Consider the following 57,671-nt stretch of genomic DNA (forward strand, 5'->3'; position numbering starts at 1 on the left):
CCTTGCCCTAACCTGCTACCGCCGCACTAAACACATGACAAATAAACAACGGCGCATAACACCTAGCACACGGGCAATAGCGAAGGGCCACTTTTTTGCGCTCTTTGCAAAAAAGGGGAACTGCGCGTTATTGTCCGGTGCTGCGCCTTGTTAGCCCTAACACTGAACGTTCGCAGCTTTGCTGCCCTGCACCAAGATGTTTGCATTTCTTAACTGCCCTTCCCTGATTTGCTTTTACCTTAAACAACCAACAGAAAAACAACAACTGATTTTTACATTAACCATTTGCTAGAACTGAAAAAACTGCGTTGCCAATTAAGCTGAGAATTGCACGTTACGATTGCTGATAAAAGCACTTCTTGCTTACAGCGAAAGATTGCCCGCGTCGCGCAAACCACGGGAAAAAATGACCACGCTTAGTTGATAGCCCTGGACACAAAAACAACCAATGGCGGTGGGTCGCTAAAACAAGAAAAGATACCGGCGTTAACACTGCCCCGATCTTTTATTTTTGAATGGATTAACGAATGGGGGCTAACGCCCTAATTTGGCGGCACAAACGCGTGGGCTATACTGCGAAGCAGAGCCCACGTGTTTGTGTCCCCAACATTTGTTTGTTATGCGTGCGAGACACTTGCCCTTCGCGGCTTTGCCGCCACCGCCCGCTACAACAAACTATTGCTTTAAATATTAACAATTACCTTAAAACAACCCTGGGCGAAAAGCCAGATGATAAAGTGGCGGCTTGAGAAGTGAGCTGGCTGGCAAAACTGATTGTGCCGAATGCTGGTGTTACCGAACTAAAACAAACAAGCGTTGCTAAAGCAGTGTTGAAAACTTATAACGGCAGGCACTGATACAACCTATTGAAACAACCTTGCCCTAACCTGCTACCGCCGCACTAAACACATGACAAATAAACAACGGCGCATAACACCCCAATTAGGGGCACAAATACGTAGGCTAAAATCCAGAGCGAAGCGGCGGGAGCCTACGTGTTTGTGTCCCAGCGAACGCAGTGAGCGACTATATTGGATTGTTAGGCGACAAACTGCCCAACAAACCTTAAATGACTAAAAAAGTAGCCAGCACAATAAAGGGAATTATTAGTGGCATTACACACATAGCAATAAAACCTGATGTGTTGCCATTTTTCTTTGCTTTGACTCCATCCCTAATTGAGAGCAAAACAACGATTATGAATGCGATGCCAATATAAGTATTGTGATGGGTAAAATCGCCAAAAGTTGAAAAAATGAAAAGCGGCCCGAGTACTGAGCCTATCCAAGCTACCGCAACACCAGCAGCATTTAAATATGTTACATATGGATCTCTGTAAAAAGCCACTTGTCACCTAACGCCCGCATAACGGGCAAAAACACGTAGGCTACAATACCAAGCGAAGCGCAGGGAGCCTACGTGTTTTTGTCCCTAGCGAGCGCAGCGAGTGGTTAATGCGTTTGTTATGTGCGCTTTAATATTACCTTTTTACTGTTTATCGAGCCTAACTTTACCGTGAGCAAACAACAAATATTTGGGAGCAAAACCAGTAAATAATATACTCCCTGAAACATGTAACATTAAAACGCTTACAGCAATTGCTATTAAACCAATATAGTGAAAAGGCTCTAGAATTAAGGCTGTGATTACAGAAAGCAAAGAAAAAACTGACAACACGACCAGAAAAAAGCACAAAGCCCTGATTACTGGGCCTAACTTCTGCAATTCGGAATATTCCTCGTCCTGAGTATTCATAGCTTTCCCATTAGCACATAACTACTAAATAGACACCAATGAAGTATGTTTAAAACCATCATTTTGGTGCAATTGTAATTTTTTGTGAGTGTAGATTATCTGAAATCCCCTTTACATAAAAGAGTTAGGTCGATTTGGTGTTTTTTGTTGGAATTAAATACACCAAACCCTATTTATCTCATGGTTTGGTGCAAAAATCTCAAAAGTGAACGTAAACCCTCCAAACGTTCAGTATTTACACGTTACTTTGTACTTTATGCTGGTTTCATTTTAGCCTTCACTAACTTTATGAAATCTCAGTTTTTACGCGAACTTTATGAGTTTATGCTAACCCGGGGGTATGCTAAACGTACCATAGAAACCTACTTCACCTGGATCACCGACTTCATTCGCTTCCACAACTATGCACAGCCAAAGGATATGCACGCTGAGCATGTGGAGGCCTACCTTACACATTTGGCTGTCCGTCGTCAGTGTGCAAAATCCACTCAGGCTACAGCGCTTAACGCACTGCTGTTTCTTTATAACAAATATTTGGATAATCCCTTACCCGAAGACATGACTTTTCTCAACAGCAAGCGGGAACGCAAACTGCCGGTAGTGCTCACACAGGATGAAGTAAAAGCGGTTCTCGGCCGAGCAAGTAAGCAGCATTATCTGGCAATGGCCCTGCTGTACGGCAGCGGGCTGCGTCTGATGGAGTGTGTCCGTTTACGAGCCGGTGATATCGATTTTAACTACAAATGCATTCGCGTGTGGTTTGGTAAAGGCGGTAAGCACCGGGTGGTCACATTGTCAGAGGCCTTAATTCCGCTGCTTCAAACACAAATTGAAAATGTAGAGCAAACCTTAGTGCGCGATTTAAACGTTCCATCTTTTGCCGGGGCCTGGCTGCCCAAAGGTTTACGCAAAAAATATCAATCCCGCAACAAAACCGTAGAGTGGCAATACCTGTTCCCATCCCAAAGATTAAGTATTGATCCGGAAAGCAAGCATTTGCGCCGTCATCACATCGATGAAAAACAACTGCAGCGAGACGTTAAACGAGCCAGTCTTGAAGCCGGGATCAAAAAGCATGTTACGCCCCACACGTTAAGGCATTCGTTTGCAACACACCTGTTGGCCGCGGGGGCAGATATTCGAACTGTACAACATCAATTAGGTCATGCAGACGTACGTACTACGCAAATTTACACGCACGTCCTGCAACAGGGTGGTAATGGGGTTATTAGCCCGTTAACACGCTTAGCGTTATAAGGCTATTCACCTTATCACTCTTTATCGTAAAGAATATCCATAACGTCGGCCAACTCGGTTTTACCGGCGCGTACTTCTTCTTCCGTCATGTCGGCAATTTCATGAGGGAAAACCAGCCACTCATCACTTTCATTTACGTAGTAGTCAGGCACGATGTCTGTTTTATTATTTTTTGGCTTGTAATACGGGCAGGCAATACGAATATCTTTTGGCATATTCAGGCGCATCAGCTTTTTAATTTGCTTAATCAATGCGTCTACACTTCGGCCCGAGTCAAATACATCATCAACAATCAGCAGTGCGTCTTCGGCATTCGCATTTTCAATCAGATAATGCAGGCCATGTACGCGAATCTCTTTGCTTTGCTTGTTAATGCCGTAATAAGAAGAGGTTCTTACCGCTATATGGTCGGTGGGAAATTTTTTAAACTCAAAAAACTCCTGCACAGCAATACCAATCGGCGCCCCGCCCCGCCAGATCCCGATAATAAATTGCGGACGAAAACCGTCCTTATACACTTTTGAGGCAAGTCGAAATGAATCCTGAAGCAGATCCGCCGACGTAATAAAGACTTTATCCATAGAATCGGTAACCGAGCGAAAGAAAAGAAAAAGATTATAGAAAATTTTATGCCACAATGCACGGCAAAACCCAAAAACCTGACCATTTAATCAAGTTTTTACGATTCCTGCTGTAAAACTTTGGCCGGCTGCACTTTCATGGCGCGTTGCGCGGGATACCAGCTCGCCAACAGGCATAATCCTAAGGAAAACAGGGTCACCCAAACCACCTGATACCATTGCATATCAATGGGTAAGCCAGGCCCGTCTGCAGATAACGCCAGATAAATCCCTAGAAGTTCCAAAATATCGTTGATATATACAACGGCTAAAATGCCCAGCACGGCACCAATCAGTGCGCCTTTCAGGCCGTTGAAAATGCCGTTTAGCATGAATATGGCGCGCACCGTGGCTACCGTCATGCCTTGGGAGAGTAAAATGGCAATGTCACCACTTTTTTCAGAAACAACCATCACCAGGGCAGATACAATGTTAAATGCCGCCACCGCAATAATCAGCAGCAGCATTAAAAACATCATGTTCTTTTCCATTTTTACCGCATCGAACAAAGGCCCCTGGCGCGAGCGCCAGTTACTGGTGGAATAACCCGCCTGTTCAAGTTGTGCCACCACACCCTGATAATTAAACGCATTGTTTAAAAACAGGCGCACATCCGCCGGGCTGTCTTTGGGTTTACGCAGTAGCCGGGTTAAATCATCAAGCCGTAAATAAATCACTTTGTCGTCAAGCTGTGAGCCCAGGTTAAATAACGCAGCTATCGTCACCAGGCGCTGACTCGGCATGCGGCCAAATGGCGTATATACGCTGGCTCCGGCAGCCATTACGCGTATTTGATCGCCCACATTCACGCTTAACTCCTGCGCCAATGCACGGCTGATAATAGCGCCAAACTTAATCTCTTCAAGGCGCTCAAAATTACCTTCCAGCATGTAGTCGCTCACAATGCTATGGTTGGCCATTGTTTGCGGGTCTACGCCTTGCAGTTGCACGCCGCGCAAGGCCTGGCGTGATTGCACCAATCCTTCTGCTTCTCTGAACGAGCTCGCGGCCCGCACTTCACCTAAGGGAAGTTGTAGTACGTCATCAACACTGGCGTTATGCGCTACTACCTGTGGCACAATGCCTAAAATCCGCTGGCGTAGCTGGGCTTCAAAGCCATTCATTACCGAAAGCACAATGATCAGCGACATAAGCCCCAGGGCAATCCCGGCTACCGAGAAGCGGTTAATAAACGCTACAAAGCTGTTGTGTTTGCCTGCGGTGGAGTAACGCAGTGCTATATAGGCAGAAAGCGGATAGGCCATGAAATTTCACCTGTACCTGGGCAGTGGGGGCTTGGTATTCATCCTTCCCTGCACTACTCTTAATCAATACGGTACGTTGTACGTTTTAATGATAAACAAAGACTTAAGCTCGGTGCATAATACGTGTAAGCTACCCTGCACACAAGTCAGCCTGGAGAGTATTGTGGAATCGTTAACCCTGGCAGAAAAACAAGCTCAGTTTAATGAGTTTTTCTTAATCAGCCACGCAATTAAGGTCAATATGCGTCAACTCGACAAGCACTTTGCCCTGCCAGACAACGAACAACTCGAAGACCACATGCCCTACGCCTTTCGCATTGCCAGCGAGATGGCATCTATCGAATCCCAGGCGCTTCGCCCGTTGCGCAACCTGAGTGATCACGCTTCCGAACTGGTGAATTACCTTAACCATCAGTCTCGCAAAATCGATTTGATGATGTCGTATATTTTACATCAGCAGGACGATCCGGATTATCGCTTTGAGAGTATCAGGTTCGGCGGCGGTGGCGTTATCATTAACCACCCTTTAGCACTGGATGTTGGTACTCTGGCAGAACTTAAATTGTTTGTATCAGAAGAAGCCGCGGCCATTTTTTGCTACGGCGAAGTTATTACTTGCCAGCAGGAATCGGATGGCTACCATATAGCCTTCATTTTTACCCGGATCCGCGAACAGGATCAGGAACTGTTAGTCAGAGCCAGTTTGCATTTACAAACGCAGCAGCTTCGCAAGCGCAGCCAAAATAAAAACGCTTAACCTGCAAGTAAAAACTTAAACGCTCAATAAAAGAATCGTTAAGGAATCATGACAACCACGCTTAATTCTTTGCCACTGCCCAAAACCAAGTCGTCAGCCGGTTTTCAGGACCAACAACAATGGGGGCAGTTGCAAGGCAGTAGCCGCGCGCTTGCCGTAGCTCAGGCCAGTCAGCAGGCCGGCCGCCCTATCGTACTGGTCACCGCCGATACGCCTTCGGCGCTCAAACTCGAAAAAGAAATCCGCTATTTTCAGGGCAGTCAGCACAGTGTTCCGGTTACCCTGTTCCCAGACTGGGAAACTCTGCCTTACGATACGTTCTCGCCGCATCAGGATATTATTTCCCAGCGACTGGAAACCTTGTTCCGGTTAACCCAGGAACCCAGCGGCATCTTTATTGTGCCCATCAATACCCTGATGCAACGATTGGCCCCGGTAGAATACATTGGCCAGCATTTATTGTTGTTAAAGCGTGGCCAGCAACTGGATCGCGACCAGTTCCGCCGACAGTTAGAGCAAGCCGGCTATCTGCATGTCAGCCAGGTAATGAGTCACAGCGAGTTTTCTATTCGCGGCAGTATTATCGACCTTTACCCCATGGGCTCTAAAGATCCTTACCGCATTGACCTGTTCGATGATGAGGTCGACAGTATTCGCCTGTTCGATCCGGATTCCCAGCGCTCAAGCAATGCAGTCGATGAAATTCGCATGTTACCGGCCCGGGAATTCCCCACCGATAAAGCCGCGCTCAACCTGTTTCGCCAACAATTTTTAGAGCGCTTCGACGCAAGCAACAGTGCCGAGTCGGTGTTTAATCAAATTACCCGTGGCACCATGCCAAGTGGTGTGGAGTATTATCTGCCGCTGTTTTTCGAAAAAACCGCCACGTTATTTGATTACTTTCATCCCGACACGCTTATTATGCTGCATGGCGATGTCAGCGATGCCTGCGAATTCTTCTGGGCCGACCTGAACGAGCGCTACGAGCAATACCGCTATAATAAACACCGCCCGTTGCTGGCGCCCATGGAACTGTTTTTACCGGTTAACGAATTATTTGCCGGCCTCAAACAATGGCCGCGGGTCGCCCTGGCTTCACAGCCCCTCGACGAGGCTGCCGGTAAACACAATCTGCATTGTGAGAAGCTCGACGATATCGCCTTAAACCCGCAAAAGAAGCAGCCCGCACAAGCCTTATTAGCCACTCTGTCAGACGCCAGCGAGCGCGGTGCCAAAGTGCTGTTTTGTGCCGAATCACAGGGCCGCCGGGAAAACTTACTCGGCATTTTAGGCAAGTATCAAATCAAGCCTGTAGAGTTTGCCCACTTCGACGATTTTCTTACCAGCCATGAAACCGTAGGTATTTCCATCGGCATGGTAGAACACAGTTTCCGCTGGAAAAACCCCGACGGTGAGCTGCTGTTTATTACCGAAACCCAGTTACTCGGACATAAAATCAGCCAGCGGCGGTTGCGAACCGCGCAGAAGCCTACCGACGAAAACGCCATTATTCGCAATCTGGCGGAGCTGTCTGTGGGTCAGCCGGTGGTCCATCTAGACCACGGCGTAGGCCGCTATATTGGCCTGCAAACTCTGGATGCCGGTGGCGTTACTACCGAATTTTTAACCATTGAGTACGCCAAACAGGCCAAGTTATATGTGCCAGTGGCCTCGCTGCACTTAATTTCGCGCTACAGCGGTGGTGAGCAGGATTCAGCACCGCTGCATAGCCTGGGCTCCGATGCCTGGGAAAAAGCCAAGAAGAGAGCGGCCGAGCGCGTGCGCGACGTCGCCGCAGAGCTCCTCGATGTGTACGCCAAGCGTGCTGCCAAGCCCGGCTTTGCCTACCCCATTACCTGGGAAGAATATCAATCCTTTGCCGACAGCTTTCCGTTTGAAGAAACCGCCGATCAGATGCAGGCCATCAATGCGGTTATTCAGGATATGGGTAGCCCACAGGCCATGGACCGCCTGGTGTGCGGCGACGTAGGCTTTGGTAAAACCGAAGTGGCCATGCGCGCCGCTTTTTTAGCTGCTAATCAGGGTAAACAGGTGGCCATTCTGGTGCCCACAACCCTGCTGGCGCAGCAACACTTCGAAAACTTTAAAGACCGTTTCGCCAACTGGCCGTTCCGCATCGAGGTAGTTTCCCGTTTTGTTAGCGGTAAAGCTACCAAGTCAGTTATGGACGGCATCGAAAACGGCACTGTGGATATTGTGGTGGGTACCCATAAACTGCTCAGCGACACGATTCAGTTTAACGATCTCGGCCTTGTCATCATCGACGAAGAACACCGCTTTGGCGTACGCCAGAAAGAGAAGTTTAAAGCCCTGCGCGCCGATGTGGACATTCTTACCCTTACCGCTACGCCCATTCCGCGTACGCTGAATATGGCCATGTCGGGCATGCGTGATTTATCCATTATTGCCACCGCCCCGGCTAAACGCCTGGCTATTAAAACCTTTGTACAACAGCGCGATAAAGCGGTTATTCGCGAAGCCATCATGCGTGAAATTCTGCGCGGCGGTCAGGTGTATTTCCTGCACAACGAGGTAGAAAGCATTGCCCGCACCGCCGAGGAAATCGCCGAAATAGTGCCGGAAGCCCGCATTGCCGTAGGCCACGGTCAGATGCGTGAGCGTGAACTTGAGTCTGTAATGAGTGATTTTTATCATCAGCGGTTTAATGTGCTGGTGTGTACCACCATTATCGAAACCGGTATCGATGTGCCCACCGCCAACACCATAATCATGGACCGTGCCGACCATCTTGGTCTGGCGCAGTTGCACCAGTTGCGTGGCCGGGTTGGCCGCTCACACCATCAGGCCTATGCCTATTTGTTAACCCCGCATCCCAAGCGCATGACCCGCGATGCCGCTAAGCGCCTGGAAGCCATTGCCAGCCTGGAAGACTTAGGCGCAGGCTTTGCCCTGGCTACTCACGATCTGGAAATTCGTGGTGCCGGAGAGTTACTCGGCGAAGACCAGTCCGGCCAAATCGCCAGTGTGGGTTACTCACTTTACATGGATATGCTGGAACAAGCGGTCGATGCCCTTAAAGCCGGTAAAGAGCCGTCACTTAGCGATGCTAACCGCCTGCATACCGAAATCGAATTGCGCATCCCGGCGCTGTTGCCGGAAGATTACATTGCCGATGTGAATACCCGGTTGTCCCTGTACAAGCAACTGGCCAGCTGTAAAAACAGCGACGATATCGAAGCCTTCCAGATTGAATGTATCGATCGTTTTGGCCTGCTGCCGGATGCCGCGAAAAACCTTATTGCAGTGGCCGAGCTTAAACTCAAAGCTCGCCGCGTAGGTATTCACAAGGTCGAAATGACCGCCACTGGTGGTACTATCGAATTTAACGAAGACACCCCGGTAGACCCCGGTTTTATTATCCAACTGGTACAAACCCGCAATAAAATGTTTAAGTTTGAAGGCAGTCAAAAACTGCGGATCGTGAAGAAAACCGAGACAGCCCGCGAACGATTAGCTATGGTGGACGGGCTTATAGAAGAATTTGCCAGGGAGATCAGCCAGGCATGAGGCGTATAATTGGTAGCCTGCTCGCACTCAGTTGTATAACCGCTTACCCGGTACACGCTAACGAAGAAGACAAATGGTGGTTCGACATCGAGGTAATGCTGTTCGCCCGCGATACCGCGGTGAGCGATCTGGCCGAACGGTTTGAACGTCAACAGGTATTAAATACACCCAACACCGACTGGGATTTACTCACTGAGTATTACCAGCCAGACATTACCATGGTGTATAACTCATTACCGGTTTGCAACGCTCCTACATCACCACTGTGGGCAGAGGCGCCCTCACAGGAAGAAATCCTGCGCGATTATTATATCGAGCCGGAGCCGGTAGAACCTGCATTAGATGACCAGGCAGGGCTTGTTGAAAGCGGCAATGAGGACAGCGAGTTATTCAGTGACGAAAACAGCGAAGTCGCAGATGACGAACAATTTTTGCTGGCTGATGAAACCACTCAGGGCATAGCAGCTGCAGAGAATACCTTTGTTGAACCAGAGCCTGAGATTATTCCCCCTGCGCCTGGGGCCATTGCTGCCTACTGGTTGTCATTTAACTTAAATGAAGAACAGCTCACGCCGGTAAGCGTAAAGCGCCGCCCGCTCAATTGCGTTACGCCCACAGAGCCAAATTTAAATCCGCAAAGCTGGCAGTGGCAGCAACCGGATCTCTACGTGCCGCCGCGTCAGCAAACGCCGCTTTATGTGCACGGAGCCGATTTTAAAAGGGCTAGTGGCCCGCATTTGCTGTCAACTAATCAGCTCTCACAGGATGATATTTACACCAGCATTCGCTGGCGCAAAGGTATCGAGCGACTGGCTCACTTTAGCTGGCGTCAGCAGGTAAAATTTGGTCAGGACAAAGCCGAAACCCTGCGTTTATTTGCCGGTCAGAACTTTGCTCAGCAGTTTACTAAAAATGGTGATCTGCGCCCGCAACAATTGCCGTCCGGTGAAGATCCATTGGCAGAACAAAACGCCGAGCTGGCCGAACCGGCAGATAGCTTTTTTACCGAGCTGAATCAGCGCCTTAATAACCCGCAGCCAATCAGTTTTGCTGGCATGACAGCACCACCGGAAACCAACGATGACGGCGATACTCAGTCAGATGTGAAGCGTTTATCCCCTATCTGGGAGCTTGACGGCTTTATTCAGATATACCTTAAATACATCAACCGGGTGCCCTACCTGCACATTAACAGCGAGCTGTTTTATCGGCAGCCTGTGCTTTCGGCCACTAGCCTGCCCGGCGCTGCGCCGGCCTACGAGCTGGTCTCTATTCCGTTTTCCCAGCAGCGCCGCGTGATCAGTACACAACTGCATTATTTTGATCATCCGCTGTTTGGCATGCTGGTACAAATACGCCGTTACGATCGCCCCGCAGCGCCGCAACCCGCCGAGGAACAAGACTAATCATGAAAATCTATACCAAAACCGGCGATCAGGGTGAAACCCAGCTCTACGTCAACAAGCCACAAAAAGTGGCCAAAGACGACGCCATCATTGAATGTTACGGCAGTCTTGACGAACTCAATGCACAAATTGGCCTGTTAAGCGCTCGCCTGCAGGCAGATGAACTGGGCAGTGACAGCGACTTAGCCATGCTGGCAGCCATTCAGAATGCCCTGTTCAACGTTGGCTTTGCGGTATCGGCCAGTTCTACCCTGGCCCCGGATGCGGTGGTGGATTTAGAATCCCATATTGATGTGATGCAAGCCGACTTACCACCGCAAACCAGCTTTATTCTACCCGGTGGCTGTGTGGCTGCTGCGCAGGCTCATGTTTGTCGTACTGTGTGCCGCCGTGCCGAGCGACGCATGATCAGCATGGCCAAACACACCGAAGTCTCTGAACTCGCCCAGCAATACGTTAATCGCTTATCCGACTGGCTGTATGTGTTTGCCCGCTATCTGAATGCCAGAGCCGGTGTAGCAGATGTGCCGGTCAGCCGCTAGGCGTTTATAACCGGGTTACGACCACCACACCAGTAATAACCAGTCCCACCAGAATATTCAGCATGGTGCCCTCGCGCACCATGGTCTGAATGGGGATCCGGCCGCTGCCATATACAATGGCATTGGGCGCCGTGGCTACCGGCATCATAAAAGCACAGCTGGCACTAATAGCGGCAGGCATCATCAGCACAATAGGATCCACGCCTATAGCGGCCGAGGCACTAGCCAGAATCGGCATCAGCAAGGTTGCGGTGGCGGTATTAGAGGTAATTTCGGTGACAAAACTCACCGCCAGGCAGAGTACTAACAAAGTCAGTACAATGGGCAGAGCCGATAGTCCGGTCAGTGCTTCACCAAGTAATAAACTTAAACCCGAAGCGGTAAACGCCTTGGCCATGCAAATACCGCCCGCAAACAGCAGTAACATGCCCCACGGGATCGCCTCAGCGGTTTTCCAGTCGAGCAGTTGATCGGGCTTTTCTTTATCGCCGTTGGGTACCAGAAACATCAGCACAACACCGGCAATGGCAATAGTGCTGTCACTCACCAGCGTCATACCCGTCCATACCGACCAGTAAGGGCGGAATATCCAGGCCAGCGCCACAATGCCAAACACGATCAGCACCCGCTTTTCCGCCGGGCGCCAGTCACCGGCCTTTGGTAAATCACAATCCGGCATATCACTTAATTTGCGGGTCAGCCAGAACGCCATTATCGGAATAGCGATCAGTACTATGGGTACACCGGTCATCATCCAGTTAATAAAACTGAGCTCCGTGCCGGTGGTTTGCTGATAAACACTCATAAAGATAATATTCGGCGGTGTGCCGATGGGGGTCCCCACTCCGCCCAGACTTGCTGAATAAGCGATGCCAAGTAACAAGGCAGCGGCCAGTTTAGGCGAGTTCATCGACGTGATAATGGCCATGGCAATGGGCAGTAACATTAAGGTGGTAGCGGTATTGGATATCCACATGCTCAGAACTGCCGAGGTGAGCATAAAGCCCAGCACCAGGCGCTTGGCACTGGATGCGCCGCACAAGCGCAGCATATACACCGCAATGCGCCGGTGCACGCCCGACTTCTCCAGTGCTTTGGAGAGCATAAAGGCGCCCATCAATAGCAGGATCACATGGCTCCCCAGCGCCGATGCTGCCTCTTTGTAATCAATCACGCCTGCCATAGGAAAGGCCACAAACGGGATCAATGAAGTCACCGGAATGGGCAGTGCTTCAGTTACCCATAAAATGGCAATTAACAGCGTTAGCGCGGCCGTCAGGCTGAGTGCCTGCTCAAAGCCATTTGCCGCCAGTACGCCCCATAGCAATGCGCTGACCACTGCGCTGAATACGATAACCTTATTTTTAACTTTCATAGCGTTGCCACACCTCACAGGCTTGCTGGTAGGTTTGTTCTGCCGTTGCTGAGAGCTGCCAGCCGCTAAGCCGGCTCAGGCGATGAGAAGGTTCAAGCGTGTTCGGCAGGCCGTTTAAAATGGCCTGCGCTCCGGCAGTATTGTTGCACGCCAGTACCATATCACAGCCGGCAGCCAGTGCCTGCTCGGCGCGCTCAGGGTATGTACCGGCCACAGCTGCGCCTTCCATGGATAAATCATCGGAAAAAATCACCCCGTCAAAGCCAAGCTTGCCACGCAAAATGGTTTGTAACCAGTAAGGCGAAAACCCGGCGGGCTTATCGTCGATGGCCGCAAATCGCACGTGAGCTGGCATCATGGCATCAATTTTTTGCCGGGCGATGAGATTTGCAAACGGCACCAAATCCTGCTGCTGTATGGTTTGCCAATCCCGCTCATCCACCGGGGTATCAATGTGTGAGTCTGCCACCACGCTGCCATGGCCAGGAAAGTGTTTACCGGTAGAGGGCATACCTATGGCGTGCATGCCGTCTATCAGGCACCCCGCCAGACGGCTCACTACCTCTGGCCGGGGCGAGAAACCGCGATCGCCAATAACATTAGATACACCGTTAATGTCCAGCACCGGTGCAAAACTAATATCAATGTCCAGCTGTTTAAGCTCGTAAGCCATAATCACGCCGCAGGCATAACTTAATGCGTCGGCGTCATTATCATTATCGGTTAGCAGCAGTATCTGCCCCATGGCGGGTAGCCGGGTAAACCCGGGGCGAAAACGCTGTACCCGGCCGCCTTCATGATCCACCGCGATGATCAGCGGTTTACCTGCCGCTTCACGAATGTCCTGTATCAACACCTTAAGTTGATCTACCGACTCATAATTGCGCGTAAACAGGATCACCCCACCGGTAAGCGGGTGCGCTAGCATGTCGCGTTCATCTTGCTGTAAACTGAGGCTGCGACAATCGATCATTACTGGTCCCATGCTGACTCCTGGACTCCAATGCATTGTTTTACAATGCTAAACTGCTTAGGACGCGGCGACAAACAAAACTACAGGCTTCACAAGTGCCGCACAGCGCAATGGCGCTAACTGCAAACCAGAAACTTTGCCTGAGGCTATTGTGAAGCGCGGGTGATATAAGCCACCAAACTGCCGCCGAAAGGCTTTAAGCATAAGAAAAAACAGGGAGTATTACACGTGTTAAATTGGTTAAAACGGATTACGTTAGGGGTCATCGGCCTACTGGTTATCGCTGTCATGGCGGTTTACTTTACCCTTCGTCAGTCGCTCCCGGCCTTAGACGGTGATCGCATTGTCAGTCAGGTTCAACAACCCGCCACCTTATCGCGCGACGCCCTCGGCCAGGCAATTATTCAGGCCGATTCACGCAAGGAAGCCATGTATTTACTGGGCTTTGCCCACGGCCAGGACCGCTTTTTCCAAATGGATCTGCAGCGACGGGTTGCCGCCGGCGAGCTGTCTGAGTGGCTGGGAAGCATGGCCCTCGATGTCGATAAAACCGGTCGTTTTCACGAATTTCGTCGCCGCGCCAATACCATCTATTCGCAGTTACCTCAGGCGCAAAAGGACATTCTTATCGCTTATACCGAAGGCGTTAATCAGGCGGTCGCTGAACAGTCTGCCCGTCCCTTCGAATACATTCTGACTAACTTTGAGCAGGCCCCCTGGTCACCCCAGGACAGCATCCTGGTGATCCTCAGCATGTACCTCGATTTACAAAGCGGAAATGTGAATCGCGACCTTACCCTCACCGAAATTAAGCATCAGTTTGGCCAGCCCATGGTCGATTTTATTTTGCAGCCGACTCAGTATCAGGCTGCGCTGGATAACAGCCAGCTCAGCGGTGATGTAGAAATTCCATTGCTCAAAACGCGGCCGGCCGCAGTGAGCAACAATACCGCGCAAATGGCCTTTCGCACCGAAATTGGCAGTAACAACTGGATTGTTGGCGGTGCCCTAACCGAAACCGGCGACGCGCTGCTGGCCAGTGATATGCATTTAGGCATGCGCGTACCCATTATCTGGTATCGCGCCCAGCTCAATTATGCGGTGGAGCAATACGATGTGTCGCTTACCGGTGTTACCTTACCCGGCGTGCCTGGCGTCATTGCCGGCACTAATGGTCATATCGCCTGGGGTTTCACCAATGCCTATGTGGATACCGCCGACTGGGTGCTGATTGACCGCAGCGAAGTAACCGCCGTGGATGAAACCATCAGCGTGAAAGGTGAGCCAGAAACTTATCAGCGGCTAACCAGCCAGTATGGCCCGGTTCGTCAGTTAGGTACGCGCTTTTACGCCTTAAAATGGACCGCTCAGGAACCCTACGCGGTTAATCTCATGCTTAACCAGCTAGACACCAGGCTGTCGGTGCTGGAAGCCATTCCGGTAGTCAGAAAGCTTGGCATCCCGGTGCAGAACATTGCGCTTGGCGACACTGCCGGTAACATTGCCTGGATGCCAGCCGGTGCCGTCCCTGGCCGTAAAGTGCCACATAACACGGCCATTACACCACAGCAGCTGGACGGGTTATGGAACGTCGATGAAATGGACCTGCCAGTGGTGATGAACCCGTCATCACATCGTATATGGACTGCTAATTCGAGGGTGATAGGCACTGACGACCTCGCCCGCTTTGGCGACGGTGGTTATGCCCTTGGCGCACGGGCTCAGCAGATCCGCGACCGCCTGTTCGATTATGAACAATTTGACGAACAACGTTTCTATCAAATCCAGCTCGATAATGAAGCCCGTTTTCTGCAGCCCTGGCATGCCCTGCTCCGGCAGTTGTTAAAGCGCAATTCCGGTTACTTTGCAACTGATATTGAAGCACTGGATAACTGGCAAAACTGCGCCTGCGCTGATTCGGTGGGCTACACCCTGGTGAAGCATTTTCGTCGTCAGGTAATAAACACCACATTTGCACCACTTAATGAAGCCCTTAAACCTAAGCATCTGAGTCTGCGGTATGTATCCAGTAACCTCGAACCGGCTATCTGGCAGCTGATTCGCAGTGATAACACCCAGTGGTTACCTGAGGACCATAACGACTGGCAAAGCTATATGCTGAGTCAGTATGAACAGGCGCGCCAACAGTTACTGGATAAACACGGCGCGTCAAAAGACTTATCGACCCTGGCCTGGGGCAAGGTCAATAAGCAAGCCATTACCCATCCTTTTGCCGGGCAGATCCCGGTATTTGGCAAGGCGTTAAACATGCCGGAAATTCCTGGCTATGGCGACACCTTTATCCCAGCGGTTCAGGCCCGCAGTTTTGGGGCTTCCCAACGATTTTTTGTGCGCCCCGGCCAGCTTGATAAAGCGGTATTAACCATTCCGGGCGGGCAGTCCGGTCATCCGCTTTCGGCATTTTACAAAGCCGGTTTCGATGACTATGCCAAGCATCGCATGACCCCACTATTGCCAGGTAAGCCTTTGCATACGCTCACTTTTATGCCAGAGTAAACGACTAACCGGTAATTTGAGAAAGGCCACAATGACCCCTGCAATAAAACTGCTCGAGCGCGGTAAACATGCTCACCAGGTGCTCAGGTATGAGCATGATAAACAGGCCGAGTCCTTCGGCCTGGAAGCGGTTGAAAAACTTTCCCTGGAGGCGCCCACTGTGTTTAAAACCCTGGTGGCCGAACTGGACTCGGGTAAACTCGTGGTCGCTATTGTACCGGTCACCCATCAGTTAAACCTCAAACAACTGGCTAAAGCGGCCGGTGCCAAAAAGGCACAAATGGCGCTACCGGCCAAAGTAGAAAGCACTACCGGTTACGTGCTTGGCGGCGTCAGTCCGTTGGGCCAGAAGAAAGCCTTACCCACATTTATCGACGAAAGCGCAACTCAATTCGAACTGATTTACTGCAGTGCCGGTAAACGCGGGCTGGAAATCGAACTCGCCCCGCAATTACTTGCCAGTCTGACCCGCGCCGCCTTTGCGCCGCTCGCCGCGTAGTTTAGAAAGTCTTTCTATGAAATGCCCGCGAACGCAAAGTGAACTCACCCGCATCAACGTGGGTAAAGTTCCTGTCTTTGTGAGCGAAGCCTGTGGCGGTGTGTTTTTAGAAAACCAGACACTCGCGCTATTTGAATCACCACAGGAAGAGCGCGGCCGCGCACTGGAAACGCATCTGCGCCAGTTTCATCATGCCCTGCCCGCACTGGATGAGCGGGTTAATTGCCCTGCGTGCGATGACACAGTAATGCTTCGCCGTTTTTACAGCCCACTGCATGTGGTGGAAATTGATGAATGCCCTGGCTGCGGTGGCATATGGCTGGACAGCGGCGAATTACCCCAATTACAACAGTTAATCCTTAACCCTAAAGAGCGTGCGCTGCTACGCCAGCAATTAATGAGTGAACACCGTCCTGCAAACATTGAGGGGATGGCGCATTTGCGGGACAGATGGATAAAGCGCAGTGACAAAATAGATAAACTCTTTGAACTGGCCGACTACCTGACACGCTGGTAGTAATTTATTCGTCTTTAGTTACAGGTGCCTCACCTGACTGGCGAAAACGTTCCTGCCACAATGCCTTGGCCTGTTTAATATCTGCCTCGTCTGGGGTTTCTGTGTCGCTAAGCTCACGCGCAATATCCATAATGATGGCATCACGGGCAGCAATCAGCCGGTCTGCCTCAGCAAATAAATCACGGGCTTCGGGGTATTTGTTTTTTAAGGCGTCAATCCCTTTCAGTTCATAATAATGCTGCTCAAAAGCCTCGTTAAACAAAGCGCGTTTAGCATGAAAGACCAGATATTCACGGCCCTTCTCTGAACGGATAAAAGAAATATCCCTATCGGTCAGCTCGGCGGCTTTGGCCACTTCTATGGCTTTTTGTTGCCATAGCTCAATGGCCGCCTGGTCGTCATTTTTTAACGCAGTGGCCATGCCTGCTACCAGATCACTTGCATGCAGAATTTGCTGCCGAAACGCCATTGACGCCAGCTCTGCCTCATCATACTCCGGCGTGACGGGCTCATCAGACCCATTAAACTGCCAGAAAGCGGCCATGGCCAGCAGAATTAAGCCAATAACTACGACGATTTTCTTTGAAAACATAACAACCTGTACAACATATTGGAAAGAAATTGAGAAAGGATACTTTACTACGCCTGAGCACAAAACGTATTGCGCGACTGTACCGCTCTATGTCCCGATGGCTCGGTTAACAGCAATAGTGGTGATAAAAATGACGAGCCGGAAGGTACCGGCCCGCATTTTTGATACGAGGTTTACTCTGTCGGTGGTTTGGAATTTTCCACGCGACTTTTTAACTTCTGACCCGGACGGAATGTCACCACCCGACGCGCTTTAATCGGAATGTCTTCGCCGGTTTTTGGATTACGGCCAGGACGTTCGTTTTTGTCGCGGAGATCAAAGTTACCAAAACCGGATAGTTTCACTTGTTCACCGGATTCCAGTGCGCCTTTGATTTCTTCAAAAAACGCTTCCACTAAATCTTTAGCGTCCTTCTTATTAATACCCAGTTTTTCGAATAAGTGTTCAGCCATTTCGGCTTTGGTTAGTGCCATAAAATTTACTCTCTTAACGCTGCCCCGAATTCCGACTCAAGCCCTTGAATCACTGAATCTACCGCTGCTTGTATTTCCGCATCTTCCAGTGTTTTACCCGGATCCTGCAGGATTAAAGACAATGCCAGGCTCTTTTCACCGTCAGCAATTCCCTGTCCTGTGTACACATCGAACAAGTTTAGGCCAACTAGTTGATTTACGCCAATTTTTTCAACAAATTTTATTATATCGCCTACTTTCACGGTTTGTTTGACCGTAATAGCGATATCACGGCGGTTTGCCGGGTACTTCGAAATCGGCTGTGCCTGAGGTAATTTGCGGTCTGTAAGGGCCGCTAATTCAAGTTCAAACACAAACACTCTTCCGTTAGTGCCCAGTTGCTTACTGAACTGCGGGTGTACCGCGCCCAGCCAGCCAACACATTTATCGTCCAGGTAAATCGCCGCCGACATACCCGGATGCAATGCAGAATGCGTTTCTGTATTAAAAGTGACCGTTTTTTCCTTTCCAGTCAATGCTAAAAGTGCTTCAACGTCTGCTTTTGCATCAAAAAAGTCTACCGGCTTGTCATTAGCATCCCAATGTTCATCATAACGACGACCAGCAACTACCCCTGCCAGCATCGGTTCCTGACGAATGCTGTTAGGTGCTTCTGCATCCGGAACAAACCGCAGGCCGGTTTCAAACAAACGAATACGCTGTTGCTGTCGCTTCTGGTTATATGACGTCGCCTGTAACAGTCCCGGCCATAAACTTACCCGCATAATTGACATGTCCGCCGATATAGGATGTGGCAGCACAAGGCCATTACTCTCAGGGAAAAGTGCATTTTGTATTTTTGGATCGACAAACGAATAGGTAATGGCTTCGTTATAGCCGCGGTTCAGCAATACCGATTTCACTGCATTAACCGATAACTGCTTCTCGGTTGCCGGTATCATCGACAAGGCAGCTACCGGTGCCTGATTAGGAATATTGTTGTACCCGTATACCCGGGCCACTTCTTCGATTAAGTCTTCTTCAATCTCAATGTCAAAGCGATAGCTTGGTGCCGTAGCTACCCAGCCTTCATCGGTTTCTTTGGCATCCAGCCCTAAACGCGCAAGGATTTCGCTCACCGTGTCAGCGGCAATATCAATACCCAGCACCTTAGCTAAGCGCGCTTTGCGCAAAGTCACTTCGGCACGAGTCGGAATATCACTTTCGCTTACCGCTTCAACCACCGGACCGGCTTCACCGCCGCAGATTTCTAAAATCAGCTGGGTAGCGCGCTCCATTGCCGTGGCTTGTAATTGCGGATCCACTCCACGCTCATAGCGGTGTGAGGCATCGGTGTGCAGACCATACTGACGGGCTTTACCCATAATCGCATCCGGGTGGAAAAACGCGCTTTCCAGCAGAATGTCGGTAGTATTTTCGTCGGTACCGGAATGCAGACCACCAAAGATACCAGCCATAGCCAGCGCTTTGTTGTCATCGGCAATTACCAAAGTGTTATCTTTTAGCTCAACTTCGGTTTCATCCAGTAAGGTAAGCTTTTCACCGGCCGTTGCCATGCGAACATTAATACCGCCTTCAATGGCAGCCAGGTTAAACGCATGCATCGGATGACCCAGCTCCAGCAGTACGTAGTTGGTTACGTCGACAATCGGGTCGATACTACGGATACCGCTGCGACGCAGTTTCTCGGTCAGCCAAAGAGGAGAATCAGCTTTTACATTTACGCCTTTAACCACCCGGCCAAGATAGCGCGGGCACGCCTGAGGTGCGCTTAAGCTAATGGCGAGTTTATCTTCAATCGCCGTAGCAACCGGTGCAATAACCGGCTCGCACACATCGGCTTTGTTCAGCACGCCCACTTCGCGGGCAATCCCACGCAGGCCAAGGCAGTCAGCACGGTTAGGGGTAAGGTCAACTTCGATAGTGACATCATCCAGACCAAGGTAATCACGGATGTCTTCACCTACCGGCGCGTCCAGCGGCAATTCAATAATACCGCTGTGGTCGTCACTCACGCCCAGCTCAGAATAGCTGCACAGCATGCCAAACGATGGCTCGCCACGCAGTTTGGCTTTTTTGATTTTAAAATCGCCCGGCAGTACCGCGCCCACTTTGGCAACGGCAACTTTTAAGCCCTGACGACAGTTTGGTGCACCGCAGACGATATCAACCAGTTCATCATCGCCTACGTTAATTTTGGTGACTCGCAGCTTGTCAGCGTTAGGGTGCTGACCACATTCCACTACTTCACCAACCACCACGCCGCTGAATTCACCAGCAACCGGTTCTACACCATCAACTTCCAGACCAGCCATGCTCAATTGTTCGCACAGCTCATCCCGTGATACGGCGGGGTTAACCCACTCTCTTAACCATTTTTCACTGAATTTCATTTTGCTTTGCCTTAATTGAACTGCTTGAGGAACCGAAGATCGTTTTCAAAGAATGCGCGCAGGTCGTTAACGCCGTAACGCAGCATGGTTAAACGCTCTACGCCCATACCAAAGGCAAAGCCGGTGTATTCTTCCGGGTCGATGTTCACCGCCCGCAGTACATTAGGATGCACCATACCGCAGCCCAGAACTTCCAGCCACTGACCGTTTTTGCCCATCACATCCACTTCGGCAGAAGGCTCGGTAAACGGGAAGTAAGACGGACGGAAGCGCACCTGCAACGACTCTTCAAAGAAGTTTTGCAGGAAGTCATGCAGAATACCTTTGAGCTCGGTAAAGCTGACATTCTTATCTACCATCAGGCCTTCTACCTGATGGAACATTGGCGTGTGAGTCTGATCGTAGTCGTTACGATAAACACGGCCTGGCGAGATGATCCGCAGTGGCGGCTTCTCGGCTTCCATGGTACGAATTTGCACGCCAGACGTCTGCGTACGCAGCATGATTTCAGGATTGAAGTAGAAGGTGTCATGGTCGGCACGGGCCGGGTGATTGGCCGGAATATTCAGCGCATCAAAGTTGTGAAAGCTGTCTTCCACTTCCGGGCCGGTTTTTACCGCAAAACCCAGCTCGCCAAAAAACTGTTCGATTCGCGCGATGGTGCGCGACACCGGGTGCAGGTTACCGTTTAACTCGGTACGTCCCGGTAAGGTCACATCAACCGCTTCTTCAGCCAGTTTTTTGTTTAACTCGGCACTGCGCAAGGCGTCGCCTTTGGCGCTGATGGCCTGCTGAATTTCTTGTTTGGCTACGTTAATTTTTTGTCCGGCAAGAGGACGCTCTTCGGCCGACAACTGCCCTAACCCTTTTAACAGGTCGGTCAGTTTGCCTTTTTTGCCCATGAACTCAACTCTAACCTGGTCGAGCGTTGCTGCGTCACTGGCAGCGTCAATCTGCGCTTTGGCCTGACTGACTATCGCTTCAAGCTCCATGATTTCCCCAACTTGGTACTTAATATGCTGCTAACACCCACCGCTGTTATTGCCCTGTGCGGGACAGCCGCAGCAGCGGGTAAATAAAAGGCCGTTATTTTACACAAAGGATAAAAGCCGCGGCTACCCTAACAAGCTGATTTCAGCAAATAAAATCAAAAAAAGCGGGAAATGGGGCGAAAACCACCCTATCCGGCGATTTTTTTGCTCTGTCAGGCTACTTTATTAACGGGAGTATCGATTTAAACTGCTCCGTGTCAGCCCTTTCAAGCAATTCGAATAAGGCCATTTCCACCCCGGTGAGCTGTGCCCCGGCGCCCTGCATTTTTTGTAGCGCCAGTTGTTTGTTGGCCGGGTTGCGGGATGACACGCAATCACCGAGCAAGTGCACCTGTTTGCCACTGGCCAGTAAATCGATCACGGTCTGATACACACAGATATGCGCTTCAATGCCGCACACCAGCCATTGTGAGCGATTCAGAGCCTTAACCTGCTGGTCAATACTTTCGGTGCGAAGTGCGCTAAAGGTGGCTTTTGCAAAGGCTTCTCCGGCAGGAATAAACTGATTCAGCTCCTCTACCGTGGCCCCGAGTTTATCGGGTAACTGCTCCACAAACAGCACCGGGATGCCCAGGGTTTGCATGGCTCTGATCATGGTGGCTATTGAGTCAATCATGGCGTCGCTGTTGTCGACCAATCTTGCCAGTTTGCCCTGCACATCAATAACGATAAGGCCGGTTTCCTGCTGTACTAACACAAGCTACTCCTGTTTGATAAAGACGCTCTGACTATAGCAAATAACCACCTGAATGTATTAATACCAACCTGTATGACTCAACTGGTTACTGGTCGCAATTTCTTGTTTGTTTATCGTGCATAGCGGCTTTTTTTTGGTGCAAAACCGTGCAGATTGCTTTACGACGACCGCTTTTGTCACCTTAATTCCGTGAGCACCTCAAAAAAATATCATGCCATTCTAAAACAACATAAAATCCTGAAATATATAGTTTTTATTTCAATTTCATGGAATTTGCATTAATTGTATTACTTTATACTTTTGACTAATTAAGACCAAGTGGTCAGGTTTTGGCACGCGATATGCTCTGCCGTGGCGGGACTTTTCCATAACACTCACAGGGAATTCTATGAAGCACACCTATTCGTTTAACCCCATCGCGGCCGGTATTGCGTTATTTTTTCTTAGCAGCCAGTTCTCCGCTTACGCTCAGGAAGCATCCGAGGTCAGTGAAGCTGACGTTGAAAAAATCGATGTTCTGGGTAAAAAAACAGACTACTACTCGATTATGCCGGATGGCGAAAACAGCAGCGCATTTGGTTTGGGCAAAAGCCTGTATGAAACGCCGCGCTCCATTACCGAAATCAGTGAAGATTTGGTCGACAAATTTGCTCTGCGTAGCGTGGATGATCTGGTTCGTCTTACTCCTGGCGCATTCACCAGTTCGTTTTTTGGCATTAAAGGTGCCATGGATATTCGCGGCGAGCCCGCCGATAACTATTTCCGGGGCTTTCGCCGAATAGCTAACCCCGGCGCGTTCAATACCATTGTTCGCGGTGCTGAAAAGCTCGAAGTCATGCGTGGGCCGGTTTCACCGTTATACGGTAGCGGTAGTGTGGGCGGACAGCTTAACTATACCCCTAAATCGGCCAAGGTTGGCGGCAGTAAATACATCGATGAAGTCACCGGTGAACTGTCGGTTACCGTAGGTTCTTATAATCAGCGGATCATTTCCGGTAGTCTTGGTATTCCACTGGAAATCGGTGGTAAGTACGGCGGATTGCAACTGTTTGCTGAAGTGGAAGATTCTGAGTCTTACTTTGACGGCTACGAGCCTTCGAGCGAACTCATTCAGGCCGCCGTTGACTTTGATTTGTCTGACAATACCACCTTACAGTTTGGCCTGCAGTATCAAACCACCGACAGTATTCAGGTACCAGGCTGGAACCGGGTTACTCAGGATTTAATTGATAACGGCACTTATATTACCGGGGCGGCTCCTGTTCGTAACTCCGACAACCCTGTTGGTGCCGATACCCTGTTACCTCAGGAATCTTCTTTTATTGCGCCTTTTGCGCCGAGCTTCCTCAACAACGCATTCAGCAACGTAAACAGTTGGTGTACGGCGGCAGATGCCGGTAGCGGCAACGCGATGTATAACGGCTTTGCAGTGAGCTGTGCCGGTGGCTTTGGAAACTTTTTAGCCGACCGCACGCTCGACAACCCTTATGCACTAACCGATGTTGGCACGGCACAAATTGATCATCAGACGACCTTCATCGACGATAATGACTATGCCGATACCACGGCAGTAACCGCTTATTTTGATATTACCCACGAATTTGACAGCGGCACGGTATGGAAAAACGAAGCGTTTTACGACTACATGGATCACACCAAGTATCAAAGCTGGGGCTTTACCGCTTATTACCCGGATGCTTATTTGTATGAATTGCGCAGCAGCCTGACCTTCGAATACGAGGGCGATAGCTTTATGGCTAACAGCATTGTCGGCGTTAATTATCGTTATGAAGAGCTCGATAATTACGCCGCGTGGATGGATGAAACCTTCGACTTTCGCGATATTATTGTTGGGCCAACGGCTAACGACCGGATCTCCCCGGCATCATTCGATCCATACCAGAATGCCACTTTACTGTATGACGCCGACGGCAACGTCACCGGCGTGGAAGGTACACTAACCCGTAATTTCAACGAAGTACATCTGTCTAAAACCGCTAACGCAGGCACCTTCTTCCTGACCGACGTAACCTACGGCAACCTCAACCTTTTGCTGGGAGCCCGTTACGACTACTTTGATGTGGAGTCTGAAAATGGCTGGGTAGCTTACTTAGGTGATCCCCAGGGTAACGGCGTGATCTCAGGCAGTGATACCGCGTTCAGCTTTAATACCAGCTTGTCATACAATGCCGATGGTATCATTCCTTACGTGACCTACTCAGAGTCGAACTCTCTGAGTACCAACCAGCTGGGCGGGATCATTCCAACCACCATTGAAAACAGCCAGTATATTCAGGAGTCGACCCTGCAGGAAATCGGGGTGAAGTTGAACCTGCTGGATAACCGCCTGTATACCGCTATCGCCTGGTACGATCAGGACAAAACCTACCGTGACAGCCAGACCGGTGCCCTGGTTGCCGTGTACGGAGATGGTCTGGAGTTTGAAATGCGCGCGCTGGTGAATGAAAACCTGTCGATACTGGCAACCGCTACCCATACCAATACCGAAGAAGTCAGTAACGGTGCACTGGCAGTTATCAACGGTGCTGACTTTGCCGCTCAGAATGGCTTGAACCCGGAAGATGTGTATGGTGGCCGGATTGCGGGTCCCCGTTCGGCATTTGTGGGCATGAACACCCGTATGGAACGCGGCGGTTTACCAGATAATATTGTCAGTATTTATGGTACCTGGGCTCAGGAACTCGGCGAGGGTGATGTGACCGGTAGCCTGGGTCTTACCTGGGTAGATGAAACTTACACCGACATTATGCAAACGGTAATGTTACCCAGTTATAGCATTGTAAATGGCTCGGTCAGTTATGCACAGGGTCCTTTCACCGGACTGCTGCAGGTTAACAACCTGCTGGATGAGGAATATTACACTTCAGCAGATTTGTTTGACTCTGTGGTCGTTAAGCCCTCAGCCGGCCGCACCTTCTCGCTAACGCTAACTTACGCTTTCTAAGCGCAGCTTAGCCGACCAAAAAAAGCCCCGGCGTTTGCCGGGGCGCTTGTATTAGCTGTTCAGCGAATCAAATTCCTGACGCGCCTTGTCTCGGCTCATGCCATATTTTTCCTGCATTTTGCCGTAGAACTCTTCGAAGTTCCCTTCCATTTGCTCCACTTCGTCATCGGTAAGTTTACCCCACTTCTGCTTTACTTTACCGGTTAACTGATTCCACTTACCTTTCGCAATATCGGTATTCATGTCTTGCTCCTTGTCTATGAAAAATTGCGCAAGCGTTGAAAAACTGATGCGCGTATGAAAACAACACAAGAACTAATGCGAGAGTTGTACCAACAATTAAATTTATATATTTCAACATATTAAGAATTACGGTAACAAGAATGAAACCATCATAGAAAACTCTTACAGGCTGTTAGTGCAAGAGTTACAAGGCAGGTTGCGAATGCAACCTGCCGGCTGGCTATTTTTGAATTTTAAACACCAGACTGTAGAGCACCGGTACAAACACCAGCGTCAGCAACGTGGCAAAGCCTAATCCAAACATGATCACCACCGCCATGCTGGCAAAGAAGTCATCAAATAACAGCGGGATCATCCCCAGGATGGTGGTAATCGCCGCCATACAAACCGGTCTCACCCGACTGAGTGTAGCGTTAAACAGCGCAGAGTAAGGCGCTTTGCCCTCTTCCAGTTCCAGCTTCACCTGCTCAACTAAGACAATACCGTTTTTGATGATCATGCCCGACAGGCTCAAAAAGCCCAGCAAAGCCATAAAGCCAAAAGGTGCACCGGTGATCAGCAACCCATAGCTAACGCCAATCAATGCCAGCGGAATACAGGCCCAGATAATGCCGGCAATGCGGGCGGAAGCAAACAGCAGCACTGTGGTAATAAACATGATGAGATAACCTATCGGTAACGAACCAAAAATGGCTTTCTGTGCTTTACTGGAGGCTTCAAACTCACCGCCCCACTCCAGTTCATAGCCATCCGGTAATGGGATCGCTTCTATCTTGCCCCGCACCCGGGAGAACAGTTTAGCCGCGGTTTCATTGCCCAGAATATCGTGATCGGCCATAACCGTTAACGTGCGCTTGCGGTCGCGACGCATGATGATGGGATCTTCCCAACTGACAGCAAAGCGTTTTACCACCTGCGTAACCGGAATATACTGCTGGGCCGTGGCCGAATAGATCTGCAGGTTTTCCAGGTTATCGGCGGTTAAGCGCTCCTGCGGCGGTGGCCGGCTGATAATCGGCAGTAAATCCGTGCCATCGCGGTACACGCCTATTTGTGCGCCGGAAAAACTGGTTAACAGCAGATTATCCAGATCGGCTTTACTGATACCCACCCGGCGGGCCGCCGCTTCGTTAAAGACAGGACGGATCACTTTTGTTTGCTGACGCCAGTTATCGCGAATATTACGCGTTCCGCTATCGGCAGCGAGAATTGCTTTAGTTTCCTCTGCCAGACGGCGTAGCTCGGCGGGCTCCGGCCCACTGAAGCGCGCTTCAATCTTAGCATCGGTGGAAGGACCAATTTCCAGCCGTTTGATCTTATAAAAGACTTCGCTGAATTCCGTTTCCATATAATCGCGCAAACGCGGCAACTGAGCTTCCAACGCCTCGCCATCGCGCATCCGGATCACCAGTTGTGAATAGGTCGCATAGCTTTTCTCGGTCTGGTAAGTGAGCATAAAGCGAGTCAGGCCCTGTCCGACCGTCGAAGTGACTTCTTCCACGCCATCTTCGTTTAACAGGTGTTGTTCGATATGATTAATTTTCTCAGCATTCACGCGAATGTCGGTACCGGCCTTATGCCAGATATCCACCAGAAACATAGGCGTGGTGGACGGCGGGAAAAACGACTGTTTAACGCTGCCAAAGGCAATCACCGCACTGACCAGCAAGGCCACCATGGCCACTACAGTCACCACCCGAAACTTAAGCGCTACATGCAGAATGGTGCTGAATACGTCAAAAATAAGACCATTGTAGAGCTCTTCGCTGCCTTTAAGTTCATCTTCGCCGGCGTTATCGGCATCTTTAAACAGCAACGAGGCAAAAAATGGCGTGAGGGTAATGGCGGTCACCCAGCTTAGCAATAAGCTGACAAACAATACCCAGAACAAACTACCGGCGAATTCACCAGTGGCATCACTCGATAGCCCGATAGGCGCAAAGGCAATAATTGCAATGACTGTGGCCCCCAAAAGCGGCCACATATTCTGACTCACCACGTAAGAGGCCGCCTGGGCTTTGCTGTAGCCCCTTTTCATGGCGATGAGTATGCCTTCGGTCACCACAATGGCGTTATCCACTAGCATCCCCAGCGCAATGATCAGCGCGCCCAGCGATATACGCTGGAGGTTGATTTCCATTTGCTGCATAAAGATAAAGCTGCCGAGCACGGTTAACAGCAGGATAAGGCCAATCAGCAGGCCGGATTTAACGCCCATGAAAAGCAGCAGCACGACTATTACAATGCCAACGGCCTCGGCCAGGTTAAGAATAAACCCCTGCACCGAGTTATCCACTTCGATGGGCTGATTGTAGATAAAGCTGGTTTGCATCCCGACCGGGCGCATATATTCAAGCTCGTCGAGCCGTTGCATAATGCGCTCGCCCACATCCACTACGTTAACGCCATCGGCAAAGGATATGCCTAGCAACAGGGACTGCTCACCGTTGTAATGGATAAGATTCGACGGCACTTCTTCGTAGCCGCGGTAAATACGCGCTACGTCACCTAAGTAAATGCGCTCTGAGGCGCCGGTCTGGCTAATCAGCAGGTTTTCCAGCTCCTGTACGGATTCAAATTCGCCGGTAGGATTGATACGGATGTACTCGTCACCAATTTTGACCTTACCCGCATTTGAGACCTGGTTCTGGCTCACCAGCAACGCGCTGATGCGGCTGGGGCTTATCCCCAGTGAGGCAATCTGTGAACGAGCAATTTCAACAAACACCTGCTCCTGTTGCTCACCCTGCACGGTGACCTTGCCAACGCCGTCCACCAGGATCAACTCCCGCTTAAGGTAATCCACATAATCGTTGATATCCTTGTATTGGTACCCTTCCCCGTTGATGGCTATCAACATACCGTACACATCGGCAAAATCATCCATGACCCTGGGTGGGTAAACGCCGGATGGCAGAGATGGCGTAAGGTCGTTTATTTTACGACGCATCTCTTCCCAAATCCCGCGCAACGCCTCTTTGCGGTAGATGCTTTTCATTTCTACGGTAATTTGCGACTGGCCCGCCGTAGAAATCGACGTGATATTGTCGACGTATGGTAATTCCTGAATGGCGTTTTCGATGGGGTACGTCACTTCCTCTTCAACCTGAGTAGGCGAAGCTCCGGGATACTGGGTGATCACCATGGCTTTTTTAATGGTGAACTGAGGATCTTCGAGTCTGCCCAGGCCAAAAAAGGCAACAGTACCGCCAATGAGCAGGATCAGCGTGACCAGCCAGCTCGTGGTGCGGTTTTTAACAAAATATCCGGCAATGTTCACCCTTACAGCCCCCGCTCTTTATGCCAGACCCGAATGGTTTCACCAGCCTTTAAGCGGTGCACGCCAGCGGCCACAATTTGCTCGCCATTTTGTAATCCGCCGGTTACCACAAAACCATCGTCGGTGATACTACCTAAGGTAACGGCGCGTTTTTCCAGTTGGTTACTGTTATTCACCACAAACACGTAGCTCTGCTCGCTTGCGCCGGTGCCATCTGAAAAAATGGCCGCGGCGGGCACGTTCCAGCCGCCGTTTTTCACTTTCATGATCTGATCGAGTTGCGCTCGGACAGTCGCCGACATGCCGGGAAACACATTAAAGGTTTCCGGGCGAGCCAGCTGAAATACCACTTTGTAAGTATTAGTCGCGGCATCAGCGTCGGTATCGTATTCTTTTAGCTTGGCTCGGAATACCTGGTCGGGGTGAGTATCAAAGCGAACCTCCGGCTGATACTGACTGTCTTTATCCACATTCGACAACATGTCTTCGGGAATCTGCACAGCAACATCCACGACGGTATTTTTCTGCAACGAAAAGACCGGTTGCTGGGCGGTGATGCTTTCGTAATTTTCTACAAAGCGCTGTGCAACCTGACCAGCAAAGGGCGCGTGTAATTCGGTATAGGCGAGGTTTGTCCTGGCCGACTTTAATGTCGCCTCGGCTACTTTTAGCTGCGCCTGCGCTTCGTCAAAACCGGCCTTAGAAGCCAGTTGTTTATCAAGCAGGGTTTTAGCGCGATCAAACTGCACCTTGGCCAAATCGTAATTGGCTTTAGCCTGATCCACGGCTATCTGATAATCAGTGGGATCCAGTGTGGCCATGGTATCGCCGGTTTCAACATGCTGACCGGCAGTGACATACAGTGAGTTGAGCTCACCTGACACGCGAAAAGCCAGTGTTGCTTCCTCACTGGCTTCAACCACCGCAGGAAACTCTCGGTAACCACCGCGGTCCACACTACTTAAGGTAATGGTTTTCACCAGTTTATCATTTTGGTTTTCGGCGGCGGTGGTTTGTGCTTCACCACTGCAACCGGTAATCGCAATTAACAGCGCAGCAGCGACCAGGCTGCTGCGAGTCAGACTCATGAAGTTCACTTAATCTCTCCTGATATTAGGCACTGGCAATATACGCCAACTTAAACCAAAATTATATTTAATCTATTTTACTAAAAACTTAAACTTAATTTATGACACTAGAGCAATTACGCATGTTTGTTACTGTTGCTGAGCATGGCAGTATCGCCAGAGCGGCTGAAATACTGCACAAAACCCAGCCGGCTTTATCCATTGCTATCAAACGTTTTCAGGAGGAATTACAGCTTTCCTTGCTGAAAAAAAGCGCCAACCGTTTGCAATTGACCGCTGACGGCCAACGTTTATTGCCCCATTGCCGTTACCTGTTACGTCAGGAAAAGGATATCGGCACACTTGCTTCTCATTTAAAACAGGGCCATGAGAGTAAAATCGAATTCGCTTTTGATACTATATGCCAGCAGGACAGTTTTTTCGACGCCATCATCACCACCCAACAAGGATTTCCGCAAACCGAGTTATATCTTTCGGCGGTGCAGCGCTTAGGAGCGATTCAGCGACTCATCGATGGTACGGCGGATATCGCGGTCTCCCCTTGGACCCATTCGTTTCACGAACTGGCCAGCTTTGAAACCCAGCCCTTCGGCCGCTTCGAAGTGGTAGCCGTTATCCACCAGCGACTGCTCAAAGAGTTTAACCGCTTGCCCACGTCCTCCAGTCAGCTCAGGGACATCCCGTTACTGATGCCACAGTCTTTTGATATTGATCTGAATATTGAAAAAGTCATGGGCGTGGTGCCAAGCTCAACCATTCGAACCAACGATACAACCACCCAGAAGGGCCTGTTATTGCGCGGGGCTGGCTGGGGTTATATTCCGCACAATACCATTACCGAAGAACTGCAAGCGGGCACGCTGATACAACTGGTATTGGATGATGTGACCTCATCCATTCGTGGCGAGATAAACCTGGTAAGGGAAAAGAAACGCCCCCGGGGGCCAGTGGCGACGTTTTTATGGCAGGCATTAACGGCTATGGCTACATCTTAACCGGCCGTTAAGCCGGTTAAGCATTACTGATTAACGGTTATCAGCCACCTTGCTTTCATTCCCGGCAAACCAGTCGAGGCGCATATCCCAGTGATAGCGATGTTCCGGTAACAACGGCGGTTGTTCGGCATCGATTTCGCTCAATACGTTAGTCGCTTCGGTGATGGTGGCATCACGGCCAAACAGGTAGCTCTGCTCCTTCACGATGGTCTGATAAGCTTTGTTCAGCGCCAGGGCTCGTTCCGGGCTTGGTGTGATAAGCTCGTACACCGAGTTGGCCTGTTTTACTTTTGCTTCGTTTAGCTTACCTTCTGCGTTAAACCAGCGTGCCAGCATTTCGGCGTTCTGGCGGAATTCATCACCGCCTCCAACACGCCTCATGTAGGTGAGAAATTCACCTTCCTGCTCATTGATATTGGGCACGTCGTCAATTTCGTGCAGATTGATGTAACCCCAGCCTTTGGCTCCAGGCACCTTGCGGGCAAAGGAGAAAGTCTGATCAAAGGTTGAGCCCACGGTTTTATGACAGCCATTACAGAAAGCCAGCTCCTGTTCATGCTGCGGGCGCAGTTGCCCCTGTTTATCCTCAATATAAGCATTCAGTGTCCAGCCAAAGCCGTTATCAATGCCCTTTTCCTCGCCCAGATAACGCGTTTGCGGAAGCTTTTCAAACGCTTTGTCTTTGGCTTCCGCATAATAAGCCGAGGCCAGACTCTCTTTGCTGCGAAACAGTGATTTTTGCATGTAGCGCACTTCTTTCATGCGCGGTGCATTGTAAATTTGCCCCTCGTCATCCACCCCAATATAACGCACGGTGTGCAATAGCTCTGTGCCCTGCGGATACAGCTGATAGCTGAGTTCAATACTGCTGGCATCGCCAACATAATGACTTTGACGCTGAATGTGAGTGACTGCCTCACTGAGCGCGCCGTCGCCATTTAAATCCATGCCGATAGTCTGTTCATTGAGTGGTGGCACCGCCAGGCTATTCACATCTTTAAGAGCCATTTCCAGCAGTGTCAGGTTGGCCAGATACACATCTTCACTATACTCGCCCTGACGCTGCTGAAACGCGGCGGGTAAACGGATCATAGCATCACCGGTTGAGCCGTTAGTGGGCCAGAACGTACTTGGGAAAGGCTTGTAGTTATACGCCACCCAGCCGCTGCCATCATTAGCAATACCATGCTCACCAAAGGCTTCATCGGGGTAACTGAGTTGCTTGATCTGCATCTCATCCGGTAAGCCATTGGCGGTGCTGGCGGTGTAATTATCTTCGCCGATATAATCCAGAATCGTTTCATCACTGATGTCGGCAATCAGCTCGCGGCGGTCCACAAACAGGTTTTTCCAGCTGTTCGTTAGTCCTACATCCGAAAATTCGTAATTGCCCTGCAAGGTACCATCGCCCATCTGGTTGGGCCGGTTCTCGCTTTTATCGTAACTCTGGTGGCAGGCGTAACAGGGGTTATTCTGGCCGTTGGTTTTGGTATAGCACTGCGGCGGAATAACCGACTCAGGGTTATACACCTCATTGTGCTCCATGTACGCCAGTGCGGGGATGTCATCCCCTTCTGAATAGGGATAAACCGTATCTTGCGCGCTATTATGTAGCGCGCTTTCGTCGTTACAGGCACTGATAAGCATGGTGCTCAGCAGTGTTAGCAGTGATAGTGATATCGATGTTTTTTTCATAGTTTTATAAACGCAAAAATCCGGGTGCCAGGCACCCGGACAAATTGGAAAGGGTGTTACTTACTTCTGAGCTGGCTCATACATCCACAGGGTGTTGTTTTCCTGGAAGCCGTCTTCGCCAATCAGAATGCGGCCATCGTTCATTACGATAACGTTATCCGGCTGAGACAGCTGATCCACGTCACAACGCTCTGCACCAGTCAGGCTCGAACGGTAAGTAGAACCCATTACCACAGGCTCAATGCGAGAGATATTGTAATTCTCGCCAAGGCGGGCACGGTATACACCACCACAGTCTTTAACCCGGGTAGACAACTGCATGTCACCTTCACCGTCAACCATGGTGTTATCGATGTCGGCAATGCCGATATACAGGTAAGCATCAGTAACGATTTCACCTTCGATAGTATCTACACCCTCAACGGCTTCCTGAGCGCGCTTCTGATTGATTGAAATACCTTCCAGCTTACGCCATTCTGCCGTTGCGCCCATGGCTTTCGCCGCCGCACGTGACTCAAGGAACGCCACACGGTCATCCATTGGCTGACCGGCAGTCACTTTACCACCGCCGTTGGCTACGGTTGGATAAGTCGCATCGCCGTTGGCCCAGGCGGCAACATCAGCCAGCGTGATATAAGAGCTTTCGCCATCAACATAATCGTCGGTGCCGATACCATTGTACTCATCAATCCAGGCACGGATGGTCAGGTTGTCGCCACTGGCCAGCTCTACCCACTCAACATCAAAGCCAGTGGTAGCCGGATCGTTCTGGCCCACATCCTGAGTCAGTTTCGCACCATATAAGGTACCGGCGCTTAAATCTTCAGCTACATCAGCAACAAACTTGAACAGCACGCCGCCGGTATCGTCCTGAGACAGATACACAGTGCGGCCATCAGGCATTACCGTTGAGTTTTCGTGCTCATAACGGCCCATCGCAAAGTGCTTCACAATCACCGGCTCGTCGGCAGCAGGCTCAGTGACTTCAGCAATGTAACCATAGTTATACGGGTTTGGTACATCTGGTGCGGTCATTTCCCACATGCGGCCGATACGTGCGTTGGTAGCCACTTCATTGGGATCATTCCAGCTGGCATCAGTGGTGCTGTCGACAGTTGAATCAACTACCCACTCTTCTGATGTCAGTGGTGTACCCCACGGTGACATTGAACCAAAGCAGTTAGCGGCGGTGCCCCATACTGGTGAGAAGTCGAGCATCATGACATCGGTAACTGTCCACATGCCCTGTTCATCACGTTCGATCTGCATACGGCTCATGCCACCTGGCAGCTCTTCCCAGTTAGAAAACAGGAAGCCCTGGCCATCGCCCGTTGGCAGGAAGCCGTTAAAGTCAGGCATATCGTTTTCCAGCACCAACGTTCCGCCATCAAGGGTATAGATGTGGCCCAGACCTTCAGGCAGATCACCGTTGTAAGTGTCACCAGTCTGACCTAACACCTGATACTGACCAATCGCAGTGGTGACCAGTTGCTTTTCTTCTTCCGATGCTGGTACCGGTGAATCCGGTAAAGTAGCTGGCAGATTATTAAAGTTAACGCCGGCTAGTACACCTACAGTACCGGTATTGATTGGCATGCTGTTAATGCTGTTAGTAGCAGTATTGGTGCCCGACGGGTGCTGCACGTTAAAGAACAGATCGCCCTCGTCAGTCAAAAAGATACCGGTGACTTCAGCACCCAGTGGTACGGTAGCGATACGGGTTAATTTACCTACAGAATCGCCGCTCTCTCCCTGCGGGCCTTGTTCGCCTGGTGCGCCCTGTGGGCCTTCAGCACCCGTTGCGCCATCAACACCGTCATCACCGTCCAGTGAACAAGCTGATAACCCCATTGCAATGGCAAGCGCCAGCGCAGAGTAACGAATACCGCGAAATAGTTCTTTTTGCATTATTTTTTCCATCTTGTGTGTGCATGAATACAGCGGCCTGAGTGCTGTACCCGGATTAAATTTGCGCGCATAGCTTGAACACAAGGTGTGAAAATGCGGTGAAAGCCACATGACAAATAGGTGAAGGTTTTATTAATACAATATAATAATCAGCAAGTTAGAAAAGCGTTGCGGTGATAAGACAGGCCAGCAGCCATGCAGCAACCACCTCTTTTGAGCAGCGGTTAGTGCGCCTGTGCTTTTTCGTAAGAAAGCGATTTTTAATTGCGGGCTTAAAAACTACGCGGCCTGCCTGACGGCATTAAAGCCTTCAATAAAGCCACTGATAAATTCAGGAGCAGCCAGCCCGATTAGCAGGCATAAGGCAGATATCAGCATCATATTGCGGTTGTTTTTTCTGTAGCCCAGGGTCATTAAGACGATAAAGAGAATAAGGCCGGTAATTTCCAGATAGACCATGGTTAAATCCTTCTAACTTATAGTGATAGTACGGCAAGCCGCGTACCAGACAATTTGATCGCTGTTATTGCAGTGGCCAGCTTCTATATAGCTGAAGTGCTAGTATTGCCGGTTTTGATTTTTGTGGTCAAGTGTACCAGCTGTGGAATCTTCATTGCAGAAACGAAAAACGGCGAGCATCCTGCTCGCCGTTTTCCGAAAGAACTTAAACTTAATTAGTTAATAATTAAGCTAATGCGCCTTTAGCCGCGTCGACTAATGCGCTGAAAGCCGCTTTGTCATGAACTGCGATGTCGGCAAGGATCTTACGATCGATTTCGACAGACGCTTTTTTCAGACCGTTAATGAAACGGCTGTATGACATACCGTTTTGACGAGCCGCAGCATTGATACGTGCAATCCACAGTTGACGGAATTGACGCTTACGCTGACGACGATCACGATAAGCATATTGACCAGCTTTAGTTACAGCCTGTACCGCTACGCGATAAACGCGTGAACGAGCACCGTAATAACCTTTAGCTTGTTTTAAAACTTTTTTGTGACGTGCACGTGCAATAGTGCCGCGTTTAACTCTTGCCATTATTCAGTCTCCTCGATTAAACGTAAGGCAGCATGCGCTGAACTAATTTAGTATCAGAGTCATGAACCAGTTTTTTGCCACGCAGGTGACGTTTACGCTTAGAGCTCTTCTTAGTCAGAATGTGACGTAAGTGAGACTGTTTGCTTTTAAAGCGGCCTGAGCCCGTTTTCTTGAAACGTTTGGCAGCACCACTAACAGTTTTCATTTTAGGCATTGCTAAAACTCCGCATTGTTTAGGGTGGCTAATTATCGGTGTGCAGTCACCTTTATAGCCAGTTAATGTTTGCAGCAGGGTGTTTTGGGGTGCAGATTCCCAAAAACTTTAAACCACTACTACTTCTTAATTGGAGCGAGCACCATGATCATCTGACGGCCTTCCACACGACGTGGGAAAGACTCGCAGTTAGCAATGTCTTCCAAATCGCCTTTAACACGGTTTAAAAGTTCAATGCCAATCTCTTGGTGAGCCATTTCACGTCCGCGGAAACGGATCGTGACTTTGGCTTTATCGCCACCTTCCAGAAAGCGACGCAGGTTGCGCAGTTTTACCTGGTAATCGCCTTCATCAGTGCCAGGGCGAAATTTAATCTCCTTGACCTGAATTTGCTTCTGTTTTTTCTTTTGCTCTTTCTGAGCCTTCGATTTTTCGAAGAGGAACTTGCCGTAGTCCATAACTTTACAGACTGGCGGCTCAGCGTTCGGACTAATTTCAACAAGATCTAAACTTGCTGCTTCGGCAGAACTCATTGCTTCATTTATCGAAACAACGCCTACCTGGCTTCCATCAGCGCCAATTAAGCGCACTTCTCTTGCAGTAATTTCATCGTTAATCCGGGCTTTATCACCCTGAGCCTTATTGTTAGCGCCTTTAATGTGCTATTCCTCCAACTACTTTAATCTTTACCTGATTCCCTGTTTTCAACAAATTATATGGAAATCAGACACTTGCTTATTTGCATAGTACAACGACAGCCACGCTGCATAATTAGATGCGCGAGTATACCGTTATTTGATGATTTTTCCAGCGATTTCTTCACCCGCCAGCGTAATAAAGTCTTGTAAAGGCATACTGCCTAAATCTTCACCACGACGAGAACGCACGGCAACCTTGCCTGCTTCCATTTCTTTATCGCCAACCACCAGCATATAAGGTACGCGTTTTAGCGTATGTTCACGAATTTTAAAGCCAATCTTCTCATTTCTCAAGTCGGTCTTCACTCTAAAGCCCTGAGCTTGCAGTGAATCAACCACCTGTTGAGCATATTCGGCCTGGTTATCGGTAATGTTCATCACTACCATTTGCTTGGGTGCCAGCCATAACGGGAAGAACCCGGCATACTCTTCAGTAAGAATACCGATGAAACGCTCCAGCGAGCCCAGTACCGCACGGTGAATCATAACCGGTACTTTACGCTCACCGTCTTCTGCCACGTACGACGAACCTAAGCGGCCTGGCATGGAGAAGTCAGCCTGCACGGTACCACACTGCCAAGCGCGGTCCAGACAGTCATACAGGGTAAACTCGATTTTCGGGCCGTAGAACGCGCCCTCACCCGGTAAGTATTTAAATTCAATATTTTTGCTGTGCAGTGCGTCGGCCAGGGCTTTTTCAGCTTTGTCCCAGATTTCGTCACTACCCACTCGTTTTTCCGGACGGGTCGACAATTTAACTTCGATTTTTTCAAAGCCGAATGTGCCGTAGGCATCATAAATCATGTCGATACAGTTACACACTTCATCGAGCATCTGTTCTTCGGTACAGAAAATATGCGCGTCGTCCTGGGTAAAGCCGCGTACCCGCATTAAGCCGTGCAGAGCACCGGATGGTTCGTTACGGTGACAACAGCCAAACTCAGCCATACGTAATGGCAGATCCCGATAAGACTTAAGGCCTTGGTTAAAGATTTGCACGTGACCCGGGCAGTTCATAGGCTTAATGGCATACTCACGCTTTTCTGATTCGGTGGTGAACATGTTGTCAGCGTACTTGTCCCAGTGTCCGGATTTTTCCCACAGGGTGCGGTCCATCATTAATGGTCCTTTCACCTCATCGTAGGCGTACTTACGCAGCATATCGCGCACGAACTTTTCCAGCTCGGTATAGATAGACCAGCCATCGTTGTGCCAGAACACCATACCCGGTGCTTCTTCCTGCCAATGGAACAGATCCAGCGTTTTACCGATTTTACGGTGATCGCGCTTTTCTGCTTCTTCCAGACGTGTCAGGTAAGCTTTTAACTGTTTCTTATCTGCCCAGGCTGTACCGTAAACCCGTTGCAGCATTTTGTTGTCGCTTTTGCCACGCCAGTAAGCACCGGCCACTTTCATCAGTTTAAAGTGATGGCAAAACTTCATGTTTGGTACGTGAGGACCGCGACACATATCCACGTATTCTTCGTGATGATACAGGCCTGGCTTGTCATCCTGGCTGATGTTTTCATCCAGAATTTCAATTTTGTAAGGTTCATGGCGCTCTACAAACGCATCACGGGCTTCCTGCCAGCTAACGGTTTTCTTAACTACGTCGTAGTTAGTCTTAGCCAGTTCCAGCATGCGCTTTTCAAGCTGCTGAATATCTTCCTGGGTCAGCGAGTGCTCCATATCCACGTCGTAGTAAAAGCCGTTGTCGATGACCGGACCAATGGCCATTTTAACATCCGGATAGAGCTGTTTGATTGCATGCCCTAATAAGTGCGCGCAGCTGTGACGAACGATTTCCAGACCTTCTTCGTCTTTAACGGTGAGGATCTGTAAGTCTGCATCGTGTTCAATGATATCAACCGCGTCAACCAGTTCACCATTCACTTTACCGGCAACGGTGGCTTTAGCCAGACCAGGACCGATATCGTTGGCAACATCTAAAACTGAGACAGGGTTATCGAAGGAGCGCTTGCTTCCGTCAGGAAGAGTAATAACTGGCATGAAATATCCTTACAGTGGTGACACCTACTCTGTGCCACTTGTGTTAACGTCTGATGTGAAAATACCGCCGACCGCGGCTAAGGGTAAGTTCCCAATTAGGCTCGGATTATAACCATTGAGACGCCACATGCAATGACTGAGTGACCGGTTTGGCGGTGATTTAACCCCGCGCCGTGATTTCGCCGTTTTTTTCACCGGTATTTTACCTTTGCGGGCAGCGCTGCACCGAAAAAATGCTTTCAGTGCAGTCTGAACCATCACTGTTTAAATCCCGCCGGAAAACCATTCAATTCAAAGCCCCACAGTGCTGGCAATAGCCAGTACACCGCAAAGGACAATAAAATAATCGAAATAAAGTTCATCCAGATACCAGTTTTAAACATATCGGCAATTTTCAGGTAGCCGGAGCCAAACACAATGGCATTGGGTGGCGTAGCCACAGGCAGCATATAAGCACAGGAAGCAGCAACGGTCACCGCCACCATCAGCGTATAAGGATGCACATCCAGCGCCAGTGCCATGGGTGCCAGTATGGGCAGCAGGACAGTGGTTGTAGCAAGGTTTGAGGTTATCTCAGTCAGGAAGTTAACCGCCGCAATTAAAATCGCCACCAGTAAAAACAGCGGTAGGGCTTCCAGCAATACCAGGTGCTGCCCTATCCAGCTGGCCAGCCCGGACTTCTGAAAGCCACCGGCAATGGCAATTCCACCACCAAACAACACTATGGTACCCCAGGGCATTCTGACCGCTTCTTCCCAGGTCATGATGGGCTGCGTTTTATCTTTCGAGGAGAACAAAAACAAGGTCGTCGCGGCGGTAATGGCAATAATGGTATCGTCGAGCTGCGGCACAAAGTGTTGCAGATAAGAACGGAACACCCACATCAACGCGGTACCCACAAAGACCGTGAGCACCAGCTTTTCCTCGTAACTCATGGGCCCGAGGGCCTCGCGCAGTTTGGCAATTTCCTCACGTCCGCCCGGAAACTGACTGTCTTTGCAGGCAAAGGCAAAACGAGTGAGGTATACCCAGCATATGGTCAGCAACACTACGCTGATAGGAAAACCAAACATAAACCAGGTAGCAAAGCTGATATCAATGCCATAGATCTGCTGCAGGATACCGGCTAGCACCAGATTAGGCGGTGTACCGATAAGCGTGGCCATGCCACCAATGGAGGCCGAATAGGCAATCGCCAGCATCAGCGCCTTACTGAACTGCTCGCCCTCTTTGGGGTTTAGTGCTGAATGGCCCAGAAACTGACTCGCCACAGCCACGCCTATGGGTAACATCATCACCGTGGTGGCCGTGTTGGAAATCCACATCGACAAAAACGCGGTAGACAACATGAAGCCGAGGATAATACGTGGCACGTTACTGCCAACGACATAAATGATAGTCAGAGCGATACGCCGGTGCAGGTTCCAGCGCTCAATCGCAATCGCCAGAATAAAACCACCCATGTATAAAAAAATGTATTTGTGGCCATAGGAAGCCGTGACATCGGCGATATTCACACCGCCAAATAGCGGCAACAATACAATGGGCAATAATGCCGTTACGCTAATCGGTATGGCTTCGGTGATCCACCAGATTGCCACCCACAGGGTAACGGCCAGCACAGCCACACCCTGCTGACTCAGATTGTCAGGACTAAATCCCAGTAAAACACCCAGAAAAACTGCTGGGCCGAGCCCCAGCCCTACTTGCTTGGTTGAAAACGCCATAAGAAGAAACAACGTATTGTTATGGTAGTAACTTGTTATAAAGACAAAAAAAGTACATTAAATCAAGCGCCCTCGTTTGTTATGTTGAGCGATTTGTCGGATTCAGACAGTTTATGTCGCCGAAAACACTGCTGATCGTCGCGGCTGGAACTGGCAAACAGGCAAATATATTCCATACTCAAAAAAAAGTGTGAAGATGCATATAACCATGTGGCAATTTATCAGCGAACAAATCAGTGAGCACTCCGGCCACTTATTTGTCTGTCAGAACCGTCAACCGGTAGCCGGAGGCGACACCCACCAATGCGCGGTTATTCGCGATGACAGCCAGCGCTACTTTGTTAAATACCGTACTCTGACCTCGGTAGACAATACCGAGCTGGACGCCGAGGCCGATGGTTTAAAAGCGCTCGCCAATGCGGCCTGTATTCGTACTCCAAAAGTGATTTGTTACGGCGTGCTGGAAGAAGGACACCAGCTACACGAATACCTGGTCATGCAGTATTTCAAACTGTCGCAAAGCGCCAGCGAAGACTGGCTGACCTGCGGTAAACAGCTGGCCCATTTACACCGCACTACCAGCGGCCCGGAATATGGCTGGCCACGGGATAATTACATTGGCCGCTCGGTACAGGTGAATACTGCCACCGACAGCTGGGCCACTTTCTTTGCGGAAAGCCGCATTGGGGCTATGCTGGAACTGCTGGCGCGGCAAGGCCATGTGTGGTGTAACATTGATGTTTGTACCACGCAGATTTACCATTTTCTGCAGGACTATCAACCACAGCCGTCCTTGTTACATGGCGATCTGTGGAGCGGTAACCTGGGTTTTCATCACCATCAACCGGTGTTATTCGATCCAGCTGTCTACTTTGGCGACAGAGAAACCGACGTCGCCATGACCGAACTATTTGGCCGCCTGCCCGATGCGTTTTACGAGGGGTACAACGCTATCTGGCCGCTTGATGAAGGTTACCGGAGCCGACGCAAACTATACCAGCTTTACCACATCCTTAATCATGCCGTATTATTTGGCGGTCATTACCTGCAGGCCGCGCAGGACGACATAGTACAACTGAATCAACAACTACTATAAGGGCAGTTCATTGCAGGAGTCTGGCTGGCAGCACCGTATCAGGGGGATGCTATATACCCTCTGGTTATTAGTGTGTATTACCGCTTGTTCACCGCATCAGGTGAGCGACGATATCAGTGAATACAGCGAACGGCTGGGGCGGGTACTGGATACCGGGCTAACCGCTGCAGAAGAGCAACCAGCACCTGACTATCCACAGCGTGAAATGCTGCACTCGGCGCCGGCGCAGCTGGACATTAACCTGACTCGTTTTTATCAGTTGCAGCAGTGTGAGCTGGGCAACCTGGTGGCCGAGCGCAACACGGCGCTGGGAAAAATACAACATTATTCTCAGCGTCTGGTGTATGAACGCCAGCTATTAGCGGCATTATCAGACTGCATTAGCTTTGTAAGCCAACAAAACGATGAAGCTGTCCTTGAATTGCTCTCTACAATGCAAAGCTGGTATGCGACCAAGCAGGCTGCCTACCCTGAGCACTGGAGTAATATGCTGGTGCTCAGCGACGAGACCCGGGACGCCTTCAGCCGGCCTCAGCCAGCTCAGCTATTTACCGATACCGTAGACATTGCCGGCCAACTCACTTTGTTCCGGCAGCTCGACAGTTACTTATCGCCCGACAATGGTTTAGAGCTGAGCCTGGAAGCACAGTTGCAGGTGATTGGCGCCACTCGCCTGCCCGCTTCCGTATGGCAGGCTCAGCATCAGATAGCAACGCGCTTGCCCACTCTTACCGCACAGCTGGATCCCCTGCTTGCTAACACAGCCTGCCCCGATGGTAGTGCCACAGAGCAGGCAAACATTTTACGCAATGTGTTTTACCTGTTTTTCATTGAGCGGATCCAGCCCCTCGGCGGTCATATCAACGATTTTAACTATCAGTTTGCGCCGCTGCTAAACAAATGGCGCGAGGAAGAAGCGCTGCCCGAATCGTTCCGAACGTTTTTAACCTCTCAGCAAACTCGTTTTGTCGCCTATCAGCAGGCTATGCAGGACCATGTAAAATTATGGCAGCGCTTTTTGGGGCGCTGTCACCTATCCCCCACCGCGCCCGGTTAACGCAATATCAGCTACACCGTATGTTGCAGCGAAAGGTAGGACCCCAGCCCGATGGTAAACAGAAAACAGCCCCACAATGAGTGCTCAATGACTACCACCGCTGTGGAGCGGCTTTGCAGATAGCGCATACCAAACATGGCGCCACCCACCGCCGACAGCGCTACTGCCAGCCAGTTACCGTATATGGCATGGGCAAAACCAAATAAAAAGGTACTCGCCCCCAGCCGCAGTGAATGCGTGGGCAGGATAGCTTTATAGCGGTGAAAGAAAAATGTACGGTAGATAATTTCCTGCGGGATCACTGAAAACAGGGGGTAAAGCAGTAAAGTTAACAGCCACAGGGAGGTTTGTTCAGCCGGCCATTGCAGAAATGACTCCGGTAACCAGAAGTACACAATGGCTGCAGTTGCCAGCGCCCAGGGTAAAAACAGGCGCAGCGAAGCTTTAAGATGAGGTTTACCTTCCTGCCAGTTCCATAACCGGACCCGTTTAAAGGTCTGATCAGACACCAGCAGCCACAAACAAACGCCGCCAACACCCGCCAGCAATACCAGCAGATAAGGACCAAATTGTTTTACCCCGGCCAGAAACAGCAGCGGCAGTACAATAAACAGGCTGAACAGCTCAAGCCAGCGTTTTGCTTGCATTAACGAAACCCACAACAATATGAAAAATTTATGACGCTATAGTGAATTTTATACTATTTTCTTATGACAAACGATGAGTCAGCGCATTTTTTATACTTTTTACCAAGCTCTGAAGCCCTTCTTTATAAAGGCTGTAGAGGCAGATGAGCTACGCAATATGTATGCACAATCGCCCAAGACATCGGGCGGTTAGCCAAAGTGTCGGGAAATCAACTGGTTGAAGTAACGGCTATAGCGGGCATCGCACTGTTTTACAGGTGTTGGTAGCGCAAAGGCCAAAATGAAAGGTAAAAGCTGCGGTGTTCGCGGTAAATATTACCGGCCAGTATGCCTGGCATATTTACCGAGTAGATTTTCATAAGTTATTAACTATCCACTCTTACAGCATGACCAAGGGTGTCAGAGAGAATGCGCCGGATCTCATTGCCAAGCTCACGGAAAAACACCCGCCCCGGCGCGGTATTCCGCCACACCAGATTATGCTGACGCTCAATTGGCGTATCTTTTAATTCACACACGTGCAGTTCGTCCGGTTGATGTAGTTCGGAGTGAACATACAGGCCCGGCAAAAATGCCACGCCCATCCCCATAACCACCATTTGCCGCAGTGTGTCTAAACTCGTTCCTTCATAATCCCGAGTTACCTGCGCGCCGATTTTCATGCAGATCTCATGAACCTGATGGTGAAAATGGTGGGCTTCTTCCAGCGTTAACACCGTTTCGCCATGAATTTGCTCCGGCTCTATATAACGAAGGCCGGATAAAGCATGATCGCTGGGGACAACAAACTTAAGTGGCTCAATAAACAGTTTACTCGCTACCAGTTGCGACGATTCGTGGGAGCCCGGCGAGATAATGATATCAAAATGTCCATCGAATAAACCCTGCACCAGTTGCGTGGGCGCAGCTTCCCGCACATAGAACTTTAGCTTGGCGTACCTTTTGTGTAACTGCGGCAAAATAAATGGCAGCAAATATGGCCCTAGTGTTGGCGGCACCCCGAGTCGGTAAGTAGTTCGGTTACCACCGGCAATGTCACGAGCTTTTTCCTCAAACCGGATGGACGACTGCAGCACATCTTCGGCCAGCGGTAACAAGGCACGGCCTTCCGGCGACAGCAGCGTGCCACTGCGGGAACGTTCAAACAGGGATATGCCGAGGCTTTTCTCCAGCACGTTAATCTGCGAGGTCAGGGTTGGCTGACTTATGCCTAATACCTGCGCCGCGCGGCGGTAACTTAGCTCCCGCGCCAGTGCCACAAAGTAGCGAAACTGCGTGTAGGTAACTGACTTGGTTGAGGTGACCATAAACTTAAGTCCAAATAAATAATGCCAACATATAGCCTTAGGCTATCACGAAGTAAACTATTTTTCTATTAACCTATCAGGTAACAATGATTTGGTATTTTATATAATTTTCTATTTTCATATTTAGGAGCGACTAAATGGACCACGTTATCTCTGGTGTTGCAAAATTCCAACAAGAAGTTTTTCCAGAAAAGAAGGCAGCGTTTAAAAAGCTCGCCACTGGTCAAAATCCTGAAGTGCTTTTCATTACCTGTTCTGATTCACGTATCGACCCAAACCTGGTCACGCAAACAGAGCCAGGCGACCTGTTTATCTGCCGTAATGCCGGTAACGTAGTTCCGCCACACAGCAACCAGACTGGTGGTATGACCGCCTCTATCGAGTTTGCTGTTGCAGCGCTTGGTGTCACCCACATTGTTGTATGTGGCCACTCTGACTGTGGTGCAATGAAAGGTGCTATCGCTCCGGAAGCGCTTACCTCGCTACCTCATGTAAAAGAATGGCTGGGCCATTGCCGCGTTGCTACCGACGTAGTTAAAGAGCGTTGTGGCTGTGACTCACTGAATAAAGATGACCACTTACAACTGGTGACCGAAGAAAACGTAGTGCAGCAACTTCAACATCTGCGCACTCACCCTGCGGTAGCGGCTAAAATCGCCACTGGTCAGGTACAACTGCACGGTTGGTTCTACAATATCGAGACTGCTGAAGTACTTAACTACGATGAGAAAGCCGGTAAATTCGTGCCCATGGAATCTGCTTTTGCCGCCGAGGAGCAATTGGTAGTAAATAAATAACAGGGATCTTGTAAATGAAATTGGACCTATCTTTCAGTGAAATAAAGAACGATTTACCCGCGAGTATCGTGGTGTTCTTCGTTGCCCTGCCGTTATGTCTGGGTATTGCGCTCGCCTCTGGTGCGCCGCTGTTCTCCGGTATTATTGCAGGCATCGTCGGCGGTATCGTCGTCGGTTTTTTTAGTGGTTCACGGCTGGGCGTTAGTGGCCCGGCTGCGGGCCTGGCAGTAATTGTATTTGACGCTATTGCCACACTGGGCAGCTGGGAGCTGTTCCTGGTTGCTGTGGTGTTATCCGGTGTTATTCAGCTCATTATGGGCTTCGCACGGGCTGGTTTTATTGCGTATTTTATTCCTACTTCAGTGATCACCGGTATGCTTGCCGGTATTGGTTTACTGATCATTCTTAAACAAATCCCTTACCTGTTTGGCTGGCATGCCGACTTCCTTGGCGAGGAAGCGTTTATGCACGCCAATGGCGAGAATACCTTCTCTGCCATCGAACATGCGCTTGGTCTGATGTCGCCTGCCGCGATACTGATTTCCGGCGTGTCACTGGTTCTGCTGGTGATTTGGGATAAGTTTCTGGTGCCGCGTCACAAAATCTTCCAACTTATTCAGGGCCCCATTGTTGTGGTGTTGTTAGGTATTCTGGCTTCAGTAATGATGCGCCAGGCCGGTACTCCGCTGGATCCAAGCATGCTGGTATCACTACCGGTAATTAACAGCTTCAGTGACTTCACCCAGGAACTGGCGTTCCCGGACTTCTCACAAATTTTCAATATGGACGTGCTTACCATTGCTATCGTTATGGCGGCAGTGGCCAGTATTGAAACATTGTTATGTGTAGAAGCCACCGATAAGCTCGATCCGCAGAAAAATGTTACGCCAACCAACCGCGAGCTTAAAGCTCAGGGTATGGGCAATATTATCTCTGGTCTGGTGGGTGGTCTGCCTATCACTCAGGTTATCGTAAGAAGCTCGGCCAATATCGCGTTTGGTGGTAAAACCAAGCTGTCAGCCATTTTGCACGGTGTATTCCTGCTGGTGGCGGTACTGGCGATTTCTTCCATGCTTAACCTAATCCCACTGGCATCACTGGCTGCAATCCTGATTGTGGTAGGCTATAAGCTGACCAAGCCAGTCATGTTTAAGGTCATGTATCAGAATGGCTGGGAACAATTCCTGCCGTTTGTAACCACCATTGTGGTGATGATTTTTACCGACCTGTTAACGGGTGTATTTGCCGGATTGGGCGTGAGCATCTTCTTTACCCTGAAAAGCAGCTTCCTTAATGCTTATCAGTTTAAAGAAACCATCAATGAAGACCATGGTGAAAAGACTCATCATATTGTTCTGGCCGAGGACGTTTCGTTCTTTAACAAGCCAAGCATTCTGAAAAAGCTCAATTCGATCCCGGGTAACTCAAAAGTTGTGCTGGATTTCTCTAACACCAAATCCATTGCATTTGATGTGAAGGAAATGATTAAAGATTATATCGACCAGGCACAAACCAAAAACATTCGGGTCGAGACCATTAAGTTTTAACCTTCGTCATGCGCCAGCCTCCCCCCAACCGGGTTGGCCATTACAGCAGAACGTTAACGTAAAAGGCAGCCATTTGGCTGCCTTTTTGTTATATCTATCCCACCTTAGTTGAATAACCCCCCCCGCTCTTATAGCCTTTAACTATCACGAGGTAAGCTATTTTTCTATAAGACTATAATATAACAATATTTTAACAATCATAAATCTTACAAACGACGAGGAGTAAGTTGGTATGGATCATGTCATTTCTGGCGTAGCAAAGTTTCAAAATGAAGTGTTCCCGGAAAAAAAAGCCGCGTTTAAGAAACTCGCTAACGGCCAAAATCCGGAAGTATTGTTTATTACCTGTTCTGATTCACGTATCGATCCTAACCTGGTAACTCAAACTGAACCGGGTGACTTATTTATCTGCCGTAATGCCGGCAATGTTATCCCCCCGCATAGCAACGAAACCGGCGGTATGACTGCATCGGTTGAGTTTGCTGTAGCCGCCCTTGGTACTACACATATCGTAATTTGCGGTCACTCTGACTGTGGCGCGATGAAAGGTGCAATTAACCCGGAGGCGTTATCCGCTCTGCCCCACGTAAAAGAATGGTTGGGTCACTGCCGGGTAGCGACTGAAGTAGTAAAAGAAAAATGCGGTTGTGATGAACTGAACGCAGAAGATCATTTACAGTTAGTTACCGAAGAAAATGTGGTACAGCAGTTACAACACATCAAAACCCATCCGGCGGTCGCTGCAAAGCTAGCCACCGGACAGGTAAAACTGCATGGCTGGTTTTACAACATTGAAACTGCAGAAGTCACCTGTTATCAGGAAGAAACCGGTAAGTTTGGCCCCATGGACGAAAAATATGCTGCCGAGCTGGTTTCTAAACACAAGTAAACCTAACAACTGTTAAGGAAAAGTCATGAAGAACTTATTTGCTAATGTTCGTGGCGATATTACCGGCGGTATTACCGCCGGCGTAGTTGCACTGCCGCTGGCACTGGCTCTGGGCGTTGCGTCTGGTGTTGGTCCGATGGCAGGTATGTATGGCGCCATTGCGGTGGGCTTTTTTGCGGCACTGTTCGGTGGTACGCCATCGCAAATCTCCGGCCCAACCGGGCCTATGGTGGTGGTGCTGGCCGGTTTATTTGCCAGTTTATCGGGCGACGTAGAGCTCATTTTTACGGCCGTTTTACTGGCGGGTTTGTTCCAGATTTTATTTGGTTTTCTGGGCATAGGTAACTATATCCGTCTGGTGCCCTACCCTGTTATTTCCGGATTTATGTCGGGGATCGGGGCCATTATTATTATTTTGCAGATAGGCCGTTTACTGGGCCATGAACCGCCAGGGGGAACTCTGGGCGCACTGGGTTATATTCCTACTGCGCTGGCTGACATAAACTTTGCCACGCTGGCACTGGGTATCGGTACACTGGTGATTGCCTATAAATGGCCAGCCAGCCTCGGTAAGTATGTACCGGGTGCCCTCGCTGCGTTAATTATCGGTACCATTGTCAGCCTGTTCATTACCAATGTACCCATTTTAGGCGACATTCCAACCGGACTGCCAAGCCTGCATCTGCCTACATTTGAAAGCTCAACGCTGTTATTAGTACTCGAGGCGGCATTTATTCTGGCCATTCTCGGCGCTATCGACAGTCTGTTAACGTCACTGGTTGCCGACAACATGACCCGTACCCGTCACGACAGCAGTAAAGAGCTGATTGGCCAGGGTATTGGTAACACAGTAGCCGGTTTGATTGGTGGTATTGCCGGTGCCGGCGCCACCATGCGTACCGTGGTTAACATTCGCAGCGGCGGTAAAGAACGCTTATCAGGTATGGTTCATGCACTGGTACTACTGGCTGTTGTGCTTGGCCTGGGCCCGCTGGCCAGTGCTATTCCACACGCGGTATTGGCAGGTATACTGGTTAAAGTAGGTCTGGACATTATTGACTGGAGCTACATGAAACGCGCGCACACCGGGCCGCGCTGGGACTTTGCGCTGATGCTGCTGGTACTGGGTCTGACCGTATTTGTTGACCTGATCACAGCTGTAGGGGTTGGTGTGGTATTAGCTGCACTGGCTTACGTTCGTCAGATAGCCCAACTGCAAATTGAAGAACTGAAGAAAATCCCGGATACGCTCAACGATCCTAAAGAAAACGCCCTGCTTGAGAAAGCCAAAGGCAAGGTCAGTATCTTTAGTTTTGGCGGCCCGTTAAGCTTTGGTGCAGCGGCTGATTTAGGTCACCACGTACGCGAGTGGGTTAAGCCTGGCTCAAGAGTGCTAATACTGGACTTCTCCAGGGTGCCCACCATGGACGTATCCGCTTCCATGGCCGTGGAGACGGTAACATCCGATGCCAAGAGTTCCGGCCGACAACTGATGGTATGCGGCGCTTCCGACAAAATTAAAGAAGTACTGGGTAATGTGAATGCTTCCTCTGCGGAAATTCTCACCTATCCTACCTTACTTGAAGCTCTGGAGTCGGCAGTGTCGATTATCGAGGATAGCGGAAAAAAGTCGCCAAAGCATGATGGCAGTTCCACACTGTCTCATGCTTAACATGTAATCGATTATGAAAAGAGCGTCAACTGGCGCTCTTTTTTTGTGCCTGGAAAAACAGATACACCTTTGGCGCTTTGTCCGCTACACTAATTATGAAATATACGTAATAGCTGGACTTTGAAGTGGCTGATAATAATGGTGTTTTAGCACGAATTCGTGACAAGTATACCGACTTGTCGCCCTCTGCGCGGGCTATCGCCAATTACCTGCAACAGTTTCCGCTGACCATCATCAGCGACTCCACCGCCGAAATTGCGGCCAAAACCAATACCTCCAAAGCCACTGTCAGCAGGCTGTTTCGTCAGTTGGGCTATGCTTCCCATCAGGATGCCAAACAGGACGTAGTGCTACAGCGTGACGCCGGTATTCCGGTTAAACAAACCCTAACCCAGCATGATTACATTGCTGCCGAACTTGGCAACCTGCAACGTACCCTGGAATCGATTCCGGGCGAGGAAATTAACCAAATCGCTGCCATTCTGGCCAAGGCGCCGCGCATTACGCTCATCGGCTATCGCAACAGTTACCCGGTGGCCCTGCACTGCCGCCAGCAACTTAAACAGATCCGCCCGAATGTGCGGTTATTACCTCAGCCAGGGCAAAGCCTGAGTGAAGATCTAATGGATCTGGCAGACGACGAAGTTATCGTGGTGTTTGGCTTTCGCCGTCGCCCACGTATTTTTGCCCGCATGATAGATGCATTGCCCCCTCAGCGCACCATTTTATTGACCGATCCCACCGGTCAGGTTTATCAGGACCGCGTCGGCCATACGCTGGTATGTCAGTTGGGCAACCAGTTCGCCTTTGATAGTTATGCCGCGCCCATGAGTCTGGTCTCCGTAATCTGTAACCAGGCCTACACATTGCTGGGAGAAGAAGGCGATCACCGGGTGTCCACCATCAGTCAGCTCTATGCTCAGATGGGTGAGCTCGACCCGGAATAACCTGTTGTCATTCATATTCTAAAACAATCAAAGGCTTGGCGAATCCTGCCGCCAGCGTAAAATACCCGCCACTTACAGGAACTAAGTGAACAGGATGCCGTACGGATGCTCAGTCAACCCAGCGAAAACGCGTTGGCGCTTAACCAGATTTGCAAAACCTATGCAGACAAACCGGTATTAAGTCAGCTTAACCTGGCCGTTCCCTATGGCAGTGTGTACGCGTTTTTAGGCAACAACGGCGAAGGAAAACCCACCACCATCAGAGTGCTCACTGGCCTTGAAGCACCGGATGCTGGCAGTGTGGCAATTTGCGGAGACTCGCTTTATACCCGGCGTCGTGCCTGGTTATCACGCTCAGCCCGGTTTGTGCCAGACTACCGCCTGTTACACCGGCTTGGCGGACTGATTGATGCGCCCAGTCTTTACCCCAACCTGACCGCCGCCGAATTTTTATCCATTGGCTGTGCTATTAAAGGCCTGCCGGTCAGTGAAATAGACCGGGTATTAGCAGTGGTCTCCTTAACCAATGCCGCCAAACGGCTCATCGGCCAGTTCTCGTTAGGCATGAAACAGCGGCTCGCCATTGCCCACACCTTACTGGGCGATCCCAAATTGCTGATCCTCGATGAGCCCACTAACGGCCTCGACCCCAGCGGTATCCGCGATATCCGTCAGTTGCTCAGTGAACTACCGGCCAGCACCGGCACCACGGTATTTTTCTCTACGCATAACCTCGACGAAGTGGAAAAAATGGCCACCGTTTTGAATCGGATATCCCAAGCTGGAAAGCCGCACAACAGTTCAATATGACGCTGGAAGTGGGCGATGCCAACGCTGCTCATACGGAACTTTTAAAACACGGTTTTCGTAGCACAATTACTGCTCCCAACACGGTACGGGTCGACAAACTGCCCCGTAATGAGCAACCCCGGCTACATGCCCTTTTGGTGGGTGCAGGCATTGAGTTATTTCAGTCTTACCAAAATAAAGCCTCGTTAGAGCAATGGTTTACCAATGAACATACCGATTAATCCATTTCCGGGCCTGAGCCGACTGCTGGTAGTTGAGTGTCTCAAGCTCAAGCGCACATCAACGCTGCTGATGGTATTTGCCCTGCCGCTACTGGTGGTGCTGTTTTCCACGGGATTAGCCGTTAAATCACAAAATCTGCAAGCGTTTGACCACCAGGCCTGGCAACGTTGGTGGATGGGCGTCATGGCGTTATGGAGCTAATTTATGCTGCCGATGTTTATTGCGCTCATCACCGGCGCCATTAACGGTAATGAGCACAAAAATCACGGCTGGCGCCTGATGCTGGCACTACCTGTCAACCTCTACTCACTTTATATTGCCAAACTGCTCCTTGCCGTGCTGTTAACCGCGACCGCTCTGCTATGGCTGTGGATGAGTGGTTTGCTTGCCACCTTGCTGATGAACGTATTAGGGACACCAGCGGAAACGGAATACGGCCGGGTATTACTCAACGCGATGCCAGCCTTAATACTTACTTCCCTGCCCGTACTGATCTTCCAGCACGCGGTGAGCTGGCGGTTTGGCAACATCATTGTACCGCTTTCGGTAGCGGTAATGGCCACCATGGGCATTGTACAAATTGGCAGTTCAGAATACTGGGTCTGGTATCCGTGGAGCTATATGACGATGTCGGCAATGGGCGGCACTGCAGAGCTTCGGCATCTCGCAGTTTGGTTATCACTGGCCGTGGCCACGGGGTTATTTTGGTTAAGCACGTTACTGGCAGCCAGCCACAAACGCGCTGGCTAACAGACAATCGCCCCGACAGATATTACCAGCGCTCAGGACTAAATCTGGTTTCAACCTTACACACCCGTATCAGTCGTTTTTTGCTCCGGTAAATGCTCGGTGCGCGGATCAATCTCAAATGCCGCAGGCGTGGTAATACCCGCCGACGGCTGAAATGTGGGATGCGAGTCACTGGTATCAGGTAACACGTGACTACGACGGCGAATAATCACGATAACGGCAAATAACACCAGAAAAAATGTCATGTAGGCATAAAGTCCTTTAGCCCCCATTATGCCCATCAGTGAAGCGGCTAACGGCCCACCGATGGCAGAACTAATACCATAAGTGATCAGCATTCCACTGCCGATGGGCAGAAAATCCTTCGCCATGGCATTGTCATTCACATGGGCCAGACAAATCGCGTAGGAGGTCATACAGGTACCGCCCCAAAAAAATGCCAGTATGGCTGCCGGCCAGCCGGCAAATCCTGACCAGTACGACGCCAGCACAATGCCCAGTGATATGAAACTGCCCGCCAGGGCGTTGTAGATTAAAATGATACGCCTGTCATAGCGGTCAGAAAAACGCCCTACCGGGATCTGAAAGCAGGCCCCCCCTAATACCGTGGCCGACATAAACATAGCCAGTTGGGCATTACTAAAGTTGCTTTCGGCGGCAAAAACCGGCCCCAGCGACCAAAAAGCGCCGGTGACAAGACCCAGGATCACTGCGCCAATCATGGCGATATGCGAATGCTGCCAGACTTTCTTAAAACTCACTTTTACACTGTTGACCTTCGCTGGCGCCAGCGACAGCGTTAGCGATACGGGTATTATCGACAGCGCAATAAAGATTGCAGCAATACTGAATAGTAACGGATAACTGACATCCGCTAACAGGAGTAGCTGTTGAGCCAGAGTGATCATCAACAGGTTGAGCATCGAGTAAAACGATAAAATCGTACCGCGATTACTCGCATCGGCGCGTTCATTAAGCCAACTCTCAATAATCATATACAACCCGGACACCCCAGCGCCCAGAGCAAAACGCAGCGCCAGCCACAACACAAAAGACTGTAACCAGGCAAACAGCAAGGTGAAAATGAGATAAGCACAGGCCAATACCGCGAACCCACGGATATGCCCCACCCGCTTGAGCACATGAGGCGTCGCTAGGCAACCTCCGATAATCCCCAGAAAATAGGCCGAACCGGTTAAGGCGACTTCAATGGCAGAAAAACCGAGCTGATTGGCGGCCACCGGCAATAGCGTCAACAGTAAACCATGACCCAGCAGTAACAGTGCATCAGACAACAACAGCGCGGATATCGGGATCAGAGAACGAACCATAAAAACAGTCACGCGAAGAGAAGTATTACCTTTACGATACAGAGTGAACGTAAAATTGCCAAGGCGGTCAGTATTTTTAACGCTGATAACCCGAACACCATGCCCTTACCGACCGGTTACTCCCCGGGGCGCACCTGCACTGTTAACAAAAAGCACAACAATTTAACAAACGTTTCACTTGACTTATGAGTGAAACGATTGTTTCATAGAGGTATCCTTCTGTAACATTAAACTTCATGGATCATTTTACCGTTAGTTCGCCATTTGTCTGGCAACCAGCGCCCACTGTGGTGCCTGCTGAACAAGCCAGTACACCTGCTCTTAATGCAGTAAACGATAGCGTTAATTCGTTGTCGGGCCTGCGCGTGGCTGTGAAAGACCTGTTTGCTATCGAAGGTACTGCCACCACAGCGGGTAATCCGCACTGGCTGGCAACGCACCCGTTAGCCCAGACCACTGCCAGCGCCGTGTCCAAACTGGTATCAGCAGGTGCCGAAGTGGCAGGCAAGACCATTACGGACGAACTGGCTTACAGCTTAAACGGGCAAAATATCCATTACGGTACCCCGCAAAATCCACTAACGCCTGAGCGCCTGCCCGGCGGTTCATCCAGTGGCTCGGCCGTAGCAGTATCGGCCGGTTTGGCCGACATTGGCCTGGGCACCGATACCGGCGGCTCCATTCGCGTACCCGCCAGTTATAACGCTCTGTACGGCATGCGGCCTACTCACGGTCGTATCAGCACCGACGGCCTGGTAGCCCTCGCCCCGGGTTTCGATACTATCGGCGTGATGACAAAAAGCCTTGATGTGCTCGAACGTAGCATGAGCTGTTTATTCGACTCGCCGGTGACTGATACCCCGGCTCTGACGTCTTTGGTGGTGTACCAAAAGGCGGTGGATAACAGTGAGCAGGCAAGCGCCGCTAATCAATGGCTTGCTTCCCTGCCAATAGCCAGACAGGCAGGTGATTTCAGTCAGCTGGAACAGCTACCGCTGGCTGAAGCATTCAGGGTGTTACAGGGGCGTGAGATTTGGCAAACCCACGGCGAGTGGATCACCAATACGCAGCCGGTATTTGCACCGGATATTGCCGAGCGACTTAACCAAAGCGCGCAGATCAGCGACGCTGAGGTAAAGCACGCAACACATATACAACAACAGGTACGTCAGCTGTTAGCTGCACTGCTAAACGATAACCGCGCCATTGTGCTGCCCACTACGCCGGGTTGTGCACCACGGTTAACCGCCAGTGCGGCCGAACTGACTGACTACCGCAAACAATTATTATCATTAACTGCCTTAGCCGGACTGGCGGGTTTACCACAACTGCATTTGCCGTTATTTCGCCTGAATGACGCACCCTGTGGCTTATCACTGATAGGCCCGGCGGGCAGTGAAACCAGCCTGTTCGCTCTGGCTCGTACCCTTACGGAATAAGAATAGAAAGCATGACAAAACAACAACACACTGCTTTTACCGCGCCACACTATGCTGCATCGACAGTCGGCAACGATATCCTGCAACGCGGCGGCACCGCCATTGAAGCCATGGTTGCCGCAGCGGCTTCCATTGCGGTGGAATACCCGCACATGAACGGCCTTGGTGGTGACGGTTTCTGGCTAATCAGTGAACCGGGCAAAGCGCCGGTAGCTATCGACGCCTGCGGCACCGCTGCTGGTCTGGCCGACAGCGATTTTTATCAGGGCCTCGATGCTATTCCCTCGCGTGGCGGCAAAGCGGCTTTAACCATGGCCGGTGCTGTGGCTGGCTGGCAAAAAGCGCTGGAGATCAGTGCCAACTGGCAATCTTCAATGCCGCTGCAGGACTTACTGGCCACCGCCATCAGTCAGGCTAACTGGGGCATCGAAGTAACTCAGAGTATGTCGGATGCCAGTTTCAAAACCTTCGATGAGTTAGCCGGTGACGAACATTTTGCGCAGTTTTTAATTAAAGGTAAGGCCCTTAAAAAAGGTAAAATTGTTAAACTCACCAAGCTTGCTAATACCTTACAGCGTCTGGCCGGCAACGGCCTGAACGATTTTTATCATGGCGATATCGCCCGCGAACTGGCGGCCGATCTTGAGGCTGCAGGCTCACCGATTCGTCTGAGCGATTTTAACCAGTACCAAGCCAAAGTCGTCACGCCGTTAAGTGTTTCAACCTCGAAAGGTAAACTTTACAACCTGCCAGCGCCTACACAGGGCATCGCCTCGCTAATTATTCTGGCCCTGTACGACCGCGTGGTCAGCCAGGGCAGCAGCGACGCCGATATGGTTCACCTGCTGATTGAATGTACCAAACAAGCCTTTATCAAGCGCAACGAATACCTTACCGATCCGGGCCGTTTAAGTGTTGAACTCGACAGTTTCCTGACCGATAAAGCGCTCGATGAAATGGCCACGGCCATTAAGTTGGACAAAGCCCTGCCCTGGCCGCAGGAAGCCAAATTGGGTGACACCATCTGGATGGGGGCCTGTGATAACGAAGGCCGCATGGTCAGCTATATCCAAAGCCTGTACTGGGAATATGGCAGCGGTGTGGTAAGCCCGCAAACCGGTATTGTGTGGAATAACCGTGGTACATCGTTCAGCCTTACGCCCGGCCACTTACAACAACTCAAGCCCGGTTTAAAACCGTTTCATACCTTAAACCCGGCCTTTGCTGAGCTTAATGATGGCCGCCGTATCAGCTACGGCACTATGGGCGGTGAAGGTCAGCCACAAACTCAGGCCGCTTTATTCAGCCGCTATGTATACCACAACCAGCCACTGGATAAAGCCATTGCCCTTGGCCGCTGGTTACTGGGTCGTACCTGGGGCGATCAGTCGCATAACCTCAAAGTGGAACGCGACCTTAACGAATACGTTGGCGAAGATCTACTGGCCCGCGGCCACGATATGGTGGTGGTTGATGCCTGTAACGAGCTCATGGGCCATGCCGGCGCAGTGGTATTGCACACAGATGACACCACCGAAGCGGCCACCGATCCGCGCAGCGATGGCAAAGCCTTCGCGCAAGCTTATACCGCAACAGGAGAAGTACAGTAATGGATGCATTCATGGAGTTACTGCCAACGATTCTGGCCCTGATGGCCACCGGCGTATTTGCCGGTATTCTGGCTGGCCTGCTCGGCGTGGGTGGCGGTATTGTTATTGTACCGGTACTGTACTTTTTGTTTCAGGCACTGGGCGTATCGGCCGACTCAGCCATGTTGATTGCCACGGCGACCTCACTGGCAACAATCATTCCTACGTCGGTTAGCTCAATCCGCGCGCACCGTAAAAAAGGCAACGTCGACAGCGAGCTGCTCAAACGCTGGGGCCCATTTATATTGCTGGGCGTGCTGCTTGGCAGCTACGCGGTAACCCAGGTGAACGGTGAAGTATTAACCCTGCTGTTTGGCGTTATTGCCAGCTTGTCTGCCATCAACATGTTTATTGGCAGCAAAAGCGCCTGGTTTAACGACCTGCCCGGTGCCCTTGGCCAGCGCATCATTGCCATTTGCATTGGCTTATTCAGCGCCATGGTCGGCATTGGTGGTGGTACCCTTACCGTTCCTACCCTGACCTTTTGTAATTATCCGGCGCACCGTGCAGTAGGCACCGCCGCTGCGGTTGGCCTGATAATCTCGCTGCCCGCAGCGATAACCATGCTGATTTTTGGTCAGGCGCCAGCCGATGCGCCCGATGGCACCATCGGTCTGGTTAACCTGATTGGCTTTGCCGCCATTGTCCCCCTTACTGTGTTATTCGCACCGGTTGGTGCTGGCCTGGCCAGCAAACTGGATGCCGCAAAGCTCAAGAAAGTGTTTGCCGTGGTACTGCTTATCACCGGCGTTAGAATGCTTGCTCAGAGCGTGCTCTAGGAGAAAAAATGAAACCCTTAACCATGCCACCCCGACTGCTGATGGGCCCAGGTCCGATAAACTGCTATCCGCGGGTGTTAACGGCCATGTCACAACAGCTGGTTGGCCAGTACGACCCGGCTATGACCAGTTGCATGAATGAAGTGATGGCGTTGTATCGTCAGGTCTTTGAGACCAACAATCACCACACCCTGTTAGTCGATGGTACTTCACGCGCGGGTATCGAAGCCGTGCTGGTGTCTGCACTGGAGCCCGGCGATAAGGTGCTGGTGCCCATTTTTGGCCGCTTTGGCCACCTGCTGTGTGAAATTGCCGAACGTGCCGGTGCCGAGGTACACAGTATTGAGGTGCCCTGGGGCGAAGTGTTTGAACCTGAGCAAATCGAAAAAGCCATCCGCGAAGTACAGCCTAAAATGCTGGCGGTAGTTCAGGGCGATACCTCCACCACCATGCTCCAGCCACTGGGGCACTTAGGTGAGATTTGCCGACGCTACGACGTGTTGTTCTACTCTGATGCCACGGCATCCATTGGCGGTAACCCGTTTAAAACCGACGAATGGCAGCTCGATGCGGTATCCGTTGGCCTGCAGAAATGTTTAGGCGGCCCCTCTGGTAGCGCACCGATTAC

Annotated in this window: 50 protein-coding genes (1 of these 50 running past the window's edge); 25 read left to right on the forward strand and 25 right to left on the reverse strand. The window is 50.4% G+C overall.

The annotated features are described in order from the left end of the window. Positions 1-1,065 precede the first annotated feature (1,065 nt). Together C6Y40_RS22230 and C6Y40_RS22235 are read right to left on the reverse strand one after the other, a co-directional pair. Positions 1,066-1,347: a hypothetical protein gene (locus C6Y40_RS22230; protein WP_105936588.1), complete on the reverse strand. Its 282-nt coding sequence runs from the start codon at positions 1,345-1,347 to the stop codon at positions 1,066-1,068. 141 nt (positions 1,348-1,488) lie between these two features. Further along, a complete protein-coding gene (locus C6Y40_RS22235) occupies positions 1,489-1,755 on the reverse strand; it encodes a hypothetical protein (RefSeq protein WP_105936589.1) in 267 nt (88 codons plus the stop codon). Positions 1,756-2,043: 288 nt separating this feature from the next. On the opposite strand from C6Y40_RS22235, the gene C6Y40_RS22240 reads away from it, so the two are divergent. Then, on the forward strand, positions 2,044-3,012 hold the full coding sequence (locus tag C6Y40_RS22240) for an integron integrase (protein WP_105936670.1): 969 nt from the start codon (positions 2,044-2,046) through the stop codon (positions 3,010-3,012). Between the two features lie 14 nt (positions 3,013-3,026). Here C6Y40_RS22240 and C6Y40_RS22245 read toward each other — a convergent pair whose 3' ends face one another. After that, positions 3,027-3,593 carry a phosphoribosyltransferase gene (locus tag C6Y40_RS22245; RefSeq protein ID WP_105936671.1) on the reverse strand — a complete coding sequence of 189 codons (567 nt, stop codon included), beginning with the start codon at positions 3,591-3,593 and terminating at the stop codon, positions 3,027-3,029. A gap of 98 nt (positions 3,594-3,691) precedes the next feature. Continuing rightward, a complete protein-coding gene (locus tag C6Y40_RS22250; RefSeq protein WP_105936590.1) occupies positions 3,692-4,897 on the reverse strand; it encodes a lipoprotein-releasing ABC transporter permease subunit in 1,206 nt (401 codons plus the stop codon). A gap of 163 nt (positions 4,898-5,060) precedes the next feature. Between C6Y40_RS22250 and C6Y40_RS22255 the strand changes: the two genes are divergently transcribed. The 4 genes from C6Y40_RS22255 to C6Y40_RS22270 are packed head-to-tail and all read left to right on the forward strand — an operon-like array spanning position 5,061 to position 11,151. Next, the gene (locus C6Y40_RS22255; protein WP_105936672.1) at positions 5,061-5,654 is read left to right on the forward strand and encodes a PilZ domain-containing protein; all 594 of its coding nucleotides are present in this window, start codon (positions 5,061-5,063) and stop codon (positions 5,652-5,654) included. A 48-nt stretch (positions 5,655-5,702) separates the two neighbouring features. Further along, on the forward strand, positions 5,703-9,203 hold the full coding sequence (gene mfd, locus C6Y40_RS22260; protein ID WP_105936591.1) for a transcription-repair coupling factor: 3,501 nt from the start codon (positions 5,703-5,705) through the stop codon (positions 9,201-9,203). Next, positions 9,200-10,609, forward strand: a complete 1,410-nt coding sequence (locus C6Y40_RS22265; protein ID WP_105936592.1) for a CsiV family protein — start codon at positions 9,200-9,202, stop codon at positions 10,607-10,609. The genes mfd and C6Y40_RS22265 overlap by 4 nt, the downstream gene beginning before the upstream one ends. A 2-nt stretch (positions 10,610-10,611) precedes the next feature. After that, complete coding sequence (locus C6Y40_RS22270) at positions 10,612-11,151, forward strand: cob(I)yrinic acid a,c-diamide adenosyltransferase (protein WP_105936593.1); 540 nt, start codon at positions 10,612-10,614, stop codon at positions 11,149-11,151. A 4-nt stretch (positions 11,152-11,155) separates the two neighbouring features. On the opposite strand, the gene C6Y40_RS22275 is transcribed toward C6Y40_RS22270, so the two are convergent. Both C6Y40_RS22275 and nagZ read right to left on the reverse strand, forming a co-directional pair. After that, the gene (locus tag C6Y40_RS22275) at positions 11,156-12,526 is read right to left on the reverse strand and encodes an SLC13 family permease (RefSeq protein WP_105936594.1); all 1,371 of its coding nucleotides are present in this window, start codon (positions 12,524-12,526) and stop codon (positions 11,156-11,158) included. Further along, positions 12,516-13,511, reverse strand: coding sequence for a beta-N-acetylhexosaminidase (nagZ, locus tag C6Y40_RS22280; RefSeq protein WP_105936595.1), 996 nt, complete (start codon positions 13,509-13,511; stop codon positions 12,516-12,518). Before nagZ ends, C6Y40_RS22275 begins: the two co-directional genes overlap by 11 nt. Before the next feature lie 216 nt (positions 13,512-13,727). On the opposite strand from nagZ, the gene C6Y40_RS22285 reads away from it, so the two are divergent. The 3 genes from C6Y40_RS22285 to C6Y40_RS22295 are packed head-to-tail and all read left to right on the forward strand — an operon-like array spanning position 13,728 to position 17,032. Next, positions 13,728-16,016: a penicillin acylase family protein gene (locus C6Y40_RS22285; RefSeq protein WP_105936596.1), complete on the forward strand. Its 2,289-nt coding sequence runs from the start codon at positions 13,728-13,730 to the stop codon at positions 16,014-16,016. A 31-nt stretch (positions 16,017-16,047) separates the two neighbouring features. After that, positions 16,048-16,515 (forward strand): Cys-tRNA(Pro) deacylase, encoded by a 468-nt coding sequence (gene ybaK, locus C6Y40_RS22290; RefSeq protein ID WP_105936597.1) that lies wholly within the window; start codon positions 16,048-16,050, stop codon positions 16,513-16,515. Between the two features lie 16 nt (positions 16,516-16,531). Further along, positions 16,532-17,032 carry a TFIIB-type zinc ribbon-containing protein gene (locus C6Y40_RS22295; protein ID WP_105936598.1) on the forward strand — a complete coding sequence of 167 codons (501 nt, stop codon included), beginning with the start codon at positions 16,532-16,534 and terminating at the stop codon, positions 17,030-17,032. A 4-nt stretch (positions 17,033-17,036) separates the two neighbouring features. Here C6Y40_RS22295 and C6Y40_RS22300 read toward each other — a convergent pair whose 3' ends face one another. The 5 genes from C6Y40_RS22300 to C6Y40_RS22320 form a co-directional block, all read right to left on the reverse strand. After that, positions 17,037-17,624: a hypothetical protein gene (locus tag C6Y40_RS22300; protein WP_105936599.1), complete on the reverse strand. Its 588-nt coding sequence runs from the start codon at positions 17,622-17,624 to the stop codon at positions 17,037-17,039. Between the two features lie 173 nt (positions 17,625-17,797). Further along, positions 17,798-18,097 carry an integration host factor subunit alpha gene (ihfA, locus tag C6Y40_RS22305; protein ID WP_073324884.1) on the reverse strand — a complete coding sequence of 100 codons (300 nt, stop codon included), beginning with the start codon at positions 18,095-18,097 and terminating at the stop codon, positions 17,798-17,800. A 5-nt stretch (positions 18,098-18,102) separates the two neighbouring features. Further along, entirely contained in the window at positions 18,103-20,490 is a 2,388-nt protein-coding gene (gene pheT / locus C6Y40_RS22310; RefSeq protein WP_105936600.1) for a phenylalanine--tRNA ligase subunit beta, read from the reverse strand. 11 nt (positions 20,491-20,501) lie between these two features. Beyond that, a complete protein-coding gene (gene pheS, locus C6Y40_RS22315) occupies positions 20,502-21,482 on the reverse strand; it encodes a phenylalanine--tRNA ligase subunit alpha (protein WP_105936601.1) in 981 nt (326 codons plus the stop codon). Between the two features lie 217 nt (positions 21,483-21,699). Then, positions 21,700-22,239, reverse strand: a complete 540-nt coding sequence (locus tag C6Y40_RS22320; protein WP_105936602.1) for an isochorismatase family protein — start codon at positions 22,237-22,239, stop codon at positions 21,700-21,702. Between the two features lie 388 nt (positions 22,240-22,627). Between C6Y40_RS22320 and C6Y40_RS22325 the strand changes: the two genes are divergently transcribed. Continuing rightward, positions 22,628-25,204, forward strand: coding sequence for a TonB-dependent siderophore receptor (locus C6Y40_RS22325; RefSeq protein ID WP_105936603.1), 2,577 nt, complete (start codon positions 22,628-22,630; stop codon positions 25,202-25,204). A 51-nt stretch (positions 25,205-25,255) separates the two neighbouring features. Here the strand turns inward: C6Y40_RS22325 and C6Y40_RS22330 are convergent, their stop codons facing one another. The 3 genes from C6Y40_RS22330 to C6Y40_RS22340 all read right to left on the reverse strand — a co-directional run bounded on the left by C6Y40_RS22330 (position 25,256) and on the right by C6Y40_RS22340 (position 29,815). After that, on the reverse strand, positions 25,256-25,447 hold the full coding sequence (locus C6Y40_RS22330; RefSeq protein ID WP_105936604.1) for a CsbD family protein: 192 nt from the start codon (positions 25,445-25,447) through the stop codon (positions 25,256-25,258). A gap of 220 nt (positions 25,448-25,667) precedes the next feature. Further along, entirely contained in the window at positions 25,668-28,727 is a 3,060-nt protein-coding gene (locus tag C6Y40_RS22335) for an efflux RND transporter permease subunit (protein WP_105936605.1), read from the reverse strand. Between the two features lie 2 nt (positions 28,728-28,729). Further along, complete coding sequence (locus C6Y40_RS22340; protein ID WP_105936606.1) at positions 28,730-29,815, reverse strand: efflux RND transporter periplasmic adaptor subunit; 1,086 nt, start codon at positions 29,813-29,815, stop codon at positions 28,730-28,732. Between the two features lie 101 nt (positions 29,816-29,916). On the opposite strand from C6Y40_RS22340, the gene C6Y40_RS22345 reads away from it, so the two are divergent. Beyond that, positions 29,917-30,810 carry a LysR family transcriptional regulator gene (locus C6Y40_RS22345; RefSeq protein ID WP_105936607.1) on the forward strand — a complete coding sequence of 298 codons (894 nt, stop codon included), beginning with the start codon at positions 29,917-29,919 and terminating at the stop codon, positions 30,808-30,810. A gap of 30 nt (positions 30,811-30,840) precedes the next feature. Here C6Y40_RS22345 and C6Y40_RS22350 read toward each other — a convergent pair whose 3' ends face one another. From C6Y40_RS22350 to C6Y40_RS22385, 8 genes are all read right to left on the reverse strand, one after another. Continuing rightward, positions 30,841-32,505 carry a hypothetical protein gene (locus C6Y40_RS22350; protein ID WP_105936608.1) on the reverse strand — a complete coding sequence of 555 codons (1,665 nt, stop codon included), beginning with the start codon at positions 32,503-32,505 and terminating at the stop codon, positions 30,841-30,843. A 60-nt stretch (positions 32,506-32,565) separates the two neighbouring features. Further along, positions 32,566-34,413, reverse strand: coding sequence for an alkaline phosphatase PhoX (locus C6Y40_RS22355; protein WP_105936609.1), 1,848 nt, complete (start codon positions 34,411-34,413; stop codon positions 32,566-32,568). 279 nt (positions 34,414-34,692) lie between these two features. Continuing rightward, positions 34,693-34,872 carry a hypothetical protein gene (locus tag C6Y40_RS22360; RefSeq protein WP_105936610.1) on the reverse strand — a complete coding sequence of 60 codons (180 nt, stop codon included), beginning with the start codon at positions 34,870-34,872 and terminating at the stop codon, positions 34,693-34,695. Between the two features lie 226 nt (positions 34,873-35,098). Then, on the reverse strand, positions 35,099-35,455 hold the full coding sequence (rplT, locus tag C6Y40_RS22365) for a 50S ribosomal protein L20 (RefSeq protein WP_070174515.1): 357 nt from the start codon (positions 35,453-35,455) through the stop codon (positions 35,099-35,101). Between the two features lie 16 nt (positions 35,456-35,471). Further along, the gene (gene rpmI, locus C6Y40_RS22370) at positions 35,472-35,669 is read right to left on the reverse strand and encodes a 50S ribosomal protein L35 (RefSeq protein ID WP_012518091.1); all 198 of its coding nucleotides are present in this window, start codon (positions 35,667-35,669) and stop codon (positions 35,472-35,474) included. Between the two features lie 119 nt (positions 35,670-35,788). After that, complete coding sequence (gene infC, locus C6Y40_RS22375) at positions 35,789-36,328, reverse strand: translation initiation factor IF-3 (RefSeq protein ID WP_105936611.1); 540 nt, start codon at positions 36,326-36,328, stop codon at positions 35,789-35,791. A 132-nt stretch (positions 36,329-36,460) separates the two neighbouring features. Next, positions 36,461-38,377, reverse strand: coding sequence for a threonine--tRNA ligase (gene thrS / locus C6Y40_RS22380; protein WP_105936612.1), 1,917 nt, complete (start codon positions 38,375-38,377; stop codon positions 36,461-36,463). A gap of 257 nt (positions 38,378-38,634) precedes the next feature. Next, positions 38,635-40,104 carry an SLC13 family permease gene (locus tag C6Y40_RS22385; RefSeq protein WP_105936613.1) on the reverse strand — a complete coding sequence of 490 codons (1,470 nt, stop codon included), beginning with the start codon at positions 40,102-40,104 and terminating at the stop codon, positions 38,635-38,637. 196 nt (positions 40,105-40,300) lie between these two features. Here C6Y40_RS22385 and C6Y40_RS22390 point away from each other — a divergent pair, with 196 nt between their 5' ends. Together C6Y40_RS22390 and C6Y40_RS22395 are read left to right on the forward strand one after the other, a co-directional pair. Next, complete coding sequence (locus C6Y40_RS22390; RefSeq protein WP_240622058.1) at positions 40,301-41,200, forward strand: fructosamine kinase family protein; 900 nt, start codon at positions 40,301-40,303, stop codon at positions 41,198-41,200. A 46-nt stretch (positions 41,201-41,246) separates the two neighbouring features. Continuing rightward, positions 41,247-42,257, forward strand: coding sequence for a DUF3080 family protein (locus C6Y40_RS22395; RefSeq protein WP_105936614.1), 1,011 nt, complete (start codon positions 41,247-41,249; stop codon positions 42,255-42,257). Positions 42,258-42,268: 11 nt separating this feature from the next. On the opposite strand, the gene C6Y40_RS22400 is transcribed toward C6Y40_RS22395, so the two are convergent. Continuing rightward, entirely contained in the window at positions 42,269-42,904 is a 636-nt protein-coding gene (locus C6Y40_RS22400) for a CPBP family intramembrane glutamic endopeptidase (RefSeq protein WP_105936615.1), read from the reverse strand. A 365-nt stretch (positions 42,905-43,269) separates the two neighbouring features. Then, complete coding sequence (locus C6Y40_RS22405; RefSeq protein ID WP_105936616.1) at positions 43,270-44,211, reverse strand: hydrogen peroxide-inducible genes activator; 942 nt, start codon at positions 44,209-44,211, stop codon at positions 43,270-43,272. Positions 44,212-44,348: 137 nt separating this feature from the next. On the opposite strand from C6Y40_RS22405, the gene C6Y40_RS22410 reads away from it, so the two are divergent. The 9 genes from C6Y40_RS22410 to C6Y40_RS22450 all read left to right on the forward strand — a co-directional run bounded on the left by C6Y40_RS22410 (position 44,349) and on the right by C6Y40_RS22450 (position 51,845). After that, positions 44,349-45,008, forward strand: coding sequence for a carbonic anhydrase (locus C6Y40_RS22410; protein ID WP_105936617.1), 660 nt, complete (start codon positions 44,349-44,351; stop codon positions 45,006-45,008). 14 nt (positions 45,009-45,022) lie between these two features. Continuing rightward, positions 45,023-46,555, forward strand: coding sequence for a SulP family inorganic anion transporter (locus C6Y40_RS22415; protein WP_105936618.1), 1,533 nt, complete (start codon positions 45,023-45,025; stop codon positions 46,553-46,555). Between the two features lie 232 nt (positions 46,556-46,787). Then, the gene (locus tag C6Y40_RS22420; protein WP_105936619.1) at positions 46,788-47,444 is read left to right on the forward strand and encodes a carbonic anhydrase; all 657 of its coding nucleotides are present in this window, start codon (positions 46,788-46,790) and stop codon (positions 47,442-47,444) included. A 25-nt stretch (positions 47,445-47,469) separates the two neighbouring features. Continuing rightward, positions 47,470-49,116 (forward strand): SulP family inorganic anion transporter, encoded by a 1,647-nt coding sequence (locus C6Y40_RS22425; RefSeq protein WP_105936620.1) that lies wholly within the window; start codon positions 47,470-47,472, stop codon positions 49,114-49,116. A gap of 125 nt (positions 49,117-49,241) precedes the next feature. After that, positions 49,242-50,063: a MurR/RpiR family transcriptional regulator gene (locus C6Y40_RS22430; RefSeq protein ID WP_105936621.1), complete on the forward strand. Its 822-nt coding sequence runs from the start codon at positions 49,242-49,244 to the stop codon at positions 50,061-50,063. Between the two features lie 105 nt (positions 50,064-50,168). Next, positions 50,169-50,873: an ATP-binding cassette domain-containing protein gene (locus C6Y40_RS22435; protein ID WP_105936622.1), complete on the forward strand. Its 705-nt coding sequence runs from the start codon at positions 50,169-50,171 to the stop codon at positions 50,871-50,873. After that, positions 50,870-51,094, forward strand: a complete 225-nt coding sequence (locus tag C6Y40_RS25065; RefSeq protein WP_105936623.1) for a hypothetical protein — start codon at positions 50,870-50,872, stop codon at positions 51,092-51,094. The genes C6Y40_RS22435 and C6Y40_RS25065 overlap by 4 nt, the downstream gene beginning before the upstream one ends. Beyond that, on the forward strand, positions 51,078-51,296 hold the full coding sequence (locus tag C6Y40_RS22445) for an ABC-2 family transporter permease (RefSeq protein ID WP_105936624.1): 219 nt from the start codon (positions 51,078-51,080) through the stop codon (positions 51,294-51,296). The genes C6Y40_RS25065 and C6Y40_RS22445 overlap by 17 nt, the downstream gene beginning before the upstream one ends. Before the next feature lie 3 nt (positions 51,297-51,299). Further along, complete coding sequence (locus tag C6Y40_RS22450) at positions 51,300-51,845, forward strand: ABC transporter permease (protein ID WP_105936625.1); 546 nt, start codon at positions 51,300-51,302, stop codon at positions 51,843-51,845. 56 nt (positions 51,846-51,901) lie between these two features. Here C6Y40_RS22450 and C6Y40_RS22455 read toward each other — a convergent pair whose 3' ends face one another. Then, positions 51,902-53,176 (reverse strand): MFS transporter, encoded by a 1,275-nt coding sequence (locus C6Y40_RS22455; protein WP_105936626.1) that lies wholly within the window; start codon positions 53,174-53,176, stop codon positions 51,902-51,904. Between the two features lie 236 nt (positions 53,177-53,412). On the opposite strand from C6Y40_RS22455, the gene C6Y40_RS22460 reads away from it, so the two are divergent. The 4 genes in view from C6Y40_RS22460 to C6Y40_RS22475 are tightly spaced (at most 11 nt apart) and all read left to right on the forward strand, a layout consistent with a single transcriptional unit that may run on beyond the window. Beyond that, positions 53,413-54,615, forward strand: coding sequence for an amidase (locus C6Y40_RS22460; protein ID WP_105936627.1), 1,203 nt, complete (start codon positions 53,413-53,415; stop codon positions 54,613-54,615). Between the two features lie 11 nt (positions 54,616-54,626). Beyond that, on the forward strand, positions 54,627-56,225 hold the full coding sequence (locus tag C6Y40_RS22465; RefSeq protein WP_105936628.1) for a gamma-glutamyltransferase family protein: 1,599 nt from the start codon (positions 54,627-54,629) through the stop codon (positions 56,223-56,225). Next, positions 56,225-57,043 carry a sulfite exporter TauE/SafE family protein gene (locus tag C6Y40_RS22470; protein ID WP_105936629.1) on the forward strand — a complete coding sequence of 273 codons (819 nt, stop codon included), beginning with the start codon at positions 56,225-56,227 and terminating at the stop codon, positions 57,041-57,043. The genes C6Y40_RS22465 and C6Y40_RS22470 overlap by 1 nt, the downstream gene beginning before the upstream one ends. A gap of 8 nt (positions 57,044-57,051) precedes the next feature. Continuing rightward, a protein-coding gene (locus C6Y40_RS22475; protein WP_105936630.1) for a pyridoxal-phosphate-dependent aminotransferase family protein crosses the window boundary here: on the forward strand, positions 57,052-57,671 show its 5' portion. 604 nt of this gene lie beyond the right edge of the window; only the first 620 of its 1,224 coding nucleotides appear in the window; the start codon lies at positions 57,052-57,054; its stop codon lies beyond the right edge, outside the window.

The organism is Marisediminitalea alba (assembly GCF_002993365.1).
In the GTDB taxonomy this organism is placed as follows: Bacteria; Pseudomonadota; Gammaproteobacteria; order Enterobacterales; family Alteromonadaceae; genus Alteromonas; species Alteromonas alba.

What these genes read in the sequence shown, in the direction of transcription:
- C6Y40_RS22240 (WP_105936670.1), top strand. Translation starts at nt 2,044, where the DNA reads ATGAAATCTCAGTTTTTACGCGAACTTTATGAGTTTATGCTAACCCGG.
- C6Y40_RS22455 (WP_105936626.1), bottom strand. Translation starts at nt 53,176, where the DNA reads ATGGTTCGTTCTCTGATCCCGATATCCGCGCTGTTGTTGTCTGATGCA.
- nagZ (WP_105936595.1), bottom strand. Translation starts at nt 13,511, where the DNA reads ATGGGACCAGTAATGATCGATTGTCGCAGCCTCAGTTTACAGCAAGAT.
- C6Y40_RS22465 (WP_105936628.1), top strand. Translation starts at nt 54,627, where the DNA reads ATGACAAAACAACAACACACTGCTTTTACCGCGCCACACTATGCTGCA.
- C6Y40_RS22270 (WP_105936593.1), top strand. Translation starts at nt 10,612, where the DNA reads ATGAAAATCTATACCAAAACCGGCGATCAGGGTGAAACCCAGCTCTAC.
- C6Y40_RS22410 (WP_105936617.1), top strand. Translation starts at nt 44,349, where the DNA reads ATGGACCACGTTATCTCTGGTGTTGCAAAATTCCAACAAGAAGTTTTT.
- ybaK (WP_105936597.1), top strand. Translation starts at nt 16,048, where the DNA reads ATGACCCCTGCAATAAAACTGCTCGAGCGCGGTAAACATGCTCACCAG.
- C6Y40_RS25065 (WP_105936623.1), top strand. Translation starts at nt 50,870, where the DNA reads ATGACGCTGGAAGTGGGCGATGCCAACGCTGCTCATACGGAACTTTTA.
- C6Y40_RS22345 (WP_105936607.1), top strand. Translation starts at nt 29,917, where the DNA reads ATGACACTAGAGCAATTACGCATGTTTGTTACTGTTGCTGAGCATGGC.
- ihfA (WP_073324884.1), bottom strand. Translation starts at nt 18,097, where the DNA reads ATGGCACTAACCAAAGCCGAAATGGCTGAACACTTATTCGAAAAACTG.
- C6Y40_RS22450 (WP_105936625.1), top strand. Translation starts at nt 51,300, where the DNA reads ATGCTGCCGATGTTTATTGCGCTCATCACCGGCGCCATTAACGGTAAT.
- C6Y40_RS22390 (WP_240622058.1), top strand. Translation starts at nt 40,301, where the DNA reads ATGCATATAACCATGTGGCAATTTATCAGCGAACAAATCAGTGAGCAC.
- C6Y40_RS22355 (WP_105936609.1), bottom strand. Translation starts at nt 34,413, where the DNA reads ATGCAAAAAGAACTATTTCGCGGTATTCGTTACTCTGCGCTGGCGCTT.
- C6Y40_RS22385 (WP_105936613.1), bottom strand. Translation starts at nt 40,104, where the DNA reads ATGGCGTTTTCAACCAAGCAAGTAGGGCTGGGGCTCGGCCCAGCAGTT.
- C6Y40_RS22325 (WP_105936603.1), top strand. Translation starts at nt 22,628, where the DNA reads ATGAAGCACACCTATTCGTTTAACCCCATCGCGGCCGGTATTGCGTTA.
- C6Y40_RS22400 (WP_105936615.1), bottom strand. Translation starts at nt 42,904, where the DNA reads ATGCAAGCAAAACGCTGGCTTGAGCTGTTCAGCCTGTTTATTGTACTG.
- C6Y40_RS22250 (WP_105936590.1), bottom strand. Translation starts at nt 4,897, where the DNA reads ATGGCCTATCCGCTTTCTGCCTATATAGCACTGCGTTACTCCACCGCA.
- C6Y40_RS22405 (WP_105936616.1), bottom strand. Translation starts at nt 44,211, where the DNA reads ATGGTCACCTCAACCAAGTCAGTTACCTACACGCAGTTTCGCTACTTT.
- C6Y40_RS22300 (WP_105936599.1), bottom strand. Translation starts at nt 17,624, where the DNA reads ATGTTTTCAAAGAAAATCGTCGTAGTTATTGGCTTAATTCTGCTGGCC.
- C6Y40_RS22445 (WP_105936624.1), top strand. Translation starts at nt 51,078, where the DNA reads ATGAACATACCGATTAATCCATTTCCGGGCCTGAGCCGACTGCTGGTA.
- C6Y40_RS22340 (WP_105936606.1), bottom strand. Translation starts at nt 29,815, where the DNA reads ATGAGTCTGACTCGCAGCAGCCTGGTCGCTGCTGCGCTGTTAATTGCG.
- C6Y40_RS22460 (WP_105936627.1), top strand. Translation starts at nt 53,413, where the DNA reads ATGGATCATTTTACCGTTAGTTCGCCATTTGTCTGGCAACCAGCGCCC.
- C6Y40_RS22395 (WP_105936614.1), top strand. Translation starts at nt 41,247, where the DNA reads ATGCTATATACCCTCTGGTTATTAGTGTGTATTACCGCTTGTTCACCG.
- rpmI (WP_012518091.1), bottom strand. Translation starts at nt 35,669, where the DNA reads ATGCCTAAAATGAAAACTGTTAGTGGTGCTGCCAAACGTTTCAAGAAA.
- C6Y40_RS22425 (WP_105936620.1), top strand. Translation starts at nt 47,470, where the DNA reads ATGAAGAACTTATTTGCTAATGTTCGTGGCGATATTACCGGCGGTATT.
- C6Y40_RS22275 (WP_105936594.1), bottom strand. Translation starts at nt 12,526, where the DNA reads ATGAAAGTTAAAAATAAGGTTATCGTATTCAGCGCAGTGGTCAGCGCA.
- C6Y40_RS22235 (WP_105936589.1), bottom strand. Translation starts at nt 1,755, where the DNA reads ATGAATACTCAGGACGAGGAATATTCCGAATTGCAGAAGTTAGGCCCA.
- C6Y40_RS22470 (WP_105936629.1), top strand. Translation starts at nt 56,225, where the DNA reads ATGGATGCATTCATGGAGTTACTGCCAACGATTCTGGCCCTGATGGCC.
- C6Y40_RS22350 (WP_105936608.1), bottom strand. Translation starts at nt 32,505, where the DNA reads ATGAAAAAAACATCGATATCACTATCACTGCTAACACTGCTGAGCACC.
- thrS (WP_105936612.1), bottom strand. Translation starts at nt 38,377, where the DNA reads ATGCCAGTTATTACTCTTCCTGACGGAAGCAAGCGCTCCTTCGATAAC.
- rplT (WP_070174515.1), bottom strand. Translation starts at nt 35,455, where the DNA reads ATGGCAAGAGTTAAACGCGGCACTATTGCACGTGCACGTCACAAAAAA.
- C6Y40_RS22295 (WP_105936598.1), top strand. Translation starts at nt 16,532, where the DNA reads ATGAAATGCCCGCGAACGCAAAGTGAACTCACCCGCATCAACGTGGGT.
- C6Y40_RS22245 (WP_105936671.1), bottom strand. Translation starts at nt 3,593, where the DNA reads ATGGATAAAGTCTTTATTACGTCGGCGGATCTGCTTCAGGATTCATTT.
- C6Y40_RS22435 (WP_105936622.1), top strand. Translation starts at nt 50,169, where the DNA reads ATGCTCAGTCAACCCAGCGAAAACGCGTTGGCGCTTAACCAGATTTGC.
- C6Y40_RS22415 (WP_105936618.1), top strand. Translation starts at nt 45,023, where the DNA reads ATGAAATTGGACCTATCTTTCAGTGAAATAAAGAACGATTTACCCGCG.
- pheS (WP_105936601.1), bottom strand. Translation starts at nt 21,482, where the DNA reads ATGGAGCTTGAAGCGATAGTCAGTCAGGCCAAAGCGCAGATTGACGCT.
- C6Y40_RS22330 (WP_105936604.1), bottom strand. Translation starts at nt 25,447, where the DNA reads ATGAATACCGATATTGCGAAAGGTAAGTGGAATCAGTTAACCGGTAAA.
- C6Y40_RS22360 (WP_105936610.1), bottom strand. Translation starts at nt 34,872, where the DNA reads ATGGTCTATCTGGAAATTACCGGCCTTATTCTCTTTATCGTCTTAATG.
- mfd (WP_105936591.1), top strand. Translation starts at nt 5,703, where the DNA reads ATGACAACCACGCTTAATTCTTTGCCACTGCCCAAAACCAAGTCGTCA.
- pheT (WP_105936600.1), bottom strand. Translation starts at nt 20,490, where the DNA reads ATGAAATTCAGTGAAAAATGGTTAAGAGAGTGGGTTAACCCCGCCGTA.
- C6Y40_RS22265 (WP_105936592.1), top strand. Translation starts at nt 9,200, where the DNA reads ATGAGGCGTATAATTGGTAGCCTGCTCGCACTCAGTTGTATAACCGCT.
- C6Y40_RS22420 (WP_105936619.1), top strand. Translation starts at nt 46,788, where the DNA reads ATGGATCATGTCATTTCTGGCGTAGCAAAGTTTCAAAATGAAGTGTTC.